General features: G+C 66.9%; 51 protein-coding genes (2 of these 51 cut by a window edge). 23 read left to right on the forward strand and 28 right to left on the reverse strand.

Features of this window, described 5'->3' with window-relative positions:
• The 4 genes from ftsZ to AC07O3_RS31805 all read left to right on the forward strand — a co-directional run.
• Positions 1-211, forward strand: the end of a protein-coding gene (gene ftsZ, locus AC07O3_RS31790) for a cell division protein FtsZ (RefSeq protein WP_093056258.1). The gene continues 1004 nt to the left of window position 1, outside the view; 211 of the gene's 1215 nt are visible here — the last part of the coding sequence; its start codon lies off the left edge, out of view; its stop codon occupies positions 209-211.
• Between the two features lie 255 nt (positions 212-466).
• A complete protein-coding gene (lpxC, locus tag AC07O3_RS31795; protein ID WP_176928810.1) occupies positions 467-1390 on the forward strand; it encodes a UDP-3-O-acyl-N-acetylglucosamine deacetylase in 924 nt (307 codons plus the stop codon).
• Positions 1391-1413: 23 nt separating this feature from the next.
• The gene (locus tag AC07O3_RS31800) at positions 1414-1590 is read left to right on the forward strand and encodes a hypothetical protein (RefSeq protein ID WP_164713437.1); all 177 of its coding nucleotides are present in this window, start codon (positions 1414-1416) and stop codon (positions 1588-1590) included.
• Positions 1591-1659: 69 nt separating this feature from the next.
• The gene (locus tag AC07O3_RS31805; RefSeq protein WP_495341237.1) at positions 1660-2139 is read left to right on the forward strand and encodes a hypothetical protein; all 480 of its coding nucleotides are present in this window, start codon (positions 1660-1662) and stop codon (positions 2137-2139) included.
• 6 nt (positions 2140-2145) lie between these two features.
• On the opposite strand, the gene AC07O3_RS31810 is transcribed toward AC07O3_RS31805, so the two are convergent.
• Complete coding sequence (locus tag AC07O3_RS31810; protein WP_489017395.1) at positions 2146-3105, reverse strand: LysR family transcriptional regulator; 960 nt, start codon at positions 3103-3105, stop codon at positions 2146-2148.
• Between the two features lie 117 nt (positions 3106-3222).
• Here AC07O3_RS31810 and AC07O3_RS31815 point away from each other — a divergent pair, with 117 nt between their 5' ends.
• Entirely contained in the window at positions 3223-4545 is a 1323-nt protein-coding gene (locus AC07O3_RS31815; RefSeq protein WP_495341238.1) for an alpha-methylserine aldolase, read from the forward strand.
• Position 4546: 1 nt separating this feature from the next.
• Here the strand turns inward: AC07O3_RS31815 and ruvC are convergent, their stop codons facing one another.
• Complete coding sequence (gene ruvC, locus AC07O3_RS31820) at positions 4547-5095, reverse strand: crossover junction endodeoxyribonuclease RuvC (protein ID WP_093056250.1); 549 nt, start codon at positions 5093-5095, stop codon at positions 4547-4549.
• Positions 5096-5245: 150 nt separating this feature from the next.
• Here ruvC and AC07O3_RS31825 point away from each other — a divergent pair, with 150 nt between their 5' ends.
• A complete protein-coding gene (locus AC07O3_RS31825) occupies positions 5246-7309 on the forward strand; it encodes a tetratricopeptide repeat protein (RefSeq protein ID WP_495341239.1) in 2064 nt (687 codons plus the stop codon).
• Between the two features lie 6 nt (positions 7310-7315).
• On the opposite strand, the gene AC07O3_RS31830 is transcribed toward AC07O3_RS31825, so the two are convergent.
• Entirely contained in the window at positions 7316-8305 is a 990-nt protein-coding gene (locus AC07O3_RS31830) for a phosphatidate cytidylyltransferase (RefSeq protein ID WP_093078616.1), read from the reverse strand.
• 4 nt (positions 8306-8309) lie between these two features.
• Positions 8310-9182, reverse strand: a complete 873-nt coding sequence (locus AC07O3_RS31835; RefSeq protein ID WP_495341240.1) for a lysophospholipid acyltransferase family protein — start codon at positions 9180-9182, stop codon at positions 8310-8312.
• 9 nt (positions 9183-9191) lie between these two features.
• On the opposite strand from AC07O3_RS31835, the gene AC07O3_RS31840 reads away from it, so the two are divergent.
• On the forward strand, positions 9192-9611 hold the full coding sequence (locus AC07O3_RS31840) for a ribosomal maturation YjgA family protein (protein WP_354338902.1): 420 nt from the start codon (positions 9192-9194) through the stop codon (positions 9609-9611).
• On the opposite strand, the gene mtgA is transcribed toward AC07O3_RS31840, so the two are convergent.
• The 5 genes from mtgA to AC07O3_RS31865 are packed head-to-tail and all read right to left on the reverse strand — an operon-like array spanning position 9577 to position 14807.
• A complete protein-coding gene (gene mtgA / locus AC07O3_RS31845; RefSeq protein ID WP_097200128.1) occupies positions 9577-10320 on the reverse strand; it encodes a monofunctional biosynthetic peptidoglycan transglycosylase in 744 nt (247 codons plus the stop codon). The two genes, AC07O3_RS31840 and mtgA, sit on opposite strands and share 35 nt — an antisense overlap.
• Positions 10317-11165 (reverse strand): shikimate dehydrogenase, encoded by an 849-nt coding sequence (gene aroE, locus AC07O3_RS31850; RefSeq protein ID WP_495341241.1) that lies wholly within the window; start codon positions 11163-11165, stop codon positions 10317-10319. Before aroE ends, mtgA begins: the two co-directional genes overlap by 4 nt.
• Positions 11166-11195: 30 nt before the next feature.
• Positions 11196-12050: an energy transducer TonB gene (locus tag AC07O3_RS31855; protein WP_093056238.1), complete on the reverse strand. Its 855-nt coding sequence runs from the start codon at positions 12048-12050 to the stop codon at positions 11196-11198.
• Between the two features lie 49 nt (positions 12051-12099).
• On the reverse strand, positions 12100-14166 hold the full coding sequence (locus tag AC07O3_RS31860; protein WP_495341242.1) for a ribonuclease catalytic domain-containing protein: 2067 nt from the start codon (positions 14164-14166) through the stop codon (positions 12100-12102).
• Between the two features lie 47 nt (positions 14167-14213).
• Positions 14214-14807: a YqiA/YcfP family alpha/beta fold hydrolase gene (locus AC07O3_RS31865; protein ID WP_093056235.1), complete on the reverse strand. Its 594-nt coding sequence runs from the start codon at positions 14805-14807 to the stop codon at positions 14214-14216.
• A 385-nt stretch (positions 14808-15192) separates the two neighbouring features.
• On the opposite strand from AC07O3_RS31865, the gene AC07O3_RS31870 reads away from it, so the two are divergent.
• From AC07O3_RS31870 to AC07O3_RS31895, 6 genes are all read left to right on the forward strand, one after another.
• Positions 15193-15939, forward strand: coding sequence for a response regulator transcription factor (locus AC07O3_RS31870; protein WP_093056233.1), 747 nt, complete (start codon positions 15193-15195; stop codon positions 15937-15939).
• Between the two features lie 6 nt (positions 15940-15945).
• Positions 15946-17796 carry a sensor histidine kinase gene (locus tag AC07O3_RS31875; protein WP_495341243.1) on the forward strand — a complete coding sequence of 617 codons (1851 nt, stop codon included), beginning with the start codon at positions 15946-15948 and terminating at the stop codon, positions 17794-17796.
• A gap of 32 nt (positions 17797-17828) precedes the next feature.
• A complete protein-coding gene (gene rodA, locus AC07O3_RS31880) occupies positions 17829-18983 on the forward strand; it encodes a rod shape-determining protein RodA (RefSeq protein WP_093056229.1) in 1155 nt (384 codons plus the stop codon).
• Positions 18984-19041: 58 nt separating this feature from the next.
• On the forward strand, positions 19042-20502 hold the full coding sequence (tldD, locus tag AC07O3_RS31885; RefSeq protein WP_093056227.1) for a metalloprotease TldD: 1461 nt from the start codon (positions 19042-19044) through the stop codon (positions 20500-20502).
• A 42-nt stretch (positions 20503-20544) separates the two neighbouring features.
• Positions 20545-21084 carry a hypothetical protein gene (locus tag AC07O3_RS31890; RefSeq protein WP_495341244.1) on the forward strand — a complete coding sequence of 180 codons (540 nt, stop codon included), beginning with the start codon at positions 20545-20547 and terminating at the stop codon, positions 21082-21084.
• A 235-nt stretch (positions 21085-21319) separates the two neighbouring features.
• Complete coding sequence (locus AC07O3_RS31895; protein ID WP_093056223.1) at positions 21320-22438, forward strand: 3-deoxy-7-phosphoheptulonate synthase; 1119 nt, start codon at positions 21320-21322, stop codon at positions 22436-22438.
• A gap of 8 nt (positions 22439-22446) precedes the next feature.
• Here the strand turns inward: AC07O3_RS31895 and AC07O3_RS31900 are convergent, their stop codons facing one another.
• Both AC07O3_RS31900 and mpl read right to left on the reverse strand, forming a co-directional pair.
• On the reverse strand, positions 22447-22965 hold the full coding sequence (locus AC07O3_RS31900; RefSeq protein ID WP_495341245.1) for a cupin domain-containing protein: 519 nt from the start codon (positions 22963-22965) through the stop codon (positions 22447-22449).
• The gene (gene mpl / locus AC07O3_RS31905) at positions 22962-24365 is read right to left on the reverse strand and encodes a UDP-N-acetylmuramate:L-alanyl-gamma-D-glutamyl-meso-diaminopimelate ligase (protein ID WP_495341246.1); all 1404 of its coding nucleotides are present in this window, start codon (positions 24363-24365) and stop codon (positions 22962-22964) included. Before mpl ends, AC07O3_RS31900 begins: the two co-directional genes overlap by 4 nt.
• A gap of 111 nt (positions 24366-24476) precedes the next feature.
• Here mpl and AC07O3_RS31910 point away from each other — a divergent pair, with 111 nt between their 5' ends.
• From AC07O3_RS31910 to AC07O3_RS31940, 7 genes are all read left to right on the forward strand, one after another.
• Entirely contained in the window at positions 24477-25073 is a 597-nt protein-coding gene (locus tag AC07O3_RS31910; protein WP_093173026.1) for a hypothetical protein, read from the forward strand.
• Positions 25074-25625, forward strand: coding sequence for a TlpA family protein disulfide reductase (locus tag AC07O3_RS31915; protein WP_495341247.1), 552 nt, complete (start codon positions 25074-25076; stop codon positions 25623-25625).
• Positions 25626-25725: 100 nt separating this feature from the next.
• On the forward strand, positions 25726-26193 hold the full coding sequence (gene accB / locus AC07O3_RS31920; RefSeq protein ID WP_093056213.1) for an acetyl-CoA carboxylase biotin carboxyl carrier protein: 468 nt from the start codon (positions 25726-25728) through the stop codon (positions 26191-26193).
• A gap of 2 nt (positions 26194-26195) precedes the next feature.
• On the forward strand, positions 26196-27545 hold the full coding sequence (gene accC, locus AC07O3_RS31925; protein ID WP_081270245.1) for an acetyl-CoA carboxylase biotin carboxylase subunit: 1350 nt from the start codon (positions 26196-26198) through the stop codon (positions 27543-27545).
• Between the two features lie 14 nt (positions 27546-27559).
• Positions 27560-28450, forward strand: a complete 891-nt coding sequence (gene prmA / locus AC07O3_RS31930) for a 50S ribosomal protein L11 methyltransferase (protein WP_093078630.1) — start codon at positions 27560-27562, stop codon at positions 28448-28450.
• Positions 28451-28502: 52 nt separating this feature from the next.
• The gene (locus AC07O3_RS31935; protein WP_495341248.1) at positions 28503-29876 is read left to right on the forward strand and encodes a zinc-ribbon and DUF3426 domain-containing protein; all 1374 of its coding nucleotides are present in this window, start codon (positions 28503-28505) and stop codon (positions 29874-29876) included.
• Between the two features lie 63 nt (positions 29877-29939).
• Positions 29940-30842: a carbohydrate kinase family protein gene (locus AC07O3_RS31940; protein WP_093173018.1), complete on the forward strand. Its 903-nt coding sequence runs from the start codon at positions 29940-29942 to the stop codon at positions 30840-30842.
• An 81-nt stretch (positions 30843-30923) separates the two neighbouring features.
• Here the strand turns inward: AC07O3_RS31940 and AC07O3_RS31945 are convergent, their stop codons facing one another.
• The 8 genes from AC07O3_RS31945 to AC07O3_RS31980 all read right to left on the reverse strand — a co-directional run bounded on the left by AC07O3_RS31945 (position 30924) and on the right by AC07O3_RS31980 (position 41224).
• Positions 30924-31433, reverse strand: coding sequence for a histone H1-like DNA-binding protein (locus tag AC07O3_RS31945; protein WP_019656794.1), 510 nt, complete (start codon positions 31431-31433; stop codon positions 30924-30926).
• 196 nt (positions 31434-31629) lie between these two features.
• Positions 31630-32859 carry a ribonucleotide-diphosphate reductase subunit beta gene (locus AC07O3_RS31950; protein ID WP_097200119.1) on the reverse strand — a complete coding sequence of 410 codons (1230 nt, stop codon included), beginning with the start codon at positions 32857-32859 and terminating at the stop codon, positions 31630-31632.
• Between the two features lie 192 nt (positions 32860-33051).
• Entirely contained in the window at positions 33052-35967 is a 2916-nt protein-coding gene (locus AC07O3_RS31955) for a ribonucleoside-diphosphate reductase subunit alpha (RefSeq protein ID WP_354338867.1), read from the reverse strand.
• 350 nt (positions 35968-36317) lie between these two features.
• Positions 36318-36917, reverse strand: coding sequence for a 1,6-anhydro-N-acetylmuramyl-L-alanine amidase AmpD (gene ampD / locus AC07O3_RS31960; RefSeq protein WP_495341249.1), 600 nt, complete (start codon positions 36915-36917; stop codon positions 36318-36320).
• Complete coding sequence (locus AC07O3_RS31965; protein ID WP_495341250.1) at positions 36904-38451, reverse strand: sigma-54-dependent transcriptional regulator; 1548 nt, start codon at positions 38449-38451, stop codon at positions 36904-36906. The genes ampD and AC07O3_RS31965 overlap by 14 nt, the downstream gene beginning before the upstream one ends.
• Before the next feature lie 4 nt (positions 38452-38455).
• On the reverse strand, positions 38456-40153 hold the full coding sequence (locus AC07O3_RS31970) for a two-component system sensor histidine kinase NtrB (RefSeq protein ID WP_093078639.1): 1698 nt from the start codon (positions 40151-40153) through the stop codon (positions 38456-38458).
• Positions 40150-40410, reverse strand: coding sequence for a PP0621 family protein (locus AC07O3_RS31975; RefSeq protein ID WP_097200115.1), 261 nt, complete (start codon positions 40408-40410; stop codon positions 40150-40152). Before AC07O3_RS31975 ends, AC07O3_RS31970 begins: the two co-directional genes overlap by 4 nt.
• Before the next feature lies 1 nt (position 40411).
• The gene (locus AC07O3_RS31980; protein WP_093056195.1) at positions 40412-41224 is read right to left on the reverse strand and encodes a cytochrome C assembly family protein; all 813 of its coding nucleotides are present in this window, start codon (positions 41222-41224) and stop codon (positions 40412-40414) included.
• 214 nt (positions 41225-41438) lie between these two features.
• Here AC07O3_RS31980 and ffh point away from each other — a divergent pair, with 214 nt between their 5' ends.
• Positions 41439-42827: a signal recognition particle protein gene (gene ffh / locus AC07O3_RS31985; RefSeq protein ID WP_093056193.1), complete on the forward strand. Its 1389-nt coding sequence runs from the start codon at positions 41439-41441 to the stop codon at positions 42825-42827.
• 66 nt (positions 42828-42893) lie between these two features.
• On the opposite strand, the gene AC07O3_RS31990 is transcribed toward ffh, so the two are convergent.
• The 9 genes from AC07O3_RS31990 to AC07O3_RS32030 form a co-directional block, all read right to left on the reverse strand.
• On the reverse strand, positions 42894-44033 hold the full coding sequence (locus AC07O3_RS31990; protein ID WP_495341251.1) for an AAA family ATPase: 1140 nt from the start codon (positions 44031-44033) through the stop codon (positions 42894-42896).
• On the reverse strand, positions 44030-44929 hold the full coding sequence (locus AC07O3_RS31995; RefSeq protein WP_495341252.1) for an RNA ligase family protein: 900 nt from the start codon (positions 44927-44929) through the stop codon (positions 44030-44032). The genes AC07O3_RS31990 and AC07O3_RS31995 overlap by 4 nt, the downstream gene beginning before the upstream one ends.
• 277 nt (positions 44930-45206) lie before the next feature.
• Positions 45207-47216 carry a glucans biosynthesis glucosyltransferase MdoH gene (gene mdoH, locus AC07O3_RS32000; RefSeq protein ID WP_097200110.1) on the reverse strand — a complete coding sequence of 670 codons (2010 nt, stop codon included), beginning with the start codon at positions 47214-47216 and terminating at the stop codon, positions 45207-45209.
• A gap of 5 nt (positions 47217-47221) precedes the next feature.
• On the reverse strand, positions 47222-47425 hold the full coding sequence (locus tag AC07O3_RS32005) for a hypothetical protein (protein ID WP_093056182.1): 204 nt from the start codon (positions 47423-47425) through the stop codon (positions 47222-47224).
• 193 nt (positions 47426-47618) lie between these two features.
• The gene (locus AC07O3_RS32010) at positions 47619-49007 is read right to left on the reverse strand and encodes a sigma 54-interacting transcriptional regulator (protein WP_093056180.1); all 1389 of its coding nucleotides are present in this window, start codon (positions 49005-49007) and stop codon (positions 47619-47621) included.
• Positions 49004-49672, reverse strand: coding sequence for a hypothetical protein (locus AC07O3_RS32015; protein WP_093056178.1), 669 nt, complete (start codon positions 49670-49672; stop codon positions 49004-49006). Before AC07O3_RS32015 ends, AC07O3_RS32010 begins: the two co-directional genes overlap by 4 nt.
• A 58-nt stretch (positions 49673-49730) precedes the next feature.
• Positions 49731-51158, reverse strand: coding sequence for a sensor histidine kinase (locus tag AC07O3_RS32020; protein WP_093056176.1), 1428 nt, complete (start codon positions 51156-51158; stop codon positions 49731-49733).
• A complete protein-coding gene (miaB, locus tag AC07O3_RS32025; protein WP_495341253.1) occupies positions 51158-52507 on the reverse strand; it encodes a tRNA (N6-isopentenyl adenosine(37)-C2)-methylthiotransferase MiaB in 1350 nt (449 codons plus the stop codon). The genes AC07O3_RS32020 and miaB overlap by 1 nt, the downstream gene beginning before the upstream one ends.
• Positions 52508-52568: 61 nt before the next feature.
• A complete protein-coding gene (locus AC07O3_RS32030) occupies positions 52569-53027 on the reverse strand; it encodes a hypothetical protein (protein WP_495341254.1) in 459 nt (152 codons plus the stop codon).
• A 254-nt stretch (positions 53028-53281) separates the two neighbouring features.
• Here AC07O3_RS32030 and AC07O3_RS32035 point away from each other — a divergent pair, with 254 nt between their 5' ends.
• Both AC07O3_RS32035 and AC07O3_RS32040 read left to right on the forward strand, forming a co-directional pair.
• The gene (locus AC07O3_RS32035) at positions 53282-54466 is read left to right on the forward strand and encodes an efflux RND transporter periplasmic adaptor subunit (protein WP_093056170.1); all 1185 of its coding nucleotides are present in this window, start codon (positions 53282-53284) and stop codon (positions 54464-54466) included.
• Positions 54463-56271 carry the 5' portion of an efflux RND transporter permease subunit gene (locus AC07O3_RS32040; RefSeq protein ID WP_495341255.1) on the forward strand. It continues 1356 nt past the right edge of the window, so the window shows 1809 of its 3165 coding nt (coding positions 1-1809); its start codon is at positions 54463-54465; its stop codon lies off the right edge, out of view. The genes AC07O3_RS32035 and AC07O3_RS32040 overlap by 4 nt, the downstream gene beginning before the upstream one ends.

The raw sequence follows: 56271 nt of genomic DNA on the forward strand, positions 1-56271 counted from the left end.
CACCGACAACATCCCGTTCAACGTGCCGACGCTCGGTGGTACGGGGCACGCCAGTGGTGGCGGCCACAGCCAGCCCAACTACGACGGCATGGCCGTTCCCAGCGTGTGGCGCACCAACCGCACGATGGCTGCAGCGAAGGTGGACGCGCTGTCTTCGGGCGGCATGGACGACTTCGAGATCCCGGCCTTCCTGCGCCGCCAGGCTGATTAAGAGGACACCCCATTCGATGGTCTCGCTGGAGGCCATCGCGGGGTGAACTCGACCAAACGCAGAGGGCACGAGGGTTCGCAAGGGGCACAGGGACGACCTGAAAGGGACGTCTGCTGGCTCTAGGCGCTGCGCTCACCTCGTGCCCTTTGCGTCCATTTCGCGCCAATTTGGCGGGATTGCATAGAACCCATGTCTATCGGTGCCATAGCGAGGGGCATAGGGCGCCATGCCCGTCGCGCGCCTAAAATCCCGGCCGTGCTGCAACAACGAACCCTCAAGTCGATCAGCCGCGCCGTGGGCGTGGGGCTCCATAGCGGCCAACGCGTGGAGTTGACCCTGCGACCGGCTCCTGCCGACACGGGCATCGTGTTCCGCCGCGTCGACCTGCCCGAGCCGGCCGAGATCCGCATGACCGCCGAGGCGGTCACCGACACGCGCCTTGCATCCACCGTTTCCACCGGCGGTGCCAAGGTGCAGACCGTCGAACACCTGATGTCGGCCTGCGCCGGGCTGGGCATCGACAACCTCTACATCGACATCACGGCCGACGAAGTGCCGATCCTCGACGGATCGGCTTCGTCCTTCGTGTTCCTGCTGCAAAGCGCGGGCATCGCGCTGCAGAAGGCGCCGCGCCGCTTCATCCGCGTGACCCGCAAGGTCGAGGTGCGCGAAGGCGAGGGCGCCAACGAGAAGTGGGCGAGCCTGGAGCCGTACCACGGCTACAAGCTGAGCTTCGAGATCGACTTCGACCACCGCGTGGTCAATTCCACCGGCCAGCGCGTGGAGTTCGACCTGGGCACCGACTCGTACAGCCGCGACATCGCACGCGCGCGCACCTTCGGCTTCACCAAGGAAGTCGAGTACATGCGCAGCAAGGGCCTCGCGCTTGGTGGCGGTCTCGACAACGCCATCGTGATGGACGACACCAAGGTGCTCAATGCGGGCGGCCTGCGCTACGACGACGAGTTCGTGAAGCACAAGATCCTCGACGCCATGGGCGACCTGTACATCATCGGAAAGCCGCTGCTGGCGGCCTACACCGCGTTCCGCTCGGGTCATGCGCTCAACAACAAGCTGCTGCGCGAACTGCTTTCGCACAGCGATGCCTACGAAGTCGTGACCTTCGAGGACGAGAAGCGTGCACCGCGCGGTTTCGGCGAAGTCGCCCGGGCCTGGTAGGCCACGTCCGCTTTTAGTCCCACATGCTTCTTTTCCGCTGGGCCATCCTGCTGCTTCTTTTGGTGGCGGGCGTGTGCTTTGCGTTCTATGCGGGCACGGGGCAGGCCAAGTACCGGCGCATCGGATGGATCGTGTTGAAGTGGACGCTGCTGGCGGCGTTCGGCTTCTTCGCAGTGCTGATCGCCGAGCGGGTGGCGTAGCCTTCGCGTCCTCGTTCGCGTGTCCGGAAACGGCATGCGTGGCAGCACACTCCGGCGCACGATGGCGCCATGAACACCAACACATCCCCCAGCCGGAATCCATTCGGCGTTGAAGATGCGCCCGACCCGGAGGGCGCAGATATCGAAGCGTTTGCCGAGAACATCGAACTGCACGGCGGGCCCGATGACCCGAACGCGCCTGCGTGGGGCACATCGGTGAACGATGCGTCGTCCTCGATCGTCGGCGCATGGTCCAGCCGCTGGAATGGAGGCGCCGATCCGACGATCCCCGGTGATTCCGAAGCTGCGTGGAAGCAGGGCAAGGCCACCGTGCGGGTGGCCGGCAGCCGGTTCTACCTGCTGTTCGATTGGGATGGCGGCGCGCGGCAGGCACTGCTCGATGTCCGCTATGTCGACCCCGACATGCTTGTGGGCCGTTACATCAACCTGGGCAATCCGGCCATCACGCAGCCCTGGGTGGGCCTGATCGTCGACAACCGCCGGATCGACGGCCGCTGGCCCAACGGGCGATTGGATTTCCGGCGATAGGGCTGCTCAGGCTGCGGCGAGTGCCTGCAGGGCCTGCACTTGCTGTGCGAGCAGCGGCCCCTTGCGGTGCGCAGGCACCAGCAGCATGACCGTGTCTCCCACCGCCTTCGGCCGTCCCCAAGGCGCATGCAGCTTGCCTTGCGCAAGCAATGGCGCAACGAGCCGCTCACGGCCCATCAACACTCCTTCGCCATCGAGCGCGGCCTGCAGCGCGAGGCTGTAGAGCGAGAAGTCCGGCCCGGCAGCCATCGCTTCGGCTTCGACTGCCGTGAAGCCGGGGCGAACAGCCTGCAGCCAACGCGGCCAATCGTCGCGCCACACGGTGTCGTGCAAACCGCCGCAGCGCGCGAGCAGATCCGCCAGGTCATCGAGCGAGCGAGGACGCCCGCTGGGCAACGGCTGCTGCAGGCGCGGGCTGCACACCGGCAGCAGCCGGTCGCGCACGAGCGGAATCGCCTGCGCGCCGACAGCAGCCTCGATGTGCTCACCGGCCCGCGCATAGAACAAGCCGAGATCGAAAGGCTCGCGGCGGAAGTTCGGCGGCTGCTCCAACGCGGTGACGGACACCTGCACGCCGGGCAGTGCGGCCTTCAGCCGGGAGAGCCGGGGCGACAGCCACAGCTGCGCCACGGCCGGCAGGGCGGCCACCTGCAGCGTGCTGCGGCGCGCGGCGGTCTGCGTCTCGTGGCGCAGCGCCTGTACTGCGAGGCCGAGCTGGTCGACGGCAGCGCTGAGCGCCGGCAGCGCGCGCCGCCCGTGCGCGCTGAGGCGAATACCCTGGCTGTGCCGCTCGAACAGCGCGCCGCCGGCCCATGTCTCCAGCGTCTTGATCTGCTGTGCGACGGCGGCCGGCGTGACGAAGAGTTCTTCGGCTGCGCGCGCGAAGCTGCCGTGGCGCGCTGCGGCCTCGAAGGCGCGCACGGCCGTGTGCGGCGGCAGGCGGGGGCGGGGCGGTGCGAGCGGCATCGAAGCAATCCTTCAGGCCAAGTTTTTCTAGGGCCCAGGCCCAGATTATCCGGTTTGCCCGGCCGGCGGCGGCAGGCGACGATGCGGCCATTCACCACTTCCAGCGAGATCCACCGCATGCCAGCCGCCCTGCAACGTCGCCCCTGGGTTCCCGCCGCCAGCGAAGACCACGTGCTCTCCATTGCCGCCGATGCCGCTGCGCGCGACGCGGTGGGCGTCGCTGCCGAGATCGAACGGCTGGTGGCCGACAACCACCGCATCCACGACGTCGAGGGCCTGAACCTCAACCCCGCCACCAACGTGATGAACCCGGCCGCCGAAGCGCTGCTGTCGCGCGGGCTCGGCTCGCGTCCGTCGCTCGGCTATCCCGGTGACAAGTACGAGATGGGACTGGAAGCCATCGAGCGCATCGAGGTCGTCGCGGCCGAGCTCGCAGCCGAGGTGTTCGGCGCGAAGTTCGCCGAAGTGCGCGTAAGCTCCGGCGCACTGTCGAATCTCTACGTGTTCATGGCGACCTGCCAGCCCGGCGACACGATCATCGTGCCGCCGCCCAGCATCGGCGGCCACGTCACGCACCATGCGGCGGGCGCGGCCGGGCTCTATGGCCTGAAGCCTGTCTCCGCGCCGGTGGATGCCGACGGCTACACGGTCGATGTGGTCGCGCTGGCGAAGCTGGCGCGCGAGGTGAAGCCGAAGCTCATCACCATCGGCGGCAGCCTGAACCTGTTCCCGCACCCGGTGCCTGCGATCCGCGAGATCGCCGACAGCGTGGGCGCAAAGCTGCTGTTCGATGCTGCGCACCTCTCGGGCATGGTGGCCGGCAAGGCGTGGCCGCAGCCGCTCGAACAGGGGGCGCATGCGATCACCATGAGCACCTACAAGAGCCTGGGCGGCCCGGCAGGCGGGCTGATTGTGTCGAACGACGCGGCGCTGATGGAGCGCATCGACGCCATCGCCTACCCCGGCCTCACGGCCAACTCGGATGCAGGCCGCACCGCCGCGCTGGCTCGCGGGCTGCTCGACTGGAAGGTGCATGGCGTTGCCTATGCGGCCGCGATGCGCGAGACCGCGCAGGCCCTGGCGCGTGCGCTCGATGCGCAAGGCCTGCCCGTGTTCGCGAAGGCGCGCGGCTTCACGCAGTCGCACCAGCTTGCGGTCGAAGCGGCGCGCTGGGGTGGCGGGCAGCATGCGGCGAAGAAGCTCGCGCAGGGCGGCCTGCTGGCCTGCGGCATCGGCCTGCCGATCGCACCCGTGGAGGGAGACATCAACGGCCTGCGGCTCGGCGTGCCGGAGATCGTGCGACTGGGCTTCACGCCAGACGACATGCCGCAGCTGGCAGATTGGATCGCGCGGGCTCTGGCAGGCGATGCGGCCGCCGTGGCCGCTGAAGTGCGAGAGCGCCGCAAGCGCCTCGGCGAACTGCGCTACATCGTGCGCTGAGTCAGCGCGAGCGCCCTTGCCGGTAGGTGCCGGCATGCGTCTTCGACAGCTCGGCCGCTTCCGCGAGCCGCGCCATCGACCGTCCCACCTGCGCATGCGTGATGGCAATGCCCAGCGCGTCCGCCGCGTCGGCGCCCGGCAAGCCAGGCAACTCGAGCAGCCGTCGCACCATCTCCTGCACCTGCGCCTTGGCGGCTTGGCCGTGGCCGGCCACCGCCTTCTTCATCTGCAGCGCGGTGTACTCGGCCACCGAGAGGTTGTTGCTCACCAGCGCGGTCACGCAGGCGCCGCGTGCCTGTCCCAGCAGCAGCGTCGACTGCGGGTTGACGTTGACGAAGATGATTTCGACCGCCGACGCATCGGGCTGGTAGCGCGCGGTGATCTCGGCGATGCCGTCGAACAGCACCTTCAGGCGCGCCGGCAGGTTGCCGGTGCCCAGGTGCCGGGTACTGATGGTGCCGCTGGCCACGTAGCGCAGCGCATGGCCGTCCGCGTCGACCACGCCGAAGCCGGTGGTCTGCAAGCCGGGGTCGATGCCAAGAATGCGCATGAAAGGAAGCGAAAAGGCTTACGCCAGTGCAAAGAGGAGAGAGAAGGGACCGAACTATCGCTCGAAAGCAGCGCTATCGCGGGCAGAATCCGTGCCGATTCGTACAGTCTGCCCCGCTTTCCGCAGGGCGCGCCACACAAGGAAGCGAATGTGAATGTAGTCGAGTCCTCCGCGCAGCGGCAACTGGACGAGGCGCAAGCCTTGATCGAACGCCTGCAGCAGCACCCCGCCGAACGCGCGGCCGCGAGCTTCCGCCGCATCGAACTGCTCAACGACCTGGGCCGCCGCAACGAGGCACTGGCCGCCTGTACCCGTCTGCTCGACGAGTACGCAGCCAGGCCCGACGTCGGCGTGGTCGTGCCCTGCTGCCAGGCGCTGCGCCTGCTGGCGCACATGCTGCGCCAGATGCATCGCCCCGCCGACGCGCTCGCCACCCTCGACCGCCTGATCGCCGCGCACGGCCAGCGCAGCGAGCCCGCGATCCGCGAGCACATCGCCCATGCGCTGTATCAGCGCACCTGGTGGATCGACGAGCCCGAGGCGCGCTGCGAAGCCTGCGATGCCATGAGCGATCTGCTCGACAGCCAGCCCGATGCCGCGCTCGACGCGTGGCGCGTGGAGGCCCGGCTGCTGAAGGCCGAGATCGAACATCACCGCGGCCTGCCGCAGGATGCGCTGGCCACGCTGGAAGCAGCGATCGAGCGCTTCGACGGCAGCACCGACCCCGGCGTGGTGCTGCGCGTGGCGCGTGCGCGCCTGGCCTCGGTGCTGAACCTGCGCGAACTGGCGCAGCACGCGCAGGCCCAGGTGATGTGCCTGGCCGTGGCCGACCAGATCGAGGCCGGCCTCGCCGACGCGGCGCCCGAGCTGCGCATCGAAGGCGTGCGGGCGCTGACGCTGTTCTTCGACGGCTTCGGCATCGACGAGCACGCGAACCGCGCCGAGCTGGTCGGCTGGCTGCTCGACCGCTACGGCCGCGACGAGTCGTCGCAGGTGCGCCGCATGGCCGTGCGCCGTGCCTACGACTGGTCGGTGGGGTTGCGCGAGCAGGACGACGGAGAAGTCGCGCTGGCCGCCTGCGAGCGGCTGCTCGCCACCTTCGGCGCCGACAACGACGCCGCAGTGCAGCGCACCGTGGCGAGCGCACTGCTCAACAAGGGCTTCGTGCTGCTCGAACGGCTCAACCGGCCCGAGGAAGCGCTCGCGGTGTACGAGCAACTCGCGAAGCAGCTGAAGGACACGCCCACGCCCGAGCTGCAGGACACCCTGTCCAAGGCCAACGCTGGCCGCCAGGCTTGCCTGAAGCGACTGCGCAAGGCCGATACGGAGCTGCCGCCCGAGCTGCGCGACGAGGTGCGCGACAAGGTCAAACAGGGCCGCAAGCACGGCGATGCGGGCGAGTCGCGCGAGGCCATCGCACTGTTCGACGAAGTGCTGGCCGCGTATTCCGCATCGCCCCATCCCGAGCTGCGCCGCCAGTGCGCGCGGGCGCTCGTCCACAAGGCCTTCTGCCTGGTCGCGCTGGATCGCTTTGCCGAAGTGATAGCCGCAGCCGACGCGATGGACGCGCGCTACGGCGCCGATCCGTCGACGGAGATGCAGGAGACGGTCGCGCTGTGCCTGCAGTACAAGAGCACCGCGCTCGATCGCCTCGGCCTGCACGACGACGAGATGCGGGTGCACGACGAGATCGTCGCGCGCTGGGGCAACTCCGAGCTGCCGGACCTGCGCGGGCGCGTGGTCGGCGCGCTGTTTCGCAAGGGCGCCACGCTGCGCCAGACCGGCCAGCTCAAGGCGGCCGTGGCCTGCTACGACGAGGCCATCGCGCGCACCACCGGCGCGAGGGAAGGCACGCTGCAGCTGTGGGCCGCCAAGTCGATGATCAACAAGGCCAAGGCGCTCGACAAGCTCGGCGATCCCGTGGGGCAGGCCAAGGCTTATCGCGCGCTCATTGCGCGCTTCGGCGATACAGGCGATGCCGCGCTGCGCGAACGCGTCGCCAATGCCTGCGAATGGCTGGCCGAGGCCGAGGGCCGGCAAGGTCGTGTGGAGGCGCAGCGCGCGGCACTCGAAGCCGCGCTGGGCCGTTTCGGCACGGCGTTGTCGGCCGAGCAGCGCACGCGGCTGACGCGCGAGCTGCAGGCGCTGAAGGCCAAGGCCTTCGGACGCGCGGCGAAGCAGGCCTTCGACCGCGTGGTGCGCCGCAAGGCCTGATGAGGCTCAGGCGTTGAAGTACCAGCGGATGGAGTGAAAGAAGATGGGGGCGGCGAAGCACAGGGCATCGACGCGGTCCAGCAGACCGTTCGCACCGGTCACGCCAACGCCCTTCTGGCCCCAGTTCGGAATGCCCCGGTCGCGCTTGAGCGCCTTCATCACCAGGTGCCCCATCGACCCCGCGATGCAGGCAATGACCGACACCGCGAGCGCCTGCCCGAACTTGAACGGCGTGATGAACGAGAACAGCGCTCCCACCAGGCTCGCCACCACGATGCCGATGCCCCAGCTGGTCCAGTTGAAGCTGCGGCTCACGTTGGGCGCGAAGGGCGCGCGCTGTGTGCGGCGCGATATCAGGTGCTGCACCAGCACCGAGGTCTGCACCACGAACACCAGGAAGAACACGAGGAACGCGCTCTTGCCCTCGTAGCCCGGAAAGCTCAGCAGCAGCAGCGCCGGCACGTGGCTCATGCCGTAGACGCAGACCATGATGCCCCACTGCAGCTTGGCGTTGCGCTCCAGGAAGTGGCTCGGGTCGTTGGCCAGCGCGCTCGCCACCGGTATCGCGAGGAACACGTACACCGGGATGAACACGGTGAACAGGTCGAAGCGCGCCGTGGCCACCAGCCAGAACTGGATCGGCAGCACCACGAAGAAGGCGAGGATCAGGCTGCGGTGGTCGCCGCGCCGCGTGGGCGAGAGCGTGATGAACTCGCGCAGCGCGAAGAAGGAGATCAGCGCGAACAGCACGGTGGCCACGGTTTCGCCCAGTGCCCAGCCGATCCAGAAAATGATGACCATGAACCAGGTGGTGCCCAGCAGTGCGCGAAAGTGCGCGAGCTCGGCCTGCCAGGTGGCGTCGTGCACGGGGTTGCGCTTTTCCCTGAAGCTCAGGAAGAAGGCGGTGGTGCTCACGATCACGAGCACGCCGAAGATGATGAGGAAGAGCGCCGCGACTTGCTGGGTCGGGGTCAGGTTGCGCAGGAACTGGTTCATGTCGTCAGACGTCGCGCAAGGCGATCACCGCGGCGCGCGCCCGGTCGAGGAAGGGCCGGCGTTCTTCGTCTTCTTCGACGCGGATCGGCGCGCCGAAGGTGACGGAGCAGAGGATGGGCACCGGCACGATCTCGCCTTTGGGCATCACGCGTTGCACGTTGTCGATCCATGCCGGCACCAGCACCACCTCGGGGAACATGGTGGCGAGCGTGTAGAGGCCCGACTTGAACTTCTGCGGCTCGCCCGTGTGGCCGCGCGTGCCTTCGGGGAAGATGATGATGGAGTCGCCGCTTCGCAGCGCTTCGACGAGGGGGGCGAGTGGATCGACGGCTGGGGCCGGTGCAGCGACCGGGACTTCTTCGGGCGCCGCGGGCGGTGGCGACTCTGGAGGAGGCGGTGGAGCGGGCGGCTCGGGAAGGTCGAGCCGGCCCTGTGCTTCGGGCGCGGTCTCTGCGGGCGGTGCCGGCGGCGTCAAGGGCAGCAGAGGTTCCATCGAGGGCTCGATGCGCTCGGCAGGCATCGGCGGGCGTTGCGGTGGCAAGGCTTCGGCCACCACAGGTGCGAGTACAGGAGGTGCCGCTGCTGCAGCAGGCGCCGACGCCTGTCGCTCCACGTACACCGCGTTGAACACCTCCGTCGTGATCCAGCGCTTGACCGGCGTGTTGGCCCAGTAGTCACGCGCCGCGATGGGCCGAGTGATGCTGCGCAACTCTTCAGGCAGCGCCGCCCAGATCATCACGAGGTCAGCGTGGCTCTGGTGATTGGCGAAATAGATGCGCTGCTCGGCTTTCGGCGGACAGCCATACCAGCGCGCCTGTGCGCCAGTGAGCAACCGGACGATTCCCAACAACAACCAACCCGTGAGCTTTGCCAGCATATGGGCGCGATGATACGGGCCATGCGATGGCGTTTCGATCCTCTTTCACTCGTGTGGGCGGTGGCCCTGTTTCTCGTTCTCGTGCTGCTGGCCACCGTCGGCGCGCGCTGGGGCTGGCTGCGCAGCTTCTTCGGCGACGTGCTGGCCGTGGTGTGGGTCTACTTCGTCTTCAGGACGGTGATTGGCGCGCGCGTGCTGCCCCTGGCGTTGGCAGCGCTGGGCGTGGGCCTTGCGGTCGAGCTCGGGCAGTACCTTGCGGCGGCGTGGCAGCTGCACATTCCGAACCGCGCCTTGCGCATCGTGCTCGGCAGCACGGCCGACTGGTGGGACGTGCTGGCCTACGTGATCGGCTTTGCTGCCGTGCTGGCCATCGAGAGCCTGCGCGATGCGGTCGTCAGGGCAGCTCGGCCGCAGGCATCCGCGCCATGACCGTCGACGCCCGCCCGCTCAGGTAGGGCGAGCCGATCCGGCGCTCGAAGAACTTGGGGCTCGGCAGCATCACTGCCAGGCGCGCGGCCTCGTTGGTGCCAAGGCGCGAGGCCGGCTTGCGGAAGTAGTACTGCGAGGCCGCCTCGGCACCGAACACGCCTTCGCCCCACTCGACGTTGTTGAGATAGATCTCTAGGATGCGCCGCTTGTCGAGCAGCACTTCGAGCAGCGTGGCAAGCACCAGCTCCTGGCCCTTGCGCAGCAAGGTGCGCTCGCCGGACAGCAGCAGGTTCTTCGCAAGCTGCTGCGTGATGGTCGAGCCGCCGCGCAGGCGCACCGGCTGTACCGGCTTGCCGCGCGCCACCGCGCGCGCTGCGCGCTTGGCGGCGAGTTCTTCGGCCCTGGCGTTGCGTTGGCGGGCGCGCTCGATGGCTTCCCACTCCACGCCGTTGTGGTCGACGAAGCCGGCGTCTTCGCTCGCGATGACGGCGCGCTTGAGCGTGTCGTTGATCTGCGCGTAGGGCACCCACTCCTGCCGCCAGCCGGCTCCGCTGCCTTGGTGGATGGCGATCTGAAAAGCCTCGGAGCGCTGGAATGCGGTGCTCTGCGGATCGAGCACGGTCATCGCCGCGATGCGCACCACGAAGAACAACTCGAGTGCCACGCCCGCCACCACGAGGCAGGCGATCAGGCGCAGCACTGCCTTCATTTCAGCTCGGCTCGAACTTCAGCCAGCACTTGCGCGGAAGGAGGCCGCACGCCGCGCCAGATCTCGAAGGACTCGGCAGCCTGCTCGACCAGCATGCCGAGCCCGTCGCGCGCGACCGCGCCATGCGCCTCGGCCCAGGCCATGAAGCCCGCTGCCGCAGGGCCGTACATCATGTCGACCGCGAGTCCGCCGGCGCGCAGCACGCTGGCCTTAACGGGCACTGCATCGCCCGCGAGACTGGAGGCGGTGGCGTTGACCACCACGTCGAAGGCGCCCGGCACTTCGTCGAGCGCCCAGGCTTCGAGCGATGCGCCGTGGCGCAGCGCAATGGCCGCATGGCGGCGAACCAGCTCGACGGCCTTGCCCACGGTGCGATTGGCCACCACGACGCGCGAAGCGCCCGCGTCGAGCAGCGGGCCGAGCACGCCGGCCGCCGCACCGCCTGCGCCGATCAGCAGCAGCGCCTTGCCTTGTAGCGGCACGGCCGCGTTGCGAACGATGTCGTTGACCAGGCCGATGCCGTCGGTGTTGTCCGCATGGATGCTGCCGTCGGCGTCGAAGCGCAGCGTGTTGACCGCCTGCGCGAGCAGGGCGCGTTCGCTGGTGTGCTGCGCGAGCGCAGCGGCCTCGAACTTGAAGGGCACGGTGATGTTGCAGCCGCGCGCGGTGTCGCCGCGTTCGGCGGCTTCGCTGCGAAAGGCCGCGATGCCTTCGGCAAACGCGCCGAGCGGAATCAGCCGCCGGCTGTAGTCCATCTGCTGGCCGCAGAGCTCGGCAAAACGTGCGTGGATGCGCGGCGAGCGGCTGTGCTCGACGGGGTTGCCCATGACGCAGTACAGGTCCATGGCGTCTGCCTTCTTTTGTTGCGTCTGCTTCTACTGCGAGGAGAGTTCGACCGACCCGTCGTGCGCGAACCGGAAGTGCGGCCGGATCACGATCTGGTCGGCGTGCTCCTTGCGCATCGCGTCGGTGAAGGTGCCGAAGTTGCCGACGCTGGCAACGATGGCCTGGGCGCGCTTGTCCAGCAACGCAATGCCCGAGCTTTCATCGACCACCGTCGAGAGCAGGCGGCCGTCGAAGTTGACCGTGATGGTCATCGTCAGCTCGCCGTAGAGCTTCTTGCCGGCGAGCGTCGGAAAGTTGGCGGTGCCCTGCGCTTCCACCCGGCGGCGCAGCGAATCGACGTAGGTGGCGAAGGCCGCTTCGCGCGTGAAGGGGCTCAGGAAGCGCTTCTTCGGGCGTGCGTTTTCTTCGTTTACGCGCCGCTCGATTTCGGCCAGCAGATTGATCATCTGGCGGCGCTTTTCTTCCTGCGCGGTGGCCTCGGTCGGGTCCCCGGGGTTGCGCGGGTCGGGCGCCGGCATCGCTGCCAAGTCGCGCTTGAGCTGGGTGAGCATCTGCATCTGCTCGGTCTGCATCGCGTCGACCTTGCGCTGCGCATCTTCGAACGAATCACCGACGGTGGTGAAGCTCGACGGTGGCAGCGGGCTGGTTGCGCGGCCCTTGTCGAGGTCGCCGCCGCCTGCAAGCGAGGTCTGGGCCCGCAGCCGGGCGCTCGGGTCGGGCTTGTCGTTGGTCTTGCTGTTGACCAGGATCACTTCGAGCGGTGTGTCGCTGAAGACCTTGTTGAACGATTCGGGATCGACGAAGCGCACCGCGAGCAGTGCGGCATGCGCAATGACCGACACGCCCAGTGCAATCTGCAGCGTGCTGAGGTCCTTGAAGTTCATTCTCGAAACTCCTCCAGGGGCCGCATTTCTTCGGACGATCCGCCGAAATTCATGCGGGTGTGTTTTCGGGCGCAGCAGCCTCGCTGTCGCTCAGGTCGACGGCAATGGCGATCGGGCCTGCGACCACTTCTTCTTCGTCGCCCTCATCGCTTTCGTCTGCGAGGGCCGCATCGGCCTTCGGCGTGTCGAGGCGTTCGAGCACCGTGCCGCTCACGTCGAGCGCGATCTCATCGATCTCGCCGAGCTTCACGCGCAGGCGGGCGCCGCGTTCCTGCTGGCCAGCCACGGGGAACACCAGCGGCAGCGTTTCGGCACGCACCAGCGCGCCGTTCGGCAGGTCTTTGATGACGGTGGCTTCGAGCTCGGTGATGCCCTGCTGCTGCAGGTACTTCAGCGTCCAGAAGCGTTCCATGCCGCCCTGGTAGGCGTTGTACGTGGCATAGGCCGCGTCGAAGCCAGAGAGGATGGAGAACAGGTCGGCGTCCTTCGGCTTGAAGGGCGCGGCCAGTGCCGCGGTCTTGCCGTGGCGCGCGGCCGCGATGATCTGCCACTGGTTCACGAGGTCGGTGTAGCGGCGCAGGGGCGAGGTGCTCCAAGCGTAGCTCTTCACGCCAAGGCCCGCGTGCGGCAGTGCGCGCGTGCCCATGCGCACCTTGATGCCGGGCGCGAGGCTGGCCTGGCTGCGGTAGAGCCCGGGCACGCCCAGCTCGCCGAGCCAGCCGCCCCAGCTGCTGTTGGCCAGGATCATCGCTTCGGACACGATCAGGTCGAGCGGCGCGCCGCGCTGGCGCGTGCTGATCTGCACCTGCTCGCTGCCGGTGGGCTCGCCATCGTTGCCGACGAGGCGGAAGTTGTAGTCGGGCCGGTTGAAGTTCTCGGGCTTGCCGCGCACCACTTCGCGCTGCGCCTTCAGCTGCTTGGCAAGGCGGAACAGGAACGAGAGCGGGGCGCGCAGTTTTGCTGCGGCTTCGGGCGTGTTGTCGCTCTGGAAGGACGCGTCTTCGAGCCATGGCTGCGTGACGACGGTGTCGAGCTGGTCGTGGCGCAGGTTGGCCACGATGGGCACGCGCTCCAGCTTCGTTTCGGTGCCTTGCAGCTCCAGCGTGGCTTCGTCGAAGCGCGCGTACAGCGACACGGCCGGGCGGTCGCCGCCTTCGAGCAGCGTGTAGGTGTTGACCACCTCGTCGGGCAGCATCGTGATCTTGTAGCCCGGCATGTAGACCGTCGACATGCGCGCACGCGCCACGTTGTCGATGGCGCTGCCGGGCGTGAGCGCCAGGGCCGGCGCGGCAATGTGGATGCCCACCGTGATGGTGCCTGTGCCGAGGCCCTGCACAGAGAGCGCGTCGTCGATTTCGGTGGTCTGCGAATCGTCGATCGAGAAGGCCTGCACCTCGGCGGCCACGGGCAGGTCGTCCACGATGGCGGGCGCCGCGAGCGCGGGGAAGCCCGTGCCCTTGGGGAAGTTCTCGAACAGGAAGCGCCGCCAGTGGAACTGGTAGGGCGAGTCGATGGCGCCAGCGCGCTCCAGCAGGTCGAGCGGCGGACGCTGCGTGGCGCGCGCGGCATCGACCACGGCCTTGTATTCGGGGGCGTTCTTGTCGGGGCGGAACAGGATCTTGTAGAGCTGCTCGCGCACGGGCGCGGGGCAAATGCCCTCGGCCAGCTGCGCGGCCCACTCGGCGATCTGCGCCTGGATGACCTTCTTCTTCTCGATGGCGGCCAGCGCCTGCTGCACGATCTCGGCCGGCGCCTTCTTGAAGCGCCCCTTGCCCGCGCGGCGGAAGTAGTGCGGCGCCTCGAACAGCGCGAACAGGGCGGCCGCCTGCTGGGCGAGCGAGGGCTTTTCGCTGAAATATTCGGCGGCCAGCTCGGCAAAGACGAATTCGCCCTCGGGCGCGAATTCCCAGGCGAGGTCGAGATCGAGGGCGGCGGCGAGCGAGCGCGCCTCGGCGATCAGATCGGCGGGCGACGGCTTCTCGAAACGCAGCACGATGTTGGCGCCCTTGACCTTGACGCGCTTGCCGGTTTCGAGCTCGACTTGTGCCGATGCTTCGGCCTCCGACAGCACGCGGCCGCCGAGGTACTTGCCGGCTTCTTCAAACAATACAAACATGGCGCGGATTGTCCCATGCAGGATGGGCCCGCTCGGCCCAGCTGTGCTCAGACCGGGTTGATGAAGGCCATCACGTCGTCCAGGTGGGCCTTTTCGAAATCCGACAGGGCATGGTCGCTGCCCTCGAGCAGCTTGATGTTGCTGTCGGGGTAGCGCGCGGACATTTCGTGCCAGTCGAGCGCCTCGTCACCCTTGGCGATGATCGCGAACACGCGTTCGGGCCGCGTGAGCGGGCCGACTTCCATCGCACGAAGCTCGTGGATGTATTCGGGACGAAAGTAGAAATGCTCGGCGGGGTCGTGCCAGACGGTCTGGTCGCCGATGTAGCGCGTGAGGTCGCGCGCGGGATGCACGGCCGGGTTGAGCAGCACCGCGCGGCAACGCGTCATGCCGGCCACGTAGGTGGCGTAGTAGCCGCCGAGCGACGAGCCCACCACCGCCATCGACTTGCGCGGCCAGTGCGCGATGCCCTTCATCACCATGTCGATGGCATCGTGCGGCGACGGTGGCAATTGCGGGCACCACCACTGCAGATTCGGATGCTGCCGCGCCACGCGCTCCGCGACGATCCGGGCCTTGGTCGAACGAGGCGAAGAACGGAAACCGTGCAGGTAAAGCAGGTGTGTGGTTTGCGGATCCATGCGAGGAAAAGACGGGAGGTGCGGGCGTCGCACCTCGCTTGCCGGGAACGGGTAATTCTGCATGAGGTCTGTTCTCGCGAGGCCGCTTCCAACATACAAAAAACCCGCCGGACGAGGTTCTTCGGTAAGGCCATAGCTTACTGAGAGCCCGAGGCGCGCCGGCATTTCGCGTGCCCCGGTTCGGGGTGCGCCGTGCGTCGGGAATTCAAAAGTACTAAGGCCTTGACCACTGCGGCATGAATGGCCTACGTTCGGGTTACTTCATTTGCATGGGAAGGGGGATATGCCCTGCAAAAAAGCGGCGAAAGTTTCGCGGCGATGCTTCATCGTGGGCATCCCATGAACGGGGGAGGCGTGTATGGATTCCCGGTGCGCGCCGGGGCTTATGCTCATGCCCATGAACACTGAGGCTCAGGACGACGCGACGCTACGCCGCTGGGGTGTGCTGGTCGTCGAAGACGATAGCCGCGCGCGTGCCTTTTTCGAGGCCAGCGTGCAGCGCAGCCCGCGCCTCTTCTGGCTCGGCAGTGCGGGTACGGTACAGGAAGCGCTGGGTTGGCTGTCCCGCACCACCACCATTCCCGACGTGCTTCTGGTCGATCTCGGCATGCCCGACGGCACCGGGCTCGACGTGATCCGCGACGCCGTGGCGCGCTTTCCAGGCTGCGAGCCGCTGGTAGTGTCTGTTTTCGGCGACGAAGAGAACGTGCTCGCCAGCATCGAGGCGGGTGCCGTGGGCTACATCCACAAGGACGCCGCGCCGGAGGACATCGCGCAGACCATCGTGGAGATGAAGGCAGGCGCTTCGCCGATCTCGCCCATGATCGCGCGGCGCGTGCTCGCGAAGTACCGCAGCCTGCAATCGGCGGCCGTTCCCGGCGCGCCGCCGGGTGCTGCGCCCGAAGCAGCCGCGGACGAATCCGACCGCGGCCTGCTGTCGGCTCGCGAACACGAGGTGCTGACGCTGATCGCGCGTGGCTTCTCGTACGCGGAGATCGCGCGGCTCAAGGGCCTGAGCGTGCACACCGTGCAGACCCACATCAAGAATCTCTACGGAAAGCTCGCTGTGCATTCCAAGAGCGAGGCCGTTTTCGAAGCGACGCGGCTCGGCCTGTTGTCTCATCCGGGCTGAGCACAGATGCGACCAAAATGGGCGTCGCTGCTGATGCTATGGCTGGCGATGCTCCTCGCGGGTATTGCCGGAGTCTCCAGCGCGGCCACGGCCGCGTCCGAGGCGCCGATCGAACTGCGCCAGGGCACCGTGACGACAACGGTCGACGGCGTCACGCGCACCGAGCCGGTCGAGCTGTCCTACCACTGGGACCGCCAGCACAACGGCCGCCCGGGCATGGCGAGCTTCGACCTGCCGTTCACGCTCGAGGCCGAGCCCGAGACGCCGTGGGGCATTTTCATTCCGCGCGTCGGCAACGTCTTCGAGGTGCAGTTGAACGACGCGCTGCTGCAGGTCTACGGCGACCTGGACCGCAGCAACGACGCCGACTACGCCAAGGCGCCCATCTACGTGCCGGTGCCCGGGCGCCTGTTGCGAAAGGGTGACAACCTCCTGCAGATCCGCCTGCACGCCGACACCGCCCGGCGCGCGGGGCTGTCTCAAGTGGTCATCGGGCCGGCCGCGCCGGTTCGCACCGAACTCTTCGAGAGCGCCTATGCATGGCGCTTCACCGGCTCGGTGCTGCTGATGGCCTTCAGCCTGATCGTCGGCGGCATCGCGCTGGCGCTGTGGCTGACGCAGGTCGACGCCGATGCCAAGGGCGCCCAGCGGCGCGACGGCATCTACTTCTGGGCCGCGCTGGCGGAGTTCTGCTGGGCGGTGCGGGTGGCCGACGGCGTGATCGCCGAGCCTCCCCTGTCCTGGGGGCCCTGGGGCGTGCTGATGGCCGCCTGCTATGCGGGCTGGGCTGCCTCTTCCATGATGTTCGTCTACCACCTCGCGGGGTGGGGGCGCGACCGCCGCTACCAGTGGGTGCGCTGGCCTATTGCGGGCATCGTGGTCGCTACGGTGCTGTTCAGCGCGCTGTCGCTGCAGCGCGAGGAGCCGATGTGGCTCACCGGCTGGCTTGCCGTCCAGATCGTGTTCGTCCTGGCCTTCGTCAGCGCCTTCGCCGTCGACACCCTGCGCAAACCGAGCGCCGAGCGTTTGCTGGTGGCCGGCGCCGCTCTGGTGACAGTGATGTTCGGCGTGCGCGACTGGCTGGTGATCCGCCTCAGCGATGCCTATGGCGAGACCACCTGGGTGCGCTATTCGTCGGTGTTCTTCGGCGTGGCGCTGCTGCTGATCGTGCTGCGGCGCTTTCGTGCGGCGAGCGTGCTGGCGCGCGGATCGGTCGCGGCCCTGGCCGAGCGGGTGGCCCAGCGCGAACGCGAGCTGGCGGCCACGTATGCCGAACTCGAGGCCGCGGCGCGCGACCAGGCGCGCACCCACGAGCGCGAACGCATCCTGCGCGAAATGCACGACGGCATGGGCTCGCACATCACTTCGGCGATCCGGCAGCTGCAGTCGGGCCAGACCAGCTCGGGGGACCTGCTGCGCACGCTGCGCGATTCGCTGGACCAGCTCAAGCTGCAGATCGATTCGATCCACTTGCCGCCGGGCGACGTGGGTGCGCTGCTGGCGGCGGCGCGCTACCGGCTGGAGCCCCGCCTGGCGTCTTCGGGCATCGAGTTCGAATGGGCGGTGGACGAGGTGGAGCCGGTAGAGCGGCTCGGCGCGCAAGGCATGCGGCAGTTGCAGTTCCTGCTGTTCGAGGCGATCTCCAACGTGCTGCAGCACGCCCAGGCCACCGTGCTGCGATTCGAGGCCGGGATGCAGGGCACGACGGTGCAACTGCGGGTGATCGACAACGGCAAGGGCTTCGACGCCGTGAAGCATCGGCCGCGGTCGCTGGCGGAGCGTTCGGGGGCCATCGGGGCCCGGCTGACGATTGAAAGCCGACCTGGGCGCACGGTCGTTCAACTCGAGTTCGATTGAGGTCGCAGGCAGGGCGGGGATAATCCGCCCCCATGTCTGCCGTGTTCAATCAGCCCTCCCTGGCGCGTCGCATTGCGCCCATCTTCCAGGGCTTCGACGGCTTTCTGGCCTTCGCCGTGCTGCTGCTCGCGTTCGCCGGGCTGCTGACCATGTATTCCTCGGGCTACGACCATGGCTCGCGCTTCGTCGACCATGGGCGCAACATGCTGCTGGCCGGCTTCATCATGTTCGTGGTGGCGCAGGTGCCGCCGCAGCGGCTGATGCTGGCTGCCGTGCCGCTCTATACGATGGGCGTGGCGCTGCTGGTGGCGGTGGCGCTGTTCGGCATCACCAAGAAGGGCGCCCAGCGCTGGATCAACGTGGGCGTGGTGATCCAGCCCAGCGAAATCCTGAAGATCGCGATGCCGCTGATGCTGGCCTGGTGGTTCCAGCGACGAGAAGGCCAGTTGCGGCCGCTCGACTTCGTGGTGGCGACGGTGCTGCTGGCGGTGCCGGTCGGGCTCATCATGAAACAGCCCGACCTGGGCACCTCGCTGCTGGTGCTGGCCGCCGGGCTGGCGGTGATCTTCTTTGCCGGGCTGCCGTGGAAGCTGATCGTGCCGCCGGTGCTGATCGGCGCGGTGGCCGTGACGCTGATCGTGGGTTTCGAGTCGAGGCTGTGCGCCGACGGGGTCGACTGGCGCGTGCTGCACGACTACCAGAAGCAGCGCGTGTGCACGCTGCTCGACCCGAGCAAGGACCCGCTGGGCAAGGGCTTCCACATCATCCAGGGGATGATCGCCATCGGTTCGGGCGGGGTGGGCGGCAAGGGCTTCATGCAGGGTACGCAGACGCACCTCGAATTCATTCCCGAGCGGACCACCGACTTCATCTTTGCCGCCTATTCCGAGGAATTCGGGCTGATGGGCAACCTGGCGCTGATTTCGGCCTTCATCCTGCTGATCTTCCGGGGGCTGGTGATCGCGACCAATGCGGCGACCTTGTTTTCGCGCCTGCTGGCGGGGGCGGTCACCATGATTTTCTTCACCTATGCCTTCGTGAACATGGGCATGGTGAGCGGCATCCTGCCGGTGGTGGGGGTGCCGCTGCCGTTCATCAGCTATGGCGGTACGGCCATGGTGACGCTGGGGCTCGGGCTGGGGATCCTGATGTCGATCGCCCGGGCGAGGAAGCTGGCGCAGAACTAGTAGCGCCGGAGTGCCCTTTGGGGCAGCGCGGAAGAGGGCGGCTGCCTAGAATGTCGCGATGATCTCTCGCGAACCCACCATCGAGCGCCTCGCCACGGCGCAACAGCTCCTTCTCACGCCGTTCGGCCTCGACGAATCGCACCTGAGCAAGGCCTTGGCCGAGATCACCGCGCACCGGGTGGACGACGCCGACCTGTACTTCCAGTACACGCGCAGCGAGGGCTGGAGCCTCGAAGAGGGCATCGTCAAGACCGGCAGCTTCAGCATCGACCAGGGCGTCGGCGTGCGCGCGGTCAGTGGCGAGAAGACCGCTTTTGCCTATTCGGACGACATTTCCGAGGCCTCGCTGCTCGACGCGGCGCGCACGGTGCGCTCCATTTCCTCCGCCGGCCGCACGGGCCGTGTGAAGACGCCGGCCCGCAAGATCGCATCGAGCCGCTCGCTCTACGACGGTATCGACCCCATTTCCACACTCGACAGCACCACCAAGGTGAAGCTGCTCGAAAAGGTCGAAAAGCTGGCCCGCTCGCGCGATCCGCGCGTGGCGCAGGTCATGGCGGGCCTGGCGAGCGAGTACGACGTGGTGCTCGTGGCCCGTGCCGACGGCACGCTGGCCGCCGACGTGCGTCCGCTGGTACGCCTGTCGGTCACCGTGATCGCCGAGCAGAATGGCCGCCGCGAAATCGGCTCCGGCGGCGGTGGCGGGCGTTTCGGCCTGGCCTATTTCACCGACGAGCAGATCGCCGAGTACGTCGACCATGCCGTAAAGGCCGCCCTGACCAACCTCGACGCACGCCCGGCACCCGCCGGCGAAATGACCGTGGTGCTCGGCTCCGGCTGGCCCGGCATCCTGCTGCACGAAGCCATCGGCCACGGCCTCGAGGGCGACTTCAACCGCAAGGGCTCGAGCGCGTTCTCCGGCCGCATCGGCCAGCGCGTGGCCGCCAAGGGCGTGACGGTGCTCGACGACGGCACCATCGCCGATCGCCGCGGCTCGCTCAACGTCGACGACGAAGGCAACGCGAGCCAGCGCAACGTGCTGATTGAGGACGGCATCCTCAAGGGCTATATCCAGGACGCGCTCAATGCGCGCCTCATGAAGGTCAAGCCCACCGGCAACGGCCGCCGCGAAAGTTACGCACACGTGCCAATGCCGCGCATGACCAACACCTACATGCTCGGCGGCGACAAGGACCCGAAGGAAATCGTCGCGAGCATCAAGAAGGGCCTCTACGCCACCAACTTCGGTGGCGGGCAGGTCGACATCACGAGCGGCAAGTTCGTGTTCTCGGCCAGCGAGGCCTACTGGGTCGAGAACGGCAAGATCCAGTACCCGGTGAAGGGCGCGACCATCGTGGGCAACGGCCCCGACGCGCTCACCCGCGTGACCATGATCGGCAACGACATGGCGCTCGACTCGGGCGTCGGCACCTGCGGCAAGGAAGGCCAGAGCGTGCCCGTGGGCGTCGGCCAGCCGACGTTGCGCATCGATGGTTTGACCGTAGGCGGTACGGCCTGAGGGCTTGTTAAGCTGCGCTCCTTTCACAACAAGGAGCGTTCGATGAGGATCAGGATCAATTCGTCCGCGGCTCTGTGGGCCGTGACTGCCGTGGTGGTGCTGGCAAGCGCAGGTTGCGCGTCGCGCGGCGGTTCCGGGGGCAGCCAGCCTGCGGCTGCGCCGGCACCTGCAGTCGCCCCCGCGGCACCGGCGCGCGGCGGCGCGAAGGCCGGCATGGATGCCCAGGGCAACGTGGTCGACTCGTCGAAGGTCGAAGCCGGCAGCGGCCGCACCGTCAAGGGCCTCAACGGCTACGAAGGCGAAATCACCGGCAACCCGGCGCGAAACAGCAAGTTTGCGCGCCTGCAGATCGGCATGAGCGCCAGGCAGGTCACCGACCTCGCGGGTCCGCCGACGGACCAAGGCGCGTACGTGACGGGCAAGGCCTTCATTCCGTTCTATTTCGGCAGCGATCGCCACCGTTTCGAGATGACCTACAAAGGCCAGGGCCGGTTGGTCTTCGCCGGTGGCGGCATGGGCGAATACACCAGCGGCAACCTGATCTGGATCATCCACAACGCCAACGAGTCGGGCTACCGGTAAACAACGCCGCGCTCGGCCGTTTGATCGGGTTTTTGCTTTCCGTGCTACATTTCGCGCACATGTCCGCCCTCCGCGCTTATTTCTTTGCCTACTTTTGGTTCCCGGTTTCCGGCGGACGAGAGGCGAGCGCGTAAAGCAAACGAACACCCTCCCAAAACCGCCGGTGCCCTGAGCCCCGGCGGTTTTTTTTTGCCCCTGCGATATCTACTCAAACCCGACAGACAAGGAAGCAACCATGAGCACGAACACTGCCCCCGCCAGCGACAGCTGGTATGCGAGCGTCGAAAAAACCAGCAAGACCGACGACGAACGCATCAAGGACATCAACGTGCTGCCCCCTCCCGAACATCTGATCCGCTTTTTCCCGATCCGCGGCACGCCCGTTGAAACCCTGATCGAAGGCACCCGCCGCAATATCCACAACATCATGGCCGGCAAGGACGACCGGCTGCTGGTGATCATGGGTCCCTGCTCGATCCACGACCCGGCTGCCGCGCTCGAATATGCCCGCCGCCTCAAGGTCGAGCGCGAGAAATACGCCGGCACGCTGGAAATCGTGATGCGCGTGTACTTCGAGAAGCCGCGCACGACTGTCGGCTGGAAGGGGCTCATCAACGACCCGTACCTCGACGAAAGCTTCCGCATCGACGAAGGCCTGCGCATCGCGCGCCAGCTGCTGATCGACATCAACCGCATCGGCCTGCCGGCGGGCAGCGAGTTCCTCGACGTGATCTCGCCGCAGTACATCGGCGACCTGATCTCCTGGGGCGCCATCGGTGCACGCACCACCGAAAGCCAGGTGCATCGCGAACTGGCCTCGGGGCTCTCGGCGCCCATCGGCTTCAAGAACGGCACCGACGGCAACATCCGCATCGCCACCGATGCCATCCAGGCGGCGGCGCGCGGCCATCACTTCCTGTCGGTGCACAAGAACGGCCAGGTCGCGATCGTGCAGACCAACGGCAACCGCGACTGTCACGTGATCCTGCGCGGCGGCAAGGCGCCGAACTACGACGCCGCCAGCGTCGAGGCCGCCTGCAAGGACCTCGAGGCCGCCAAGCTGCCGCCCACGCTGATGGTCGATTGCAGCCATGCCAACAGCTCCAAGCAGCACCAGAAGCAGATCGACGTGGCGAAGGACATCGCCGCGCAGATTGCCGGCGGCTCGAACCGGGTCTTCGGCGTGATGGTCGAAAGCCACCTGCAGCCGGGCGCCCAGAAGTTCACGCCGGGCAAGGACCAGCTGTCGGGCCTCGAATACGGCAAGAGCATCACCGACGCCTGCCTGGGGTGGGACGATTCGGTACAGGTGCTCGACACGCTCTCGAAGGCGGTCAAGCAGCGCCGGGGCTGAAGCCCGGGTTAGAGCATCCTGGCCAGGTCAGGCCAATGGTGCCGCATCGACGCAGCTTCGTCGCTGTCGGGAGGCACCATCGAAAAGTCGGCGAAGTCGAAGCCTGGCCCGACCATGCAGGCGACCAGTGCGTAGTCGCCTGAACTGTGGCCCTGGATCGGCCGGGCCGCTTGCCATTGGCCGGCGGGCACCACATGCTGGGGACGCGTGCCGTGCGCATCGACCGGGCCCAGCCGCACATGGGCCGGCGCCGTGCGCATTGCGGCGTCGCAGGTCCACAGCGTGAGCGGTACGCCTTCCAGATGCACCCAGACTTCGTCGGACAGCACCCGGTGCCAGCGCGAATGCTGGCTCGCTTCGAGCAAAAAGTAGATGCTGGTCAGCGCGCTGCGCGGCGCGCGACCGTCGGTGGGCGTGACGCTCGATGCTGAGCGGAACACCTCGCCGTACCAGCCGCCCTCGGGATGGGGCTGCAGCTTCAGGGTCTCGATCAGTTCGTGGGCGCGTGTGAGCGGCATGGCGGTCATGATGCCGTCGCCGTGCGCAGCGCCGCAAGCAGTTTGTCGTGCACGCCGCCGAAGCCACCGTTGCTCATGCAGACGATGTGATCGCCCGGGCGGGCCGCGGTGACGATCTGTTTCACCAGCGGCTCGATGGCTCCGGCCACCTGTGCGCGGTCGCCCATCGGCGCGAGCGCTGCTGCGGCGTCCCAGTCGAGGCCGGCCGTGTGGCAGAAAGACAGGTCAGCCGCCTCCAGGCTCCAGGGCAGCTGCGCCGCCATGACGCCCAGCTTCATCGTGTTGCTGCGCGGCTCGAAGGCCGCGAGGATGCGCTCACTTTTCTTGCCAGCAGCATCCAGCTTCTTGCGCAGGCCGTCGAGGGTGGTGCGGATGGCTGTCGGGTGGTGGGCGAAGTCGTCGTAGACCGTGATCGCGCCGCCGCCTTGCTCGACCGTGCCGCGCAGCTCCATGCGCCGGCGCACGTTGCGGAAGCTGCCCAGCGCACGGGCCGCCTCGGCCGGCGCCACGCCCACATGCTCGGCCGCGGCGATGGCGGCCAGCGCGTTCATCTGGTTGTGCAGGCCCGAGAGCTCCCATTCGACTCGGCCTACCAACTCGCCCCGCTGCAGCACGTCGAAGGCGTCGTGCGTGCCGCGCGCCTGCCATTCACCATTCGTGCCGAAGCGCGCGAGTTCGCTCCAGCAGCCTTGGGCCAGCACACGCTGCAGGCTTTCTTCGGTGGCATTCACTACCAGCCGCCCCGTGCTCGGCACGGTGCGAACGAGGTGATGAAACTGTCGTTCGATGGCTGCAAGATCATCGAAGATGTCCGCGTGATCGAACTCGAGGTTGTTCAGCACGGCGGTGCGCGGCCGGTAGTGCACGAACTTGCTGCGCTTGTCGAAGAAGGCCGTGTCGTACTCGTCGGCCTCGATCACGAAGGCCGGGCCGTCGCCCAGTCGGGCCGAGACGCCGAAGTCCAGCGGCACGCCGCCTACCAGGAAGCCGGGCGCCTTGCCGCCCTTTTCCAGCACCCAGGCCAGCATCGAGGTGGTCGTCGTCTTGCCGTGCGTGCCGGCCACGGCCAGCACGTGGCGGCCGAGCAGCACATGCTCGGCCAGCCACTGCGGACCGCTGGTGTAGGGCTTGCCGGCGTCGAGGATGGCTTCCATCAGCGGGAACTTGGGGCTTCCGTCGGGCAGCCGCGCGCGGGACACCACGTTGCCGACCACGAACATGTCGGGCGCCAGGGAAAGCTGATCGGCGCCGAAGCCCTCGATCAGGTCGATGCCGAGGGCGCGCAACTGGTCGCTCATCGGGGGGTACACGCCGGCGTCGCAGCCCGTGACCCGGTGGCCTGCCTCGCGCGCCAGGGCGGCCACGCCACCCATGAACGTGCCGCAGATACCCAGAATATGAATGTGCATCGGTCGATTCTAGGGAAGCGATGTGCTGCGCCCGTGCCTGGGCCACGTGTTTGTCCCGCGCTTCGTACTGATGTTGCTGTGTGGGGCGCGTACTGCGGGCAAAATGCCCCGATGGACACGTCCAAGCGTGAAATTGCCGCCACTGCAGCCCGCCTCGTTGTCGAGGAGGGACTGGAATATGGTCCGGCCAAGCGCCGGGCCCTGCGTGACCTGGGCCTTTCGGCGCGCACCGCGCTGCCCAACAACGACGAGGTCGAGGCCGAGGTGCGCGAGTACATCGAGCTTTTCTGCGCCGACACCCAGCCGCAGGAATTGCATGCATTGCGGCTTCTCGCGCTCGAATGGATGGAGCGCATGGCCGTCTTCCGTCCCCACGTGGGCGGTGCCGTGTGGCATGGAACGGCCACCCGGTTGTCAGACATTTATATTCAGTTGTTTTGCGATGATTCCAAATCGGCCGAAATCGCCCTGATCGATCACCACGTGGACTACGAGCCGCGCATGGTGACCGGCTTTCATGGCGAGCAGGTCGAGGCCCTGAGCGTGCACGCCCCGAGCCGTGCACTCGGCGAGGAAATCGGCGTGCACCTGCTGGTCTACGACCTCGACGACCTGCGCGGGGCCTTGAAGCCCGACGCGCAGGGGCGCGTGCCCCGTGGCGATCTGCCCGCATTGCGCCGACTGATTGAACGAGAAAAGGACAAGTGAATGACTTCTTCGCCCACCCGACGCGGCATGCTCTATGCCGGCGTGGCGGCAGCGGCTGCGGCCGCCGGGCTCGGCGGCGCATGGTGGAAGGAGCGCAGCAGCGGTGGCGCAGCGGGAGGGGAGATGCTCGACGCGGCCTTCTGGGCCCAGAGCTTCGAGCGCCCGGAGGGCGGTGACCTCGTCCTGTCGAGCCTGCGCGGCAAGCCGCTGCTGCTCAACTTCTGGGCGACGTGGTGCCCGCCCTGCGTTGAAGAAATGCCGATGATCGACGCTTTCTTCCGTGCAAATGGCGCCAACGGCTGGCAAGTGGTTGGATTGGCCATCGATCAACCCAGCGCCGTGCGCAAGTTCCTGCAACGCACGCCCGTCACCTACCCAACCGGCCTGGCCGGCCTTCAGGGTACGGAGCTGGTCAAGAATCTGGGCAATACGGGTGGCGGTTTGCCCTTCACGCTGGTCCTGAATGCGAACGGCTCCGTGGCCGCCCGTAAAATGGGCAAGCTCGAGACCACCGACCTGGACACTTGGCGACGCGAACTGGTTCATGGTTAGAATCAGTTCCTTACGCTGGCGTTAGACGCCGAACGCCGAAAATCACCGATTTTCGAACAAGTTATGTCCTGAAGACCGGCTCAGCCGGCACTGGAGTTCCATGGATCTGCGCAAACTCAAGACACTGATCGATCTGGTGTCCGAATCGAATATTTCCGAGCTGGAAATCACCGAAACCGAAGGCAAGGTTCGCATCGTGAAGGGCGGCGGCGCCGCTCCGGTGCAGTATGTGCAAACCCTGGCGGCGCCTCAGGCGGCTGCCGCACCGGCCGCAGCCGGCGCTCCCGCGGCACCCGCCGTGGCCAGCGCACCGGCGGCCGAAGCCGCTCCGGCCGGCCATGCCGTGAAGTCGCCGATGGTCGGCACCTTCTATCGTTCGTCCAGCCCGGGTGCTGCTGCGTTCGTCGAGGTTGGCAGCAAAGTCAACGAAGGCGACACCATCTGCATCATCGAAGCGATGAAGATCCTCAACGAAATCGAGGCCGACAAGTCCGGCACGATCACCCAGATCCTCGGCGAAAACGGCCAGGCGGTCGAATACGGACAGCCGCTGTTCATCATCGAGTGACCATGTTCAAGAAGATCCTGGTTGCAAACCGGGGGGAGATTGCCCTCCGGATTCAGCGTGCCTGCAGCGAGCTCGGCATCAAGGCCGTGATGGTGTATTCCGAAGCCGACCGCGACGCGAAGTACATCAAGCTTGCCGAAGAAGCCGTGTGCATCGGCCCGGCCCCCTCGGCGCAGAGCTATCTCAACATGCCGGCGATCATTTCGGCGGCCGAAGTGACCGATGCCGAAGCGATTCACCCCGGCTACGGCTTCCTGAGCGAGAACGCGAACTTCGCCGAACGAGTGGAGCAGAGCGGTTTCCAGTTCATCGGCCCGACGCCTGACAACATCCGCACGATGGGCGACAAGGTGTCGGCCAAGCAGGCCATGATCAAGGCCGGCGTGCCTTGCGTGCCCGGCTCCGAGGGTGAGCTCTCGGACGACGCCGCCACCAACAAGCGCATCGCGCGTGCCATCGGCTACCCGGTCATCATCAAGGCGGCGGGCGGCGGCGGTGGTCGCGGCATGCGCGTGGTGCACACCGAGGCGGCTCTGGTCAACGCGATCCAGATGACCAAGGCGGAAGCCGGCGCGGCCTTCAACAATCCGGCCGTGTACATGGAGAAGTTTCTCCAGAACCCGCGCCACATCGAAATCCAGATCCTCGCGGACAAGCACAAGAACGCGGTTTACCTGGGCGAGCGCGACTGCTCCATGCAGCGCCGCCACCAGAAGGTGATCGAGGAATCGCCCGCGCCGGGCATTCCGCGCAAGCTGATCGAGAAGATCGGCGAGCGCTGTGCGGCCGCCTGCAAGAAGATCAACTACCGCGGTGCCGGCACCTTCGAGTTTCTCTACGAGAACGGCGAGTTCTATTTCATTGAAATGAACACGCGCGTGCAGGTGGAGCACCCGGTGACCGAGTTCACCACCGGCATCGACATCGTCAAGACGCAGATCATGGTGGCGGCCGGCGAAAAACTGCCGTTCACGCAGCGCCAGATCCAGATGCACGGCCACGCCATCGAATGCCGCATCAATGCCGAAGACGCGTGGAAGTTCACGCCGTCGCCGGGCCGTATCACGATGTGGCACCCGCCAGGTGGTCCGGGCGTTCGCGTCGACTCGCACGCGTACACCAACTACTTCGTGCCGCCGAACTACGACTCCATGATCGGCAAGATCATCGTCTACGGCGACACGCGCGAGCAGGCCATGGCCCGCATGCGCACGGCGCTCAACGAAACCGTGATCGAAGGCATCCAGACCAATATCCCGCTGCACCGCGAGCTGATGGTCGATTCCAAGTTCATGACCGGCGGCACCAACATCCACTACCTCGAAGAGTGGCTGGCTGCGCACAAGCGCTGACCCGGGACGCCGCGATGTTCGAACTCCGCCTGATGGCGCCGGAAGACCGGGTCGAAACGCTCGGTGAAGCGCTCGATGCACTCGATGCATTGAGCGTGTCGGTGGAAGACGCCGACGCGCAGACCGACGCAGAGCAGGCGCTTTTCGGCGAGCCGGGCATGCCGCCGCCGAAGGAGGGCTGGCAGCGTTCGCGCGTGATCGCGCTGTTCCCCGACGAGGCGCTCGCCAAGGAGGCCGCGTCGGTGCTCGCGCTGCAAGACTTCTTCGAAGGCTGCGAGGTGCTCGGCATTGCGCCGGTGCCCGAGCAGGACTGGGTGCGCCTGACGCAATCGCAGTTCGCTCCCGTCGAGATCACGCCCGAGTTCTGGATCGTGCCGACGTGGCACGAGCCGCCCGAGCAGGCAAAGCAGGTGATTCGGCTCGATCCGGGCCTGGCCTTCGGTACCGGCACGCATCCCACCACGCGCATGTGCCTGCGGTGGATTGCGACGCAGGGCGACGGCGTGCTGGCTAACCAACGCGTGCTCGACTACGGCTGCGGCTCCGGCATTCTTGCGATCGGTGCGGCGAAGTTCGGCGCCACCGACATCGACGCTGTCGACATCGACGAAGCCGCGGTTTCGTCGACCCGGCTCAATGCCGAGGCCAACGGCGTCCGGCTGAACGCGGGCCTGCCCGAAGCGGCGAAGGGCCACTACGACACCGTGCTCGCCAACATCCTGGCCACGCCGCTCAAGGTGCTCGCGCCGTTGCTGCGCAGCCATGTGAAGGCGGGCGGATCGCTGGTGATGGCCGGCATCCTCGAGCGCCAGGCCGATGAATTGAAAGAGGCCTACGCGCCGTACGCAACGCTCGAAGTCAGCGACACCGAGGACGGCTGGATCCTCATGACCGCGCGCTGCTGAGCCGCCTTGCGCCCCTCCCGTGGCGGGGGCTCGACCCTACAATCGCCCGGTCATGAGTCTCGTCACGCGCTGCCCCGCCTGCACCACCACCTTCAAGGTGGTGCGCGACCAGCTTCGCATCTCTGATGGCTGGGTGCGCTGCGGCCGATGCAGCCATGTGTTCGACGCCACGCTCGATCTGCACGAGGCGCCCGATGGTGCAGCGCCGCCGGTGCAGGGCGGTGGCTACATGCCGGGGCTGGTCGAGTCCGCCTCGGAGCCCAAGGTCGCGCCCGAACCTCCTGCGCCACCGCCGCCGCTCGAGTTGGAGCCCCCGTCGCCGGCCGAAGATGCGGACTTCTTCGACGACGAGCCCGAGCAGCAACCTCGGCATGCGCTGCCCCCGGAGGCTCCAGCGCCTGCACCGACGCCGGTGCCGCCACCCCCACCTCCAGCAGCGCTTGAGTTCTCGCTGTCATTGCCCGAACACGGCATCGTCGCCGACGAGCCATGGTCCGACCTCGACGTCAGCGAACCCGCGTGGAAGCCTCCACCGAGCACGCTGCCGCCGTTCCCGAACATCGACCTGAATCTCGCGTCGCCGCCGCCCGCGCCGCCACCCCCGGCGCCGCCGTTGCCCGTCGCCCCGCGCATCAAGGCAATGCGCGGGCTGATGATCGAGCGAGCGAGCGACGACGGCGCTGAAGGGGAGCGCGAGCAGGAAGAAAAAGACCACGACCAGGTGCAGATGCAGAAGGCGCTGCGCCGCGCCCGCATCAAGTCGGCCAAGATCGCGAGCGCCAAGGCGCGTGAGGAGCGTGCGGCTGCGAAGGCTTCGCCTGTTGTGGTGCAGGCTGAAAGCGAGTCCGACCTTGCGCTCTCCCCGGATTTCGAACTGCCAATAGGGCATCCCTTCGCGGACGACGACGAGTCCTTCGAGAGGGCAACCGGCTTCTGGCAGCGCAAGGGCGTGCGCATCGTGCTGGTCCTGCTGGCGGTGATTGCCGTGCTGCTGCTCATCCTGCAGGTCATCCGCCACGAGCGCGACGGCATTGCCGCGCGCCAGCCCAATCTGCGGCCCGCCTTGGCGGCACTGTGCCAATACACGGGCTGCGAACTCGCGGCCCTGCGCCAGATCGGCGACATCGTGATCGAAGGCGCGGCCTTCGCGCGCGAGAAGAGCGGGGGCAACGACTACCGCCTGAGCTTCACCCTGCGCAATGGCGCCACCGTGCCGCTCGCGATGCCTGCCGTCGAACTCTCGCTGCTCGACACGCAGGAGCGCGCCGTCGTGCGCCGCGTGTTGTTGCCGGCGGACTACGGTGCGCCGACGGTGCTGCAGGCCCGCGCCGACCGCGCAGCCTCGCTGCCACTGACCTTGTCCGCTTCTGAGGCCGCAGCGCTACCGCCGATCGCGGGTTACCGCGTCGAAGCTTTCTATCCCTGAGCGGGGCGCTTGCCTGCACGCGTCCTTTTCTCTTCCATCCACCATTCAACCAACGGCTCAACCATGGCAGCAGTGATTTGCGGGTCCCTCGCGTTCGACACCATCATGACTTTCGAGGGCCGGTTCGCCGACCAGATTCTTCCGGACCAGCTGCACATCCTCAATGTGTCGTTCCTGGTCCCGACGCTACGGCGCGACTTCGGCGGCTGTGCCGGCAACATCGCCTACAGCCTCAATGCACTGGGCGGCACTGCGCTACCGATGGCCACGCTCGGCAGCGACGGCGCCTCGTACCTCGAGCGCATGCGCTCGCTGGGCATCGACACCGAGTTCGTGCGCCAGCTCGACGACACCTTCACTGCGCAGGCGATGATCATGAGCGACATCGACAACAACCAGATCACCGCCTTCCACCCCGGCGCGATGCAGCAGGCGCACATCACGAAGGTGGCTGCGCGCGACGACATCAAGCTCGGCATCATCGCGCCTGATGGCCGCGACGCGATGCTGCAGCACGCGGAGCAGTTCGCTGCCGCCGGCATTCCGTTCGTGTTCGATCCGGGCCAGGGTTTGCCGATGTTCGACGGCGAGGCGCTGCGTCATTTCGTCGATCTCGCGAGCTGGGTGGTGGTGAACGACTACGAAGGAAAGATGCTGTCGCAGCGCACCGGCTGGAGCCTGGCCGAGATCTCGAAGCGCGTGCGCGGACTGGTGGTCACGCTGGCGGCCGAGGGCTGCGAGATCTGGACTGACGGCGAGCGCGAGCACGTGCCGGGCGTGGTGGCCACCGAAGTGGTCGAGCCCACGGGCTGCGGCGACGCATGGCGTGGCGCGCTGCTGTTCGGTCTGGAAAAGGGTTGGCCGCTGGCGCAGTGCGCAGCGCTGGGCAACAAGGTCGGCGCGATCAAGATCGCGCAGCGTGGCCCGCAGAACTACGAGATCGATCGCAAGGCCCTGGGTCTCTGATCTTCTTCCCGCAGAAGCGCCAATAAAAAAGCCCGACACCGCGAGGTGTCGGGCTTTGCGCCTTCAAGGCCGCTGAGAAACTCAGGGCTTGCTGGCCGTGGGGAACGGCCAGGCTGCCTGGGGATTCAGCGTCGTTTGCGCCGCAGGGGCAGGCGCTACGGCTGCAGCCTTGGCGGGCGCAGCGGCCTTGGGAGCCTTCTTCGCAGCAGGCTTTTTGGCAGCAGGCTTTTTCGCGGCTTTCTTGGCCGCAGCCTTTTTCGCAGGCGCCTTCTTGGCAGCAGCCTTCTTCGCAGGCGCCTTCTTGGCGGCGGCCTTCTTTGCCGGGGCCTTCTTGGCAGCAGCCTTCTTCGCAGGCGCCTTCTTCGCTACGGCCTTCTTCGCCGGAGCCTTCTTGGCAGCGGCCTTCTTGGCCGGTGCTGCCTTCTTGGCGGCTACCTTCTTCGCAGGAGCCTTCTTGGCAGCGACCTTCTTGGCCGGTGCCTTCTTGGCGGCTACCTTCTTTGCCGGAGCCTTCTTAGCGGCCACAGCCTTCTTTGCCGGAGCCTTCTTTGCAGCGGCTTTCTTAGCCGGCGCTTTCTTTGCAGTTGCCATTTCTATTTCTCCTTGATCAAGTTGAAAAAATCAACCTATTGAAGCACTCCACGCACGTTGGGTAGCGTGAAGCGATTCATGGCGTTGAGATCTGAGCCCCAGCACCATGAACACCTGAGCCCCAGTCCATGCCGCGCTCTTTGGCGCGATCGGTGGCAAGGGCAATTCTTGAATTCATTAATTCTTGTCGAAAGATTCAATCCCAGGAGAGCGCACCACCCGACTGGTACTCGATCACGCGGGTTTCGAAAAAGTTGCGCTCTTTCTTCAGGTCAATCATTTCGCTCATCCAGGGGAACGGATTTTCTTCGTTCGGGAAGAGCGTTTCGAGGCCGATCTGCTGTGCACGCCGGTTAGCGATGTAGCGCAGGTAGCCCTTGAACATGGAGGCGTTCATGCCGAGCACGCCACGTGGCATGGTGTCTTCGGCGTATTTGTATTCGAGCTCGACGGCGCGCATGAAGAGCGCCTTGATCTCGGCCTTGAACTCGGAGGTCCAGAGGCCGGGGTTCTCGAGCTTGAGCTGGTTGATCAGGTCGATGCCGAAGTTGCAGTGCATCGACTCGTCACGCAGGATGTACTGGTACTGCTCGGCGGCGCCGGTCATCTTGTTCTGGCGGCCCAGCGCGAGGATCTGCGTGAAGCCGACGTAGAAAAACAGGCCTTCCATCAGGCAGGCGAACACGATGAGCGACTTGAGCAGCGTCTGGTCGGTCTCGTGGGTGCCGGTCTTGAAGTTCGGGTCGCTGATGGCGTCGATGAACGGGATCAGGAACTGGTCCTTCTCGCGGATCGACGGCACTTCGTTGTAGGCGTTGAAGATCTCGCTCTCGTCCAGGCCGAGCGACTCGACGATGTACTGGTACGCGTGCGTGTGGATCGCTTCCTCGAAGGCCTGGCGCAGCAGGAACTGGCGGCATTCGGGGGCCGTGATGTGGCGATAGGTGCCCAGCACGATGTTGTTGGCGGCCAGCGAGTCGGCGGTCACGAAGAAGCCGAGGTTGCGCTTGACGATGCGGCGCTCGTCTTCGGTCAGGCCGTTCGGGTCTTTCCAGAGCGCGATGTCGCGCGTCATGTTCACTTCCTGCGGCATCCAGTGGTTGGCGCAGGTGGCGAGGTACTTTTCCCACGCCCATTTGTACTTGAACGGCACCAACTGGTTGACGTCGGTCTGGCCGTTGATGATGCGCTTGTCGGAAGCCTTGACGCGTTGGGTGGCAGCAGGCGTTGCTGCTGCGGCGGCGGCAACTGGACGCACGACCGCGCCGTCATCGAGCGCGCGGAGCGCGGGTTGCGCAATCGACGAAGTCGGAGCGTCCACCGAACGGCCTGCGGGCAAGCCGCTGGTCGATGCGTTGTGGTGCTGCAATCCTTGTTGCATATCCTTTGGTAAGGAGGGCTTGACTTCTTCGTCCCAGGTCAACATAGAAAAATCCAATGCTCAAATTATCGGAGTAACGATGTGAGTTGCAAAGTGCTCGTTCACATCGCACGCCATTTATGTGGTTGTTATGTTGCTCGCATGCATCGCGCGATGTCAGTCAATGCCTTCATTGAGTGAACGTCGCGCGATTTTTTGCATGCACCTCACTGACTCACTGTCGCGAGCATCGACGCGTTATTGGCACGCTTCACAGGTCGGATCGTCCACACCGCAGAACGCGATGTCGGTGGCGGGCATTGCGCTCATCTGTGCCTTCGCTGCAGCAGCGGCGGCTTCGAGTGCGCTCATGCCCGAGGGTGCGTCGTTGCCCGACGACACCGCGTTGAGACGGCCCGATTGCACCGTCGACTTCTCGGCGTGCGTCGCGCTCTGCGTACGCAGGTAGTACGTGGTCTTCAGGCCGCGCAGCCATGCGAGCTTGTAGGTGTCGTCGAGCTTCTTGCCCGATGCACCGGCCATGTAGATGTTCAGCGACTGCGCCTGGTCGATCCACTTCTGGCGACGCGCAGCGGCTTCGACCAGCCACGTGGTTTCGACTTCGAACGCGGTGGCGTAGAGCGCCTTCACATCCTGCGGCACGCGGTCGATGGGACGCAGCGAACCGTCGAAGTGCTTCAGGTCCATCACCATCACGTCGTCCCACAGGCCCAGGCGCTTCAGGTCGCGCACCAGGTAGTGGTTGATCACGGTGAATTCGCCCGACAGGTTCGACTTGACCGACAGGTTGCCGAAGCAGGGTTCGATCGAAGCGTCCACGCCGATGATGTTCGAGATGGTCGCCGTCGGTGCGATGGCCACGCAGTTCGAATTGCGCATGCCGTCGGCCTTGATCTTCGAGCGCAGCGCGTCCCAGTCGAGGGTAGCCGAGCGGTCGACTTCGACGTAGCCGCCGCGTGCCTTTTCCAGCAGGTCGAGCGAGTCGATCGGCAGGATGCCCTTGTCCCACAGCGAGCCCTTGTAGCTCGAGTACTTGCCGCGTTCACGCGCCAGGTCGGTCGAGGCCCAGTAGGCGTGGTAGCAGATGGCTTCCATCGACTCGTCGGCGAACTGCACGGCTTCTTGTGATGCGTAGGGAATGCGCAGTTCGTACAGCGCGTCCTGGAAGCCCATCAGGCCCAGGCCGACCGGACGGTGGCGCAGGTTCGAGTCGCGCGCCTTCTTCACGGCGTAGTAGTTGATGTCGATCACGTTGTCGAGCATGCGCATCGCCGTGGAGATCGTCTTCTTCAGCTTTTCCTGGTCGACCTTGCCGTCCTTCAGGTGCTGCAGCAGGTTCACGGAACCCAGGTTGCAGACGGCGGTTTCGGTGTCGCTGGTGTTCAGCGTGATCTCGGTGCAGAGGTTCGACGAGTGCACCACGCCTGCGTGCTGCTGCGGCGAGCGCACGTTGCAGGCGTCCTTGAACGTGATCCAGGGGTGGCCGGTCTCGAACAGCATCGTGAGCATCTTGCGCCACAGGTCGGTCGCCTGGATGGTGCGCGCGGGCTTGATGTCGCCGCGGGCAGCCTTCTCTTCGTAGGCCACGTAGGCCTTCTCGAAGTCGGCGCCGAACAGGTCGTGCAGGTCGGGCACGTTGGAGGGCGAGAACAGCGTCCAGGTGCCCTTTTCCATCACGCGGCGCATGAACAGGTCGGGGATCCAGTTGGCGGTGTTCATGTCGTGCGTGCGGCGGCGGTCGTCGCCGGTGTTCTTGCGCAGCTCCAGGAACTCCTCGATGTCGAGGTGCCAGGTTTCGAGGTACGTGCAGACAGCGCCCTTGCGCTTGCCGCCCTGGTTCACGGCCACGGCCGTGTCGTTCACCACCTTCAGGAACGGCACCACGCCCTGCGATTCGCCGTTCGTGCCCTTGATGTGGCTGCCGAGCGCGCGAACGCGGGTCCAGTCGTTGCCCAGGCCGCCGGCGAACTTCGACAGCAGCGCGTTTTCCTTGATCGACTCGTAGATGCCGTCGAGGTCGTCGGGCACCGTGGTCAGGTAGCAGCTCGACAGCTGCGAGCGCAGCGTGCCGGCGTTGAACAGCGTGGGCGTGCTCGACATGAAGTCGAACGACGACAGCACTTCGTAGAACTCGATGGCGCGGGCTTCGCGGTCGATTTCGTTCAGCGACAGGCCCATGGCCACGCGCATGAAGAAGGCCTGCGGCAGCTCGATGCGGGTCTTGCGCACGTGCAGGAAGTAGCGGTCGTACAGGGTCTGCAGGCCGAGGTAGTCGAACTGGTTGTCACGCTCGGCCTTCAGCGCCGCGCCCAGGCGGGGCAGGTCGTACTGCAGCAGCTTTTCGTCGAGCAGGTCGTTGTCCACGCCCTTCTTGATGAACTGCGGGAAGTAGTCGGCGTAGGCGGTGGCGCGCTCGGCCGGCATCACTTCGCGGCCGATGATCTCCTTGAAGATCGTGTGCAGCAGCAGGCGCGCGGTGGCGAAGGTGTAGTCGGGGTCTTTCTCGATCAGCGTGCGGGCCGCCAGGATCGAAGCCTTGTAGACCTCGTCGAGCGGCACGCCGTCGTACAGGTTGCGCATCGTCTCGGCGACGATGGGGGCGGACGTGATGCTGTCGCCCAGGTTTTCGCAGGCCGACTCGATCAGGCCCTTGAGTTCGTTCAGGTCAAGGGTGACGAGCTCGCCGTTGTCCAGCACGTGCAGTGCGGGCGCGGCCGGCACGTCTTGCTCGCCCTGCTTCGAGCGCTCCTGCGTGCGGCGTTCGCGGTACAGCACGTAGGCGCGGGCAATTTCATGGTGGCCGCCGCGCATCAGGCCGAGCTCGACCTGGTCTTGCACGTCTTCGATGTGGAAGGTGCCGCCGCCCGGACGCGAGCGCACCAGCGCGCGGATCACGCCCTGCGTGAGCACGTCGACCGTTTCGCGCACGCTGGCCGAAGCCGCGCCCTGAGTGCCGTGTACGGCCAGGAAGGCTTTCATCATCGCGATGGCGATCTTGTTCGGCTCGAAGGGCACGACAGCGCCGTTGCGGCGGATGATCTGGTAGTGGGCCAGGTTCTGGCCGGTGGGGGAGCCAGCAGTGTCTCGCTGCTGCTGCGGTGGCGTCGAGGGAACGGCACGCGGGGTCGATTGGGGGGTCAGGGCAGTTTGCATTCGCTTCCTCTCGGTTGGCAATTCTTGTTGGATGGCGGCGCCTGGGCCGGGCGCTGCGCCGGTGTGGATGACCGGACAGGGGACACTATATCTAGGGTGCGGGGGGTGTACAACCCACTAGATGTAGCGTTTTCCTATGGATACAAGGATTGCCGGTACTACTTCCGCCATAGGACACGGCCAGCGATGCCGCTTGAATACTGGCCTATGGTCTCTCAACCCGCATGGGGCTTGGCTTGCAAGCCGATTTGGGCCTGCAGGCCGCATGGTTGCTGAATCGCGCGGTTGCTATTTTCGCATTGCTGCGCTGCAAGAGCGACGCATCACGAGACGCCGCACGATTGAAAAAATTAGCGCTGCACCACCTGCAGCGGAAACATCTGTGGATTCCAGCCGAGCTGTTCGCGCAGCAGGCGCCAGTCGAAGCCCGCGCCCGGATCCTGTTTGCGGCCCGGCGCGATGTGCTCGTGGCCGGCGATGTGCGCGATCGCGTAGTGCTGCGCGATGGCGGCGCACAGGCTCGCGAGCGTCTCGTATTGCGGCTCTTCGAAGGGCTGGCCTTCGAGGCCTTCAAGCTCGATGCCGACTGAGTCGTCGTTGCAGTTGCCGCGGCCGCGCCACGACGACACGCCGGCATGCCAGGCACGGTCGTCGCAGCTCACGAACTGCCAGAGTTCGCCGTTGCGGCGCACGTAGAAATGCGAAGACACCTCGAGGCCGCGGATCGACTGGAAGTAGGGGTGCGCGTCCCAGTCGAGCTGGTTGGTGAACAGCTGCTGCACCGCGTCGCCGCCGTATTCACCGGGCGGCAGGCTGATCGAGTGCAGCACGATGAGGTCGGTCTGCGCGCCTGCGGGGCGGGGTCCGAAGTTCGGCGAGCGCAGCGCCTTCGCGAAACGGTACCAGCCGGCTTGCCAGAGCCCGCTGTCGTTGGCTTCAGTCGTCGACATGGCTGCTCGCGCCATCGTCGCCGTTGGGCGTGGTGATGCCCAGTCGCGCGATGCGGTAGCGGATCTGGCGCAGGCTCATGCCGAGCCGCGCGGCGGCCGCGGTGCGGTTGAAGCCGCTCTCGTGCAGCGCACGCACGAGGATCTCGCGCTCCTGCTGGTCGAGATAGGCCTGCAGGTCGGAGGGCAGCGGCGGCGGCGCGGCCTTGGGCGGCGCCACCGGAAGTGGAGCCAGCGCGACAGGCGCGTCGGTGACGGGCGACAGCGGTGCTGGCGCGGACGCCGCGGCTTCGGCCGCAGCGGTGAAGCCGCCCATCAGGTCGAGATGAAGTTCGTCGCCGTCGTTCAGCGCCACCGCGCGGTGCAGCAGGTTTTCGAGCTCGCGCACGTTGCCGTTCAGCGGATGCTGCGCGAGGCGGCGCAGCAGTTCGTTCGACAGATGCGGCACGGGTAGGCCGCCGTCCTGTGCGATGCGCGAGAGCAGCGCGGCGCACAGCGCGGGCAGGTCCTCGCGCCGGTCGCGCAGTGCGGGCACGGCGATCTCGATCACGTTGAGGCGGTAGAAAAGATCCTGGCGGAAGCGGCCGGCCTGCACTTCGGCGTGCAGGTCTTTGTGGGTGGCGCTGACGATGCGCACGTCGACAGCTTCTTCCTGCGTCGAGCCGATCGAGCGCACGCTGCGCTCCTGGATCGCGCGCAGCAGCTTCGACTGCATGGCCAGCGGCAGGTCGCCGATCTCGTCGAGAAACAGCGTGCCGCCGCGCGCGGCCTGGAAGTAGCCGTCACGGTCCTGCGAGGAGCCGGTGTATGAGCCCTTGCGCGCGCCGAAGAATTCGGCCTCGAGCAGGTTCTCGGGAATCGCGCCGCAGTTCACCGCGACGAAGGGGCCTTCGCTGCGCTGGCTGCAGGCATGCACGGCGCGCGCAACCAGTTCCTTGCCTGTGCCCGATTCGCCGCGCACCAGCACCGGCGCCATGCCGCGCGCCACCTTTGCGATGCGCGACTTGACGAGGCGCATGGGCTCCGATTCGCCCACGAGACGGTCGAGCGCGGCAATGCCGGTGCCGGAGGTGACCACCGTTGCGTCGGCGCTGTTGTTGCTCGCGGGTACCGCCTGCACGGGCTTGGCCACCGGCTGCGGCGCCAGCCGCGCCTGCACGGCGGAAGCCACGACGGCGCGGAACTGCTTCAGGTCGACCGGCTTCGTGAGGTAGTCGAAGGCGCCGGCCTTCAGCGCTTCCACCGCGTTCTCGGCCGAGCCGTATGCCGTCATCACCACGCAGCGCTCGCTGCGCTGGGCCTTCTGGATGCGGTGGATGATCTCCATGCCCTGCCCGTCGGGCAGCCGCATGTCGGTGATCACGGCGTCGAAGCGGCCGGCCTCCAGGTGCTGCCAGGCTTCCGACACGCTGCCCGCGGCCTCGACGCGATAGCCCTCGCGCAGCAGCGTCAATTCATAGAGCGTGCGCAGGTCGGGTTCGTCGTCGATGACCAGGATCTGCGCCGGTCGCTGGGTGGAAGGGGGGGGAGTGCTCACGGCGCTATTGTGTCAGCCGGTTTTCGCTGGGGGCGAAGCTGACGAAGAATTCGTTGCCCTCGGGCCCGCCCGGCACCAGCGCGCGCCGCTCGTAGCCGATGGTGGCGCCATGCCGCCGGCACAGCTCGCGGCACAGGAACAGGCCGAGCCCGCTGGAGCGGCTTTCGGAAGAGAAGAAGGGCTCGAACAGGTGCCGCTGCACCGCCGGCTCCAGCGGCGCGCCGTCGCTCCATACCATCAGGCTGGGGCGGTTGGTGCCGCTGCGCTGCAGCGCGGTCAGCACCTGGATCGAGTCTTCGCGCTTGCCGGCGTAGCGCGAGGCGTTGTCCAGCAGGTTCACGATCAGGCGGCGCAGGTGCTCGGCGTCGAAGCGCACCTCGCTGCTGGGCGCATCGAGCGACACCAGCACGCCCTTGCGCTGGGTCTGGCGCACCCATTCCTCGGCCAGCACCTGCACCGCGGGGTCGAGCACGACCTGCTCGCCGAGCGACAGCACGCGTTGCTGTCGGGCACGCGAGACGTCGAGCACGTCGTCCACGATGCGCGCGAGCCGCTGCGCGTTGTGCTGCACCATGCTTGTGAGCTTGCGGTGCGCGGGGTCGGTCAGGTCTTCGTTGAGCAGCGCGCTGGCCTGGGTGATGGCGGCCAGCGGATTGCGGATTTCATGCGCCACGGCCGCCGACATGCGGCCCATCGCGGCCAGCTTCTCGGTGCGGATGCGGGCTTCGAGCTCGCGCAGGTCCTGCAGGAACATCACGCACAGGCTGTCGATGCGCTTCTCGCTGGTGGGCGTGAGCCGCGTGCGCACGCGCACCTCGCGCGCCGCGCCGCGCACCTGCGCCACCGGGATTTCTTCCGTCTGCGGCGCCCGCCGCGCGAAGGTCTGGCGCGCCAGCGCGGCCAGCGCATGCCAGGCAGGCTGGGCATGCAGCGGGAACGGCAGCGTCAGCTTCGCCAGGCCCTGGCCGAGGATGGCATCGGCTGCTGGGTTGGCCGCATGCACCAGGCCTTCAGCGTCGATCACCAGCACGCCTTCGCTCAGCGTCTCGATTACCAGGTCGTTGACCTGCGCCTGCATCTGCGCACTGCTGCGGCTGCGCTGCGCCACGGCTTCCTCGCGCGCCAGCCGGCGGGCCATTTCGTGCGCGAGCAGCGCCACCACGAAGAGACCCGTGCCGGTGAGCGCCGCCTGCACGAAGCGCGGCGAAGAATCGCCCGGCTGCTGCAGCCAGTGCCAGCCCGCGTCGGCCAGCAACAGCAGCGTGACCGTGGCAGTGGTGCCCAGGCTCACGATCATGGTGCCCAGCACCGCGCTCATGAGCACCGGCAGCGCGAACAGCGGCGTGTAGTTGACGTTGCCGCCCTGCAGCACCTGCAAGGCGGTGAAGGCGGCCAGATCGATGCCGATGGTCAGCAGCCAGAGCGCGGCAAAACCGCGGATCGGCGGCTGCACGCGCGTGTAGCGCATGCCCAGCCAGGTCGCGGCGAGGTAGAGCGCCGAGATGGTGATGGCCACCGGCTGCATCGTCTGCCCGATGACAAAGGCCACGCCCTGCAGCAGCATCAGCACCAGTGCGATGAAGCAGCGCGCGGCCATGAAGCCACGCCAGAGCCGGATCAGCGCCGAGCTTTCGCCAGTGCCCTGGTCGAGCACGTCCCAATCGGTGACCGGCTCGCCGCGCGACCAGAGGGGGGCGCTCATTGGGGCGTTGCGGCTTCGCGGTGCGCGGTGCTGCAATAGACCGCGCCGCCGGGGCCAGCGATGGCATCGGTCGCCGGCAGGTGCAGGCCGCAATGGGCGCAGCGCACCATGGCCTGCGGCGGGCCGGCTGGCGCGGAGGGGCGCTGCTGCGCCTTGGCCGCGCGCTCGCGCATGGCGTCGCGCATTTCTTCGCGGCGGTTCTTGCGCCAGAGCCAGATCGCGACCCAGAGCACCGCGAGGACGAGGAGGTATTTCATTTCAGACGGGAGGACGCGCAAGCACCACTTCGAGCACGAAGCGTGAACCCACGTAGGCCAGCAGCAACAGGGCCGAGCCGGCGTACAGCACGCGGCGCGCAGTGCGGCCGCGCCAGCCGAAGCGGGCCCGGCCGATCAAAAGGATCGCGAAGGTGATCCAGGCGAGCACCGAGAAGATGGTCTTGTGGTCCCACTTCCAGACGCGGCCGGCGGCGCCGTACAGCTGCTCGCTGAACAGCAGGCCGGCCAGCAGCGTGGCCGACAGCAGCACGAAGCCGGCGGTGACGAATCGGAAGGTGAGCCGTTCGAGCGTGAGCAGCGGCACGCCGCCCTGCGGCTCGGCGGTGGCCAGGCGGATCTGCTTTTCGGCACGGGTGATCAGCCAGGCGTGCACGACAGCGGCGCCGAACAGGCCGTACGAGGCGATGCCCAGCGCCAGATGCAGCGGCAGCCACGGCGAAGCCGTGACGTGCAGCGGCGTGCCGGGAAACAGGATGGCCAGCAGCACCGCGGCCGCGCCCAGCCAGGCGAGCGCGCGCCGCACCTTCAATTGGGGATACATGCGGCTTTCGACCGCGTAGACGGTGAGCACCAGCCACGCGGTGACCGACAGGGCGGGTGCGAAACCGAAGCGCGGCTCGCTGCCGATGAGGCCGTGGGCCAGCACGGCGGCATGCAGAATCCATGCAATTCCGAGGGCCCACTGGGTCGATTGACGGCTCAGTTTGGCACCGGCACCGGCAACGAAACCGTAGGCAACCGCAGTGGCGATGCCCAGCGCCACGCCGAGCGGGGAGGGGATCGCTAAAATCATCGGCCGGAGTGTACCGGCTGAATTAAGACCTCCCCCAGGCTTCGCGCACTTCGTGTCGCTTCGCCAACCCCCTCACCGGGGGCAACACCAGCGGCCCGGCGAAGCCGGTTCCGCGGTGTTCCACCAGGGCGGGGCGGCGATACTGGCTTCAGATTTTTCGTTTCCTGCGATTTTCCATTTGTCCCGCCCCAGCGGGCAGCAAGGCTTCCTCTTCATGGCCACCGCCCTCACAGAAAAGTTCTCCCGCCTCGTCAAGACGATGAGCGGCCAGGCCCGCATCACCGAAAGCAACGTGCAGGACATGCTGCGCGAAGTGCGCATGGCGCTGCTGGAGGCCGACGTGGCGCTGCCCGTGGTGCGCGACTTCGTCGCCCGCGTGAAAGAGAAGTCGCTCGGCCAGGAAGTGCTGGGCTCGCTCAAGCCGGGCCAGGCGCTGGTCGGCATCGTCAATCGGGAACTCGCCGCAACCATGGGCGAGGGCGTGTCCGACATCAACCTCGCGGCCCAGCCGCCGGCGGTGATCCTGATGGCCGGCCTGCAAGGCGCGGGCAAGACCACCACCACCGCCAAGCTTGCCAAGCACCTGATCGAAAAGCGCAAGAAGAAGGTGCTCACCGTGTCGGGCGACGTGTATCGCCCAGCCGCCATCGAGCAGCTCAAGACCGTTACCAAGCAGGCCGGCGCCGAGTGGTTCCCGAGCACGCCCGACCAGAAGCCGCTGGACATCGCACGCGCCGCGCTCGACCACGCCAAGCGCCATTACTTCGACGTGCTGCTGGTCGACACCGCCGGCCGCCTTGCCATCGACGAAGTGCTGATGACCGAAATCAAGCAGCTGCATGCGGCGCTCGACCCGGTCGAAACCCTGTTCGTGGTCGATGCCATGCAGGGCCAGGACGCGATCAACACCGCCAAGGCCTTCAAGGAAGCGCTGCCGCTCACCGGCATCATCCTGACCAAGACCGATGGCGACTCGCGCGGCGGTGCGGCGCTGTCGGTGCGCCAGGTCACGGGCGTGCCGATCAAGTTCGCGGGCACCAGCGAGAAGATCGACGGCCTGGAAGTGTTCGACGCCGAGCGCCATGCGGGCCGCATCCTGGGCATGGGCGACATCGTCGCGCTGGTCGAGCAGGTCACGGCCGGTGTCGACGTGGCGGCGGCGCAGAAGCTCGCCGCCAAGGTCAAGAGCGGCGCGGGCTTCGACCTCAACGACTTCCTCGGCCAGCTGCAGCAGATGAAGCAGATGGGCGGCCTCTCCAGCCTGATGGACAAGCTGCCCGCGCAGATGGCCGCCAAGGCCACCGAAGCCGACATGACCCGCGCCGAGCGCGACATCCGCCGCAAGGAAGGCATCATCAACAGCATGACGCCGTTGGAGCGCCGCAAGCCCGAACTGCTGAAGGCCACGCGCAAGCGCCGCATCGCGGCCGGCGCCGGCGTGCAGGTTCAGGAAGTGAACCGCCTGCTCAACGAGTTCGAGCAGATGCAGGGGATGATGAAGAAGATGAAGGGCGCCGGCCTCATGAAGATGATGAAGAAGATGGGCGGCATGAAGGGCATGGGCGGAATGGGTGGGCCCGGCGGTCCCAAGCTGCCGTTCTAGGCGAACGCTTCGCCCCTCCATATATATAAGAAGGCCCGCCGGTTCGCACTGGCGGGCCTTCTGTCTTCAGGTCTGCACTTCGTAGACCGTTTCGTGCGCCTCGGTTGGCGCAGGCAACTCCCAGCGGTGCAGCATCCGCTCGATGCCCGCGTTCGACAGCGTCGTGTCGCGCTCGCGGTTGCGGCGCATCAGCTCTGCGTGCGGCGCTTCCAGGTACACCAGTTCGATCTGCGCGTGGTAGGCCCACAGCAGGTCGAGCGTCTTGGTGCGCATCTGCTGGCTCAGGTGCGTGGCGTTCCAGACGAAGCGCTCCTGCTTGCGCAGCAACGCCTTCGCCTGGTCGACCGCGTGATGTGCCGCGAGCCCGTCGTTCTCGCCGTGCTTCAGGCCCAGCTCGGCGCGCGCATCGTCGAAGGACACAACCGGCCAGCCCTCGCGGTGCCGTGCCACCCAGTGATTCTTGCCGCTGGCCGGCAGGCCGCACATCACCGTTACCCGTGAGCCCGGCGTCTGGAACAGCGGGTAGTCGGGGCTGGTGTCGGCTCCGCGGAAGTAGGCCAGGCGCGTGTGAGCGTCGACCATCTGGCGAGGGCCTTCCCAGCAGCCTTCTTCCTGTGCCAGCTCCTCGAAGAGCGCGATGTCGGCCATGCTGTCCGCGCGCTTCTCGTAGTGGCGGCCGAGCATGTCGCAGCGCGCCACGCAACACAGGTCGGGCAGGCTCAGCTCCCAGGAGAGCTTGTGCACCAGCCACTCCGGCCGCACGCCCTTGCGCGAGGCGAAGGCGTGGAACGGCACCTGGTGCACGGCGATGATCCGGCAGACGGCCTCGCGCAGCGCGAAAGGCACGCGGGCCTTCCACATCAGCACCCGCACGTCGACCGCGCCGCGGCGCGAGTGGCCGGGCTGGCCGATGCGGCCGCTGGCTTCGTCGATCACCGTGGTGTCGGGCTTGGCGATGTCGTGCAGCAGGCAGGCCATGAACAGCACGAAGCGGCCGTCGGCATCGGCGCGCTGGTAGTGCGCGTCCTGCATCAGCGCGTCGAGCACCATGCGCGTGTGGATGCCGACGTTGCCTTCGGCGTGGTAGTACGGGTCTTGCGGCGTCTCTTCGAGGCGCAGCAAGGCCGGCAGCAGGTCGCAGCATTGCGCCCAGTCGGTGCCTTTGTCGGGCGCGGGCACCAGGGCGCGCAGATCGTCGTATGTCATCGCGGCCTCCCTTGGGTTGCGAGTTCGGCGGGGTCGCGCAAGGTGCGCAGCCCCAGGTCTTGCCAGGTGACCGGCGGCGTCGGTGCGTAGAGATCTACGCCGGGCGCGAGCCGGTTGGGCAGCACCGGCCGGCGGCTGTGGTGCGAGCCCGAGTCGAGGATGGTCTGGACGAAGTCCGGGCGCACCCACTTGTAGCGGCCCGTCACCTGCCCATCCGATTCGGTCTTGAGGTACAGGCCCTCGGCCAGATCGGACAGGTCGGTCTGCTGGCGCACGAGATCGAGCGGCTGGCCTTCGTTCGCCACCGCGTCCTCGAAGGCCGTCTTCCAGTCCGTGCTGCGCGCCAGCGAAGGCCGCACGAGCGCTCGCAGTGCTTTGGCATGGCGCGGCATCTCGCCTTCGTAGAGCACGGGCACCGGCAGCACGGGGCTGCCCGCGAGCAACGCATGCCGCGCCGGTGTCGAGAGAAAGCGCTGCGCCTGCCGGTCGTAGATGTCGAACTCCAGGAAGAAGGCCGGCAGCCGGTCGTACCAGCAGCTGTGCTTGGCAAAGCACCATTCGCCGTACATCACGTAGCGGTCTTCGAGGCGCTCCAGCAGCGCTGCTTCATGGGCGGCGGTCCAGTGCTTGAACAGGTTGAACTGCCGCTCGCCGGCGCCGCCTGCGAGGTAGTGGCCGCGCGATTGCAGCAGCAGTTCGCCCGCCGAAGTGAACGACACGGCCGCATTGGCGCCATCGAGTTTTTCCTCGATGACCACGTGCTGGCCATGCAGCGCCGACAGCGGCGTCTGGCCGTCGTCGCTGTCGCCCGCCTGCAGGCGCGAGCCTTCCAGATGCGCAGTACGCGGGTACTTGAGCAGCGGAATCGATGAAAGAGAAGAAGAGAGAGGGAACACGTTGTTCTCCAGATGGAAATCAGGAAGAACCGACAACGTGCGGGAGCGAAGCTGGAAAAGAGTGCGGTCAGCGGAAAGCGCAGCCAGGCGCCCGACTTGACCAGCAATGAAGTGGCGTTGTCGGCGTCAGAGGGTGATGACGGCGAATCGGGGCACTTGGCGCTCCAGGGGATCGAGGGATCCGTGGGTTGAAAAAAGGAAGGCGCGATTCTAGCCACGCGCCATGAAAAAAGCCGACCCTGAGGCCGGCTTTTCGAGGCGCTGTGTCTTCAGCGCATCAGGCGGTTGCCAGTGCGGGGCGCGCCAGGCGCACTGCATGCATCCATGCGCGGCGCAGCACGGCCGGCGAGCGCGATTCCTCGGGAATCAGCAGGTAGCCGCGGTCACGCAGCGTGGTGCCCAGCGCGATCTGGCTGGTCAGCACAGTCAGCGGGATCGCCAGCAGCAGCGGCAGGCCAACGGGCATGAGCCAGATCAGAGCACTCGGGTCGATCATCGCGACGCCGACGGCCAGCATGGCGATCACCAGCGTCATGGGCGCCAGCTGCGAGGCAGCGACCTTCCACGGCACGGCAGCGGCTTCACGCGGGGGCGACTTCCAGTCGAGCTTGATGCCGGTGAGGGCGACCAGCACGAACAGCGAATGGGCCAGCATGCGGACCGGGGCTTGCACGATGGCAAGGCCGCTTTCCATCACCGAGCTCTTCACCAGGCCCCACGCACCGCCGTACTGGCGTTGCTCACCGCGCATCAGCACGGCAGCGATGCCCAGCACGCGCGGCAGGAACAGCAGGCACAGGGTCCAGACCCACAGGCCGGCCAGTTCGGCGGGCAGCACGCTCCAGCTCGACACGAGGCTCGAGCCGCTCAGCCACAGGGCGGTGCCCAGCGTCAGGAACGCGAGCCACAGCGGAGCCGAGACATAGGCCATGGTGCCGGTCACGAACATCGCGCGGTGCACCGGGTGGATGCCGGGCTCGGCCATCAGGCGGGCGTTCTGCAGGTTGCCCTGGCACCAGCGGCGGTCACGCTGCAGTTCGGCCAGCAGGTCCGGCGGTTGCTGTTCGTAGCTGCCGACCAGGTCGGACACCAGCCACACGTTGTAGCCGGCTCGGCGCATCAGCGCAGCTTCGACGAAGTCGTGCGACATGATGCCGCCCGACATGCCGCCGGTGCCCTTGATCGGGGCCAGCGCGCAATGCTTCATGAAGGGTTCGACGCGAATGATGGCGTTGTGGCCCCAGTAGTGCGATTCGCCCAGTTGCCAGAACTGCATGCCCAGCGTGAACAGGCGGCCCGTCACGCGGGAAGCGAATTGCTGTGCGCGGGCGTGCAGCGTGACGTGGCCGATGGCTTGCGTCGCGGTCTGGATGATGCCGGCGGTAGGGTTGGCTTCCATCAGCTTGACCATCGAGGTCAGGCAGTCGCCGCTCATCACCGAGTCGGCGTCGAGCACGACCATGTAGCGGTAGTCCTTGCCCCAGCGGCGGCAGAAGTCGGCCACGTTGCCGGCCTTGCGGTGCGTGCGGCGGGTGCGCAGGCGGTAGTACACCTCGACCTGCGGCTGGTTCGGGCTCTCGGCCAGGGCGGCGCGCAGGTCTTCCCAGGCGGCGCGCTCGGCGGCGGCGGTCTCGGGGTTGTAGCTGTCGGACAGCACGAACACGTCGAATTGCTTGGCGTGGCCGGTGGCCGCGACCGATTCGCAGGTGGCGCGCAGGCCGGCGAACACCGTGGCCACGTCCTCGTTGCAGATCGGCATGATGATCGCGGTGCGTGCCTCGGGATTCATCGGGTGGTTGACCACCTGTTTCGCCGAGAGGGCGTGCTTGTCACCGCGCACGGAAACGTAGAAGCCCATGAGCGCGGTCACGAAGCCGGTCACGACCCAGCCCGAAAGCAGGCCGTAGAGACCGATCTGGCCGTATTCGAGCCAGAGGTTGTCGTAGTCGGGTTGCACGCTGGCGAACAGCGACGACGCGATCACGGTGCTCAGCAGCGTGAGCATCATGAAAGCGAAGCGGCGCTGTGCGGCGGCGCGCTGCCAGGGTTGCTTGGCCTGCCGGGCGTCGTGGACGCCGGCTTCGGCGTCACGGCCCGCGCCGAGCTTGACCAGCGCGGCGGTGCCGAGGCTGTTCCAGAAACCGCGCCAGGGGCGGGGTGCCATGGAACCGCGGTTGACGGGGGGAGCGGTGACCGAGTTGGGATGGCGTTCTTCGCGAACCGGGCTACGGCGCGAAAAATCGGTATCGGCCAGCACGTTCAGTTGGGAGAAGTCGTTCGGCTTCATGTGATTTACCAACGTTGCTTGTCGAGGGAAGGGGTGTCGCCAATGGCAGGAAAGCGCTTGATCACGCAATCCGGCTCAGCGCCGCCAGCGCTTGCGAGCGCGGCCAGCGAATGACCCGCGGCACGGGGCCGCGAGGGGGAAAACTGCTTTTGACGCAGGCCGTCGCGCTGCTGACGCAGTGCGAAAGATGGGCTGGTGAGTGCTGTCATGCCTGTACAGGGGCAAACCCTGTGCCAGGCTGGAAAAACGCTTTCAGATCAATGACTTGGAGCGATCTGACGGTGTTTTTCGCGGGGAGAGGCTGCTGGAAGGCCTCAAAACCCCTGTTTTTGTCGCCGAATCCCGACAAGCCTTCTGGGCTGGTGGGGATAGGCCATATAAATCAACGACTTAGGTGCGTCGCTACTCGGCGACAGGGTCCCCACCCGGAGCGACAGCATCGGCCTTGAAGTGGCCCGGCGTGAGTTCGTGCTTCTGCAAAAGCCGGTAGAACTCCGTGCGGTTGCGGTCGGCCAGGCGGGCCGCGTCGGCCACGTTGCCGTCCGTCAGTTTCAGCAGGCCGACGAGGTAATCGCGCTCGAAACGCTGCTTGGCTTCGGCGTAGGTCTGGACTTCGACCGTCGGCACACGCAGCGCCCGCTGCACCAGCGCCAGCGGAATCAGCGGCGAGCTCGACAGCGCACAGACCTGCTCGACCACGTTGAACAGCTGGCGCACATTGCCCGGCCAGGCTGCTGTTGTCAGCGCCTTCAGCGCCTCGGGCGCAAAGCCCGACAGCCGCTTGCCGTACTTGGTCGACAGGCGCTGCAGGAAGTGATTGGCCAAGAGCGGAATGTCTTCGCGCCGTGCCGAAAGTGGCGGCAGCGTGAGCGTCACCACGTTCAGGCGGTAATACAGGTCTTCGCGGAACTGGCCGGCTTCCATTGCGGCGTCGAGGTCGCGGTGGGTGGCCGAGACGATGCGCACGTCGACCTCGATCGACTGGCTCGCGCCCAGCGGCCGCACCGCGCGCTCCTGCAGCACGCGCAGCAGTTTGACCTGCAGGGCAGGCGGCATGTCTCCGATTTCGTCGAGCAGCAGCGTGCCGCCGTCGGCCTGCTGGAACAGGCCCTTGTGATTGGCGTGGGCGTCGGTGAAGGCGCCCTTCATGTGGCCGAACAGTTCCGACTCGAGCAGCGCTTCCGGAATGGCGCCGCAGTTCACGGCCACGAAGGGCTTGTCGGCGCGCGCGCTGGCCTTGTGGATGGCGCGCGCCAGCAGCTCCTTGCCGGCGCCGGAGTCGCCGCGCAGCAGCACGGAAGCATCTGACTTGGCGACCATGCGCGCCTCGGCCAGCAGCTCGGCCATGCGGTTGCTGCGGCTCACGATCTCGGCGCGCCAGCTGTCGTCGCCGGCCTTGCTCGGCGTGGTGGCGGGGGCGCCGAGCGCCAGTGCCTGCGCGATCTTGTCTAGCAGCTCGCGGCCGTCGTAGGGCTTGGTGAGGTAGGTGAACACGCCCCGCGCCGTAGCCTCGACCGCGTCGGGAATGGTGCCGTGCGCGGTGAGCAGAATCACCGGCAGCGAAGGGTGGCGCTTGCGGATCTCGTCGAACAGCTGGAGGCCGTCGCGCCCGGGCAGGCGCACGTCGCTCAGCACGAGCTGCGGATGCTCGATTTCCAACTGCGTGAGCGCCGTCTCTGCAGAGGTGACGGCCGTGACCTGGTAGCCCGCCGAGCTCAGCCGCATCGAGAGCAGCCGCAGCATGTCCGGGTCGTCGTCGACCACGAGAAGACGGGCGCCAGAGGTACTCATTGGTTCGGTTTGCTTCCGGTAGGCGGCGCCGCAGGGGTGGCTGCGGCCGGGGTGGTGTTGGGCCGCGCAAAGCTGCGCTCGATGGCGCGCAGGGCTTCGATGCGGTCGTTCAGCTGGTCTATGCGGCGCTGGCTGTCGCGCAGCTGCTGCACCTGCCTGTCACGGTCGTCTTCCACGCGGCGCTGCTCTACATAGCGCGCGGCCAGGGCGCGTGCCAGCGGATGCAGGGCCTGCGCCTCGGGCGCGGGGTTGGCGATCACGCGTTGCAGCAGGCCCAGCGCGCGCGCCAGGTCGGCTGGCACGCGGGTTTGCGAGAGCAGCAGCGCCAGTTGCATCTGCGCCGTGGGCGCATCGCCGGGGTCGCCGATGCGCGCGATTTCCGTGTTCAGGTCGGCGCCGTTCAGCGGGCGCACCCTGTCGGCATACGACAGCATGGCCGCCTGCGGCCCCTGCGTCATCAATGTGAAGAGCGACGAGGCCGGCTGCGTGGCCGGGGCCTTGGGCTCGGCCTCGACCGGCATCACGCGCGGCACGACCGGGGGCGGTGGCAGCGCATCGGCCTCCGCGGGCGGCTTGGGCTGCGTGGCGCAGGCGGCCAGCAGCAGGACGAAAGGCACGGTCATCGCCCCGGCGAAGGAGGAACGGCGGACGAACGAAAAAGACATGGGTCGAAGAAAGGACGCGAGGCGGTCAGGCAGTGTTGGAGAGGGGAAGCCGGGGTGGTCAGGCCGTGCGCGGCAGTTCGATGCGAAAGCGAGCACCGGGACCGCCGGGCTGCAGAGTGATGCGGCCCCCGTGGGCTGCAATGTACTCCTGCACGATGGAAAGTCCGATGCCCGTGCCTTTCACCGTGTGCTCGGGCTGGCGTTCGCCGCGGAAGAAGGGTTCGAAGATCCGGTCGCGGTCGCCCTCGGCAATGCCGGGGCCGGCGTCGTTCACGTCGATGTGCACCGCCTCGGGCGTCCCCGACACCGCCAGGGTGATGACACCGCCCGTTACCGAAAAGCGAATGGCGTTGCTCAACAGATTGGCGATTGCGGTGCCGAGCTTGGTGCGGTCGACCGTCATTGCGATGGGCTCGCCCTCGGCGCGCACGCGCAGTCCGTGCGACTGCCACTGCAGGCGCTGGGCCTCGATCTGTTCCTCGATCAGCGGCAGCAGCTCGGTGCGTTCGCGGCGCAATTCGCGCGCCTCGAAGGCGGCGGCGTTGAAGCGCAGCAGCGCCTCGATCTGGCCCTGCAGCGCCACGGTGTTCTGCTGCAGGATCTGCGCGACTTCGAGCTGCGCCGGGTTCAGCGGCCCGGTCACGCCGTCTTCGAGCAGCGAGACGCCCTCGCGCAGCGCGGCCAGCGGCGTCTTCAGCTCGTGCGATACGTGGCGCAGGAAGCGCGCCTTGTCGGCGTCGAGCTCGGTCAGGCGCAGCCGCAGCCATTCGAGCTGCTGCGACACGCGCCGCACGTCGGCCGGGCCGCGGATGTCGATGGGCTCGTCGAGCCGGTTCTGGCCGAGGCCGACGATGGCGTGCTCCAGCCGCTTGAACGGCCGCGCCAGCCAGATGCCGAAGGCCAGCGCCAGCGACACGGCCAGCACGCTGGCGGCCACCACTTCGCGCATCAGCCGGCGGCGCGCGTTCTCGATGCGCTTGGCCAGCGCGTCGTTCTGCGTTTCGATCAAGAACTGCGCTTGCTGCGCGAGGTTGGTGTTGAGCGCGTCGAGCTCGCGGAACTGCATGGCCATCGTGCTTTCGCGGGCGAGGGCGCTGTCGGCGTTGCCGCTCATCAGGCCCTCGATCACGCCGAGCTGGGTGCGCCACATCTCGATGCCGGCGGGCGCGAGGCCGTTCTTTTCCAGCCGCTCCAGCACCTGATGCGCTTCGCGTGCTGCGTCGTCGAAGCGGCGGCGCAGCACCGCGTCGTTGAGCACCAGCGACTGGCGCCCCGCGCGCTCCATGGCCGCGCTGCGTTCGGCCAGCGACTGGGACGCGCCCGACAGGCGCAGCGCACGCGCGGCCGCGTCGCGGCTTTGCGTCATCAGTACGTCGTACTGCAGCACCGAGCGCAGCGCCACGCCAACCAGCAGCGCGGTGATCAGCAAGAAGGCAAACAGCAGGAGCTGCTGGAACGAGCCCCGTATGGAAGGTCGCTTCGCCATCAGTGGGCGAGCGCCGGCATCAACGATTCGCTCGTGACCACCTCGCCGCGCAGCGTGTAGGCCAGCGAGCGGGTGATGCGCAGATCGGTCATCTGGCCAACGAGCCTTGCGTCGCCCTCGAAGTTGACGACGCGGTTGCAGGCGGTGCGGCCCATGAGCTCGTTCGCATCCTTGCGCGAGGCGCCTTCCACCAGCACGCGCTGCGTGGTGCCGACCAGCGCCTGGCCGAAGCGCTTCACGTTGGTGTCGATCACGGCCTGCAGCGTGTGCAGGCGCGCGAGCTTCACCTCGTGCGGCGTGTCGTCATGCAGCGCGGCGGCGGGCGTGCCGGGGCGCGGGCTGAAGATGAAGCTGAAGCTGGCGTCGAACTGGCAGTCGTCGATCAGCTTCATCATCTTGTTGAAGTCGTCGTCGGTCTCGCCGGGGAAGCCGACGATGAAGTCGCTGCTCAACGCGAGTTCGGGGCGGATGGCGCGCAGCTTGCGCACCGTGCTCTTGTATTCCATGGCGGTGTAGCCGCGTTTCATCGCCATCAGGATGCGGTCGCTGCCGTGCTGTACCGGCAGGTGCAGGTGGCTCACGAGTTGCGGCACCTTCGCGTAGGCCTCGATCAGCCGCGGCGTGAACTCGTTCGGGTGGCTCGTGGTGTAGCGGATGCGCTCGATGCCGGGAATTTCTGCGACGTATTCGATCAGCAGCGCGAAGTCGGCAATTTCGGCGGTGTCGCCCATCTTGCCGCGGTAGGCATTCACGTTCTGGCCCAGCAGCGTGATCTCGCGCACGCCCTGGTCGGCCAGGCCGGCGATCTCGACCAGCACGTCGTCGAGGGGGCGGTTCACTTCCTCGCCGCGGGTGTAGGGCACCACGCAGTAGCTGCAGTACTTGGAGCAGCCTTCCATGATCGACACGAAGGCCGTCGCGCCCTCGACGCGCGCCGGCGGCAGGTGGTCGAACTTCTCGATCTCGGGGAAGCTGATGTCCACCTGCGGGCGGTTCAGGCGCTCGCGGTCGTTCAGCATCTCGGGCAGGCGGTGCAGCGTCTGCGGTCCGAACACGATGTCGACGTAGGGAGCGCGCGCGATGATGGCCTCGCCCTCCTGGCTCGCCACGCAGCCCCCCACGCCGATCTTCACGCCCTTGGCCTTCAGGTGCTTCACGCGGCCGAGGTCGGAGAACACCTTCTCCTGCGCCTTCTCGCGCACCGAGCAGGTGTTGAACAGGATGAGGTCGGCCTCGTCCACGTTCTGCGTGGGCTCGTAGCCCTGGGCTGCGTTGAGCACGTCGGCCATCTTGTCCGAGTCGTACTCGTTCATCTGGCAGCCGAAGGTCTTGATGAATACTTTTTTCATGGGGAACTCTCTCTGCCCTCCGTGGGTGGAGGGCTGCAGGTGCGCGCGGCGCGCCGCTGCGTTATTGCGTGTTGACGGTGTCGTTCGAGGTGAACGGCCAGATGTTCAGGAGCGGCTTGTCCAGCGACTCGCGGCTGGCCATGGCTTCGTCTGGCGTGAGGATCCAGATCTCGCGCAGCAGTCCGGCGGCGTCGCGCGTGTAGTTGACGAGGTACTTCTGGCCGACGATGGCACCGGGCATCACCAGCATGTTCTGGCCGCTGCGGATGCGCGCGCCGGCGCCCAGGCGGTCGGGCTTGCCGTCGAGTTCGACCTCGGGCGCGTTGGTGACCATGAATTTGCCGCGCAAAGTGCCGATAGGGAAAGTGCGACCGCCAACGAGCGATTCGTTCTGGGTCTGCGGCCGGGGCACTTCGTCCTGGGCGCTGGCGGTGAGCGGGAAAAGGCCTGCAGCAGCAATGGCTGCTGTGCAAACTGCTATGAAAGTGAGAGCATTCGTGATTGTCTTGCAGCGGTTCATGGGGTTTATCCAGAGGCTGTGGAGCGGCGATTTTAGCGAGGGGGTGTGGTTCTCTCGCGCCGGCCACAGTCAGTTATGCGGGGCTTTGGGTTGACCTGCTTTACATTTCTTTACAGGCCCCGTGAACACCGAGAGTCAGCCGCTGATCCAATAGTCGCTGTCAGCCCAAAGTGCACAAAGAACCCATGAAGAAAAATGTCGCGGTCGCCCTTGCGGGCGTGTTGATCGTAGCCGTCGCAGGCGGGTGGTGGAGCATGTCCGGCGACAAGTCCGCCACAAAGAGTGCCAAGGCCCCGACAGCCAACGGCGGCGCAGCTTCCGGCGGCGGTGCTCCTGCGCTCGTAACGCTGGCCACGGCGCAGAAGCAGGACGTGCCGGTGACCGTGCAGGTCAACGGCAGCGTGGTGTCCCTCAACAGCGTCGACCTGCGCCCGCAGGTGACCAACACGGTGAGCGCGGTGCACGTGAAGGAAGGCCAGTTCGTCAAGTCCGGCCAGCTGCTCTTCACGCTCGACGACCGCAACGACCAGGCCAATCTCGCCCGCGCCCGTGCACAGCAGCAAAAGGATGAGGCCACCATGGCCGACCTCGAGCGCCAGTACAAGCGCAGCCAGGACCTGGTGGCGCAGAACTTCATCGCCAAGAGCGCTGCCGACGCCACGCTCTCGCAGCTCGAGGCACAGCGCGCCGCCGTGGCCGCCGACCGCGCGGCCGTGCAGTCGGCGCAGGTGGCGCTGGGCTATGCGACGCTGCGCGCGCCCATTGCGGGGCGCATCGGCGCCGTCAACATCTATCCAGGCACGCTGGTGCAGCCGACGCTGTCGCTGGTCACCATCACGCAGCTCGACCCGATCGCCGTGAGCTTCCCGGTGCCCGAAGGCAACCTGCAAGACCTGCTGGAGGCCGCGCGCTCGCGTTCGAAGGTCGAAGCCGTCGTCACCGGCGGCAAGGCGCCGCTGAGCGGCACGCTCGACTTCGTCGACAACACCGTCGATCCGCAGATCGGCACCGTGCGCGCCAAGGCCGTGTTCGCCAACGCCGACCAGAGCCTGTGGCCGGGCCAGTTCGTCGGCACGCGCATCACGGTGCGCACGCTCAATGGCGTCACCGTTGTGCCGGCCGCGGCGCTGATGATGCTGTCCGAGGGCACTTCGCTCTATGTGGTCGACGAGGGCAAGACCGCCACGCGCCGCAAGGTGAAGACGCTGCACACCTTCGGCACCAAGGTCGCGGTCAGCGGCGTGGAGCCAGGCGAGCAGGTGGTGATCGAAGGCAGCCAGAACGTGCGCCCGGGCGGCAAGGTTCGTGTTGACGTCAAGGCACCGGGTGCGCCCGCCGAGCCTGCAGCGCCCGCCAATGGCACCACCGGCGTCACGCCGGGCAGTGCAGCGTCTTCCGACGGCGCCGACATCAAGCCGCCGAAGCAGGAACGCGCATGAACATTTCGGAGCTCTGCATCCGTCGTCCTGCGATGACGGTGCTGCTGTCTGCGGCCGTGGTGGTCATCGGCATCTTTGCGTACTTCAGCATCCCCGTGGCCGCGCTGCCGAGCTACAACACGCCGGTCATCAACGTCAACGCGCAGCTGCCGGGCGCGAGCCCGGACACCATGGCATCGTCGGTGGCGCTGCCACTCGAAAAGCAGTTCTCGACCATCCCGGGCCTGCAGACCATCAGCTCGGTGAACACGCAGGGCGTGACCTCGCTCACGCTCGAGTTCGTGAGCAGCCGCGATATCGACGCCGCCGCCGTCGATGTGCAGGCCGCGCTGCTGCGTGCCCAGCGCCAGCTGCCGCAAGAGCTCACGCAGCTGCCCTCGTACCGCAAGGTGAACCCGGCCGATGCGCCGGTGCTGTTCATCGCGCTGATCTCGCCGTCGATGAACCCGTCGGAGCTCAACGACTACGCCGAGAACCTGATCTCGCCCACGCTCTCGACCATCGACGGCGTGGCGCAGGTGGGCGTGTATGGCCGCAAGGCTTTTGCGGTGCGCATCAAGGCCAACGCCGACCTGCTCAACGCGCGCAACATCACGCTCGACGAACTCGCCAAGGCGGTGAACTCGGCGAATGCCAACACGCCGGTCGGCGTGCTCGACGGCCCGCGCCAGACGCTCACCATCCAGGCCAACCGCCAGCTCATGAAGGCGGCCGACTTCGCCAAGCTGATCGTCGGCCAGCGCAACGGCGCACCGGTGCGGCTCGACGAGGTGGCGACCATCGAGGACAGCTTCGAGTCGGTCAAGACCGCCAGCAGCTTCAACGGGCAGGACTCGATTTCGCTCGCCGTGCAGCGCCAGCCCAACGCCAACACCGTGCAGGTGGTGGACGCGGTGCGCGCGCTCATCCCGCGCTTCAAGGCCGAGCTGCCGCAGTCGGTGGAAATCCAGATGGTGAACGACCGCTCGCTGTCGATCCGCGAGGCCGTGCACGACGTGCAGCTCACGCTGCTGGGCACCATCGCGCTGGTGGTGCTGGTGATCTTCCTGTTTTTGCACCGGCTGGTGGCCACGCTGATTCCGGCTGCGACCATCCCGATTTCGCTGATCGGCGCGGTGGCGCTGCTCTACGCCTTCGGCTACAGCCTCGACAACATCTCGCTGCTCGGCATCACGCTGGCTGTGGGCCTGGTGGTGGACGATGCCATCGTGGTGCTCGAAAACATCATGCGCTACGTCGAGAAGGGCATGGACCCGTTCGCGGCGGCGCTGCGCGGCGCGCGCGAGGTGGGCTTCACCATCGTGTCGATTTCGATCTCGCTGGTGGCCGTGTTCATCCCGATCTTCTTCATGCCGGGCGTGATCGGCCTGCTGTTCCACGAGTTCGCGGTGGTGGTGGCGCTGGCGGTGCTGGTGTCGGCCGTGGTGTCGCTCACGCTGGTGCCGATGCTCGCGAGTCGCCTGCTCAAGCAGGTGCCGCGCAAGGAGGGCGCGCTCGACCACGAAGAAGAACACCCCGAGCCGGGCACTGCCATCGGCCGCGCATTCGAGCGCGGCTACCGCGCGGTGCACGGCGGCTACATGCGCACGCTCGACTGGACGCTGGGGCATCGCAAGGTGATGCTGATGATGGCGGCGCTGACCTTCGTCATCACGGGCTGGCTGTTCGCGACCATCCCGAAGGGCTTCTTCCCAGAAGAAGACATCGGCCAGATCCAGATCACGACCGAGGCGGCCGAAGACATTTCATTCACCGCCATGAAGGCGCTGCAGGACCGCGTGGCCGCAACGCTCAAGGACGACCCG

It is taken from the genome of Variovorax sp. GW821-FHT09D05, from assembly GCF_059416325.1.

What these genes read in the sequence shown, in the direction of transcription:
- AC07O3_RS31915 (WP_495341247.1), top strand. Translation starts at nt 25,074, where the DNA reads ATGACTTCTTCGCCCACCCGACGCGGCATGCTCTATGCCGGCGTGGCG.
- AC07O3_RS31940 (WP_093173018.1), top strand. Translation starts at nt 29,940, where the DNA reads ATGGCAGCAGTGATTTGCGGGTCCCTCGCGTTCGACACCATCATGACT.
- AC07O3_RS31815 (WP_495341238.1), top strand. Translation starts at nt 3,223, where the DNA reads ATGCCAGCCGCCCTGCAACGTCGCCCCTGGGTTCCCGCCGCCAGCGAA.
- ffh (WP_093056193.1), top strand. Translation starts at nt 41,439, where the DNA reads ATGGCCACCGCCCTCACAGAAAAGTTCTCCCGCCTCGTCAAGACGATG.
- mdoH (WP_097200110.1), bottom strand. Translation starts at nt 47,216, where the DNA reads ATGAAGCCGAACGACTTCTCCCAACTGAACGTGCTGGCCGATACCGAT.
- aroE (WP_495341241.1), bottom strand. Translation starts at nt 11,165, where the DNA reads ATGGACCTGTACTGCGTCATGGGCAACCCCGTCGAGCACAGCCGCTCG.
- accC (WP_081270245.1), top strand. Translation starts at nt 26,196, where the DNA reads ATGTTCAAGAAGATCCTGGTTGCAAACCGGGGGGAGATTGCCCTCCGG.
- AC07O3_RS31955 (WP_354338867.1), bottom strand. Translation starts at nt 35,967, where the DNA reads ATGCAAACTGCCCTGACCCCCCAATCGACCCCGCGTGCCGTTCCCTCG.
- AC07O3_RS31975 (WP_097200115.1), bottom strand. Translation starts at nt 40,410, where the DNA reads ATGAAATACCTCCTCGTCCTCGCGGTGCTCTGGGTCGCGATCTGGCTC.
- AC07O3_RS31860 (WP_495341242.1), bottom strand. Translation starts at nt 14,166, where the DNA reads ATGTTTGTATTGTTTGAAGAAGCCGGCAAGTACCTCGGCGGCCGCGTG.
- mtgA (WP_097200128.1), bottom strand. Translation starts at nt 10,320, where the DNA reads ATGAAGGCAGTGCTGCGCCTGATCGCCTGCCTCGTGGTGGCGGGCGTG.
- AC07O3_RS31890 (WP_495341244.1), top strand. Translation starts at nt 20,545, where the DNA reads ATGAGGATCAGGATCAATTCGTCCGCGGCTCTGTGGGCCGTGACTGCC.
- mpl (WP_495341246.1), bottom strand. Translation starts at nt 24,365, where the DNA reads ATGCACATTCATATTCTGGGTATCTGCGGCACGTTCATGGGTGGCGTG.
- AC07O3_RS31900 (WP_495341245.1), bottom strand. Translation starts at nt 22,965, where the DNA reads ATGACCGCCATGCCGCTCACACGCGCCCACGAACTGATCGAGACCCTG.
- ampD (WP_495341249.1), bottom strand. Translation starts at nt 36,917, where the DNA reads ATGTCGACGACTGAAGCCAACGACAGCGGGCTCTGGCAAGCCGGCTGG.
- AC07O3_RS32030 (WP_495341254.1), bottom strand. Translation starts at nt 53,027, where the DNA reads ATGAACCGCTGCAAGACAATCACGAATGCTCTCACTTTCATAGCAGTT.
- AC07O3_RS31870 (WP_093056233.1), top strand. Translation starts at nt 15,193, where the DNA reads ATGCTCATGCCCATGAACACTGAGGCTCAGGACGACGCGACGCTACGC.
- AC07O3_RS31910 (WP_093173026.1), top strand. Translation starts at nt 24,477, where the DNA reads ATGGACACGTCCAAGCGTGAAATTGCCGCCACTGCAGCCCGCCTCGTT.
- AC07O3_RS31840 (WP_354338902.1), top strand. Translation starts at nt 9,192, where the DNA reads ATGATACGGGCCATGCGATGGCGTTTCGATCCTCTTTCACTCGTGTGG.
- AC07O3_RS31865 (WP_093056235.1), bottom strand. Translation starts at nt 14,807, where the DNA reads ATGGATCCGCAAACCACACACCTGCTTTACCTGCACGGTTTCCGTTCT.
- AC07O3_RS32035 (WP_093056170.1), top strand. Translation starts at nt 53,282, where the DNA reads ATGTCCGGCGACAAGTCCGCCACAAAGAGTGCCAAGGCCCCGACAGCC.
- AC07O3_RS31835 (WP_495341240.1), bottom strand. Translation starts at nt 9,182, where the DNA reads ATGCTGGCAAAGCTCACGGGTTGGTTGTTGTTGGGAATCGTCCGGTTG.
- AC07O3_RS31990 (WP_495341251.1), bottom strand. Translation starts at nt 44,033, where the DNA reads ATGACATACGACGATCTGCGCGCCCTGGTGCCCGCGCCCGACAAAGGC.
- prmA (WP_093078630.1), top strand. Translation starts at nt 27,560, where the DNA reads ATGTTCGAACTCCGCCTGATGGCGCCGGAAGACCGGGTCGAAACGCTC.
- AC07O3_RS31895 (WP_093056223.1), top strand. Translation starts at nt 21,320, where the DNA reads ATGAGCACGAACACTGCCCCCGCCAGCGACAGCTGGTATGCGAGCGTC.
- miaB (WP_495341253.1), bottom strand. Translation starts at nt 52,507, where the DNA reads ATGAAAAAAGTATTCATCAAGACCTTCGGCTGCCAGATGAACGAGTAC.
- rodA (WP_093056229.1), top strand. Translation starts at nt 17,829, where the DNA reads ATGTCTGCCGTGTTCAATCAGCCCTCCCTGGCGCGTCGCATTGCGCCC.
- AC07O3_RS31935 (WP_495341248.1), top strand. Translation starts at nt 28,503, where the DNA reads ATGAGTCTCGTCACGCGCTGCCCCGCCTGCACCACCACCTTCAAGGTG.
- AC07O3_RS32010 (WP_093056180.1), bottom strand. Translation starts at nt 49,007, where the DNA reads ATGAGTACCTCTGGCGCCCGTCTTCTCGTGGTCGACGACGACCCGGAC.
- AC07O3_RS32005 (WP_093056182.1), bottom strand. Translation starts at nt 47,425, where the DNA reads ATGACAGCACTCACCAGCCCATCTTTCGCACTGCGTCAGCAGCGCGAC.
- AC07O3_RS32015 (WP_093056178.1), bottom strand. Translation starts at nt 49,672, where the DNA reads ATGTCTTTTTCGTTCGTCCGCCGTTCCTCCTTCGCCGGGGCGATGACC.
- AC07O3_RS31855 (WP_093056238.1), bottom strand. Translation starts at nt 12,050, where the DNA reads ATGAACTTCAAGGACCTCAGCACGCTGCAGATTGCACTGGGCGTGTCG.
- AC07O3_RS31980 (WP_093056195.1), bottom strand. Translation starts at nt 41,224, where the DNA reads ATGATTTTAGCGATCCCCTCCCCGCTCGGCGTGGCGCTGGGCATCGCC.
- AC07O3_RS32020 (WP_093056176.1), bottom strand. Translation starts at nt 51,158, where the DNA reads ATGGCGAAGCGACCTTCCATACGGGGCTCGTTCCAGCAGCTCCTGCTG.
- AC07O3_RS31950 (WP_097200119.1), bottom strand. Translation starts at nt 32,859, where the DNA reads ATGTTGACCTGGGACGAAGAAGTCAAGCCCTCCTTACCAAAGGATATG.
- ruvC (WP_093056250.1), bottom strand. Translation starts at nt 5,095, where the DNA reads ATGCGCATTCTTGGCATCGACCCCGGCTTGCAGACCACCGGCTTCGGC.
- AC07O3_RS31810 (WP_489017395.1), bottom strand. Translation starts at nt 3,105, where the DNA reads ATGCCGCTCGCACCGCCCCGCCCCCGCCTGCCGCCGCACACGGCCGTG.
- AC07O3_RS31830 (WP_093078616.1), bottom strand. Translation starts at nt 8,305, where the DNA reads ATGAACCAGTTCCTGCGCAACCTGACCCCGACCCAGCAAGTCGCGGCG.
- AC07O3_RS31805 (WP_495341237.1), top strand. Translation starts at nt 1,660, where the DNA reads ATGAACACCAACACATCCCCCAGCCGGAATCCATTCGGCGTTGAAGAT.
- AC07O3_RS31970 (WP_093078639.1), bottom strand. Translation starts at nt 40,153, where the DNA reads ATGAGCGCCCCCCTCTGGTCGCGCGGCGAGCCGGTCACCGATTGGGAC.
- AC07O3_RS31800 (WP_164713437.1), top strand. Translation starts at nt 1,414, where the DNA reads ATGCTTCTTTTCCGCTGGGCCATCCTGCTGCTTCTTTTGGTGGCGGGC.
- AC07O3_RS31875 (WP_495341243.1), top strand. Translation starts at nt 15,946, where the DNA reads ATGCGACCAAAATGGGCGTCGCTGCTGATGCTATGGCTGGCGATGCTC.
- AC07O3_RS31945 (WP_019656794.1), bottom strand. Translation starts at nt 31,433, where the DNA reads ATGGCAACTGCAAAGAAAGCGCCGGCTAAGAAAGCCGCTGCAAAGAAG.
- tldD (WP_093056227.1), top strand. Translation starts at nt 19,042, where the DNA reads ATGATCTCTCGCGAACCCACCATCGAGCGCCTCGCCACGGCGCAACAG.
- accB (WP_093056213.1), top strand. Translation starts at nt 25,726, where the DNA reads ATGGATCTGCGCAAACTCAAGACACTGATCGATCTGGTGTCCGAATCG.